General features: G+C 69.3%; 50 protein-coding genes and 3 tRNA genes (1 of these 53 running past the window's edge). 31 read left to right on the top strand and 22 right to left on the bottom strand.

Annotated elements, in window-relative coordinates; genetic code table 11:
* The 4 genes in view from yidC to rpmH are tightly spaced (at most 21 nt apart) and all read right to left on the bottom strand, a layout consistent with a single transcriptional unit that may run on beyond the window.
* A protein-coding gene (gene yidC, locus RMT89_RS06270) for a membrane protein insertase YidC (protein ID WP_315882909.1) crosses the window boundary here: on the bottom strand, positions 1-716 show its 5' portion. 556 nt of this gene lie to the left of the window's left edge; only the first 716 of its 1,272 coding nucleotides appear in the window; its start codon is at positions 714-716; the stop codon falls past the left edge of the window.
* Positions 717-719: 3 nt separating this feature from the next.
* On the bottom strand, positions 720-1,073 hold the full coding sequence (yidD, locus tag RMT89_RS06265; RefSeq protein ID WP_315882908.1) for a membrane protein insertion efficiency factor YidD: 354 nt from the start codon (positions 1,071-1,073) through the stop codon (positions 720-722).
* Complete coding sequence (gene rnpA / locus RMT89_RS06260; protein ID WP_315882907.1) at positions 1,070-1,441, bottom strand: ribonuclease P protein component; 372 nt, start codon at positions 1,439-1,441, stop codon at positions 1,070-1,072. Before rnpA ends, yidD begins: the two co-directional genes overlap by 4 nt.
* Positions 1,442-1,462: 21 nt before the next feature.
* A complete protein-coding gene (gene rpmH, locus RMT89_RS06255; RefSeq protein WP_015659252.1) occupies positions 1,463-1,600 on the bottom strand; it encodes a 50S ribosomal protein L34 in 138 nt (45 codons plus the stop codon).
* 364 nt (positions 1,601-1,964) lie between these two features.
* On the opposite strand from rpmH, the gene dnaA reads away from it, so the two are divergent.
* From dnaA to RMT89_RS06210, 9 genes are all read left to right on the top strand, one after another.
* Complete coding sequence (gene dnaA / locus RMT89_RS06250; RefSeq protein ID WP_315882906.1) at positions 1,965-3,872, top strand: chromosomal replication initiator protein DnaA; 1,908 nt, start codon at positions 1,965-1,967, stop codon at positions 3,870-3,872.
* Positions 3,873-4,731: 859 nt separating this feature from the next.
* Positions 4,732-5,862: a DNA polymerase III subunit beta gene (dnaN, locus tag RMT89_RS06245; RefSeq protein WP_315882905.1), complete on the top strand. Its 1,131-nt coding sequence runs from the start codon at positions 4,732-4,734 to the stop codon at positions 5,860-5,862.
* 127 nt (positions 5,863-5,989) lie between these two features.
* A complete protein-coding gene (gene gnd, locus RMT89_RS06240; RefSeq protein ID WP_315882904.1) occupies positions 5,990-6,865 on the top strand; it encodes a phosphogluconate dehydrogenase (NAD(+)-dependent, decarboxylating) in 876 nt (291 codons plus the stop codon).
* A gap of 39 nt (positions 6,866-6,904) precedes the next feature.
* Complete coding sequence (gene recF, locus RMT89_RS06235; RefSeq protein ID WP_315882903.1) at positions 6,905-8,026, top strand: DNA replication/repair protein RecF; 1,122 nt, start codon at positions 6,905-6,907, stop codon at positions 8,024-8,026.
* On the top strand, positions 8,023-8,571 hold the full coding sequence (locus tag RMT89_RS06230) for a DciA family protein (RefSeq protein WP_315882902.1): 549 nt from the start codon (positions 8,023-8,025) through the stop codon (positions 8,569-8,571). The genes recF and RMT89_RS06230 overlap by 4 nt, the downstream gene beginning before the upstream one ends.
* A gap of 378 nt (positions 8,572-8,949) precedes the next feature.
* On the top strand, positions 8,950-11,022 hold the full coding sequence (gene gyrB, locus RMT89_RS06225) for a DNA topoisomerase (ATP-hydrolyzing) subunit B (RefSeq protein WP_315882901.1): 2,073 nt from the start codon (positions 8,950-8,952) through the stop codon (positions 11,020-11,022).
* Positions 11,023-11,064: 42 nt separating this feature from the next.
* Positions 11,065-13,659 (top strand): DNA gyrase subunit A, encoded by a 2,595-nt coding sequence (gyrA, locus tag RMT89_RS06220; RefSeq protein ID WP_315882900.1) that lies wholly within the window; start codon positions 11,065-11,067, stop codon positions 13,657-13,659.
* A gap of 17 nt (positions 13,660-13,676) precedes the next feature.
* On the top strand, positions 13,677-14,399 hold the full coding sequence (locus tag RMT89_RS06215; protein WP_315882899.1) for a DUF3566 domain-containing protein: 723 nt from the start codon (positions 13,677-13,679) through the stop codon (positions 14,397-14,399).
* 112 nt (positions 14,400-14,511) lie between these two features.
* Positions 14,512-14,588: transfer RNA gene (locus RMT89_RS06210), tRNA-Ile, on the top strand.
* A 194-nt stretch (positions 14,589-14,782) separates the two neighbouring features.
* Here RMT89_RS06210 and RMT89_RS06205 read toward each other — a convergent pair.
* Positions 14,783-18,724 (bottom strand): AAA family ATPase, encoded by a 3,942-nt coding sequence (locus tag RMT89_RS06205; RefSeq protein ID WP_315882898.1) that lies wholly within the window; start codon positions 18,722-18,724, stop codon positions 14,783-14,785.
* Between the two features lie 424 nt (positions 18,725-19,148).
* On the opposite strand from RMT89_RS06205, the gene RMT89_RS06200 reads away from it, so the two are divergent.
* Entirely contained in the window at positions 19,149-20,363 is a 1,215-nt protein-coding gene (locus RMT89_RS06200) for an amidohydrolase family protein (RefSeq protein ID WP_315882897.1), read from the top strand.
* Positions 20,364-20,413: 50 nt separating this feature from the next.
* The gene (locus RMT89_RS06195) at positions 20,414-20,608 is read left to right on the top strand and encodes a ferredoxin (RefSeq protein ID WP_315882896.1); all 195 of its coding nucleotides are present in this window, start codon (positions 20,414-20,416) and stop codon (positions 20,606-20,608) included.
* Here RMT89_RS06195 and RMT89_RS06190 read toward each other — a convergent pair.
* The 3 genes from RMT89_RS06190 to RMT89_RS06180 form a co-directional block, all read right to left on the bottom strand.
* Positions 20,581-21,360: a glycosyltransferase family 2 protein gene (locus RMT89_RS06190; protein WP_315882895.1), complete on the bottom strand. Its 780-nt coding sequence runs from the start codon at positions 21,358-21,360 to the stop codon at positions 20,581-20,583. The genes RMT89_RS06195 and RMT89_RS06190 overlap by 28 nt on opposite strands.
* Positions 21,357-21,941, bottom strand: coding sequence for a UTRA domain-containing protein (locus RMT89_RS06185; RefSeq protein ID WP_315882894.1), 585 nt, complete (start codon positions 21,939-21,941; stop codon positions 21,357-21,359). The genes RMT89_RS06190 and RMT89_RS06185 overlap by 4 nt, the downstream gene beginning before the upstream one ends.
* 122 nt (positions 21,942-22,063) lie before the next feature.
* Positions 22,064-22,429 carry a DUF6344 domain-containing protein gene (locus RMT89_RS06180; protein WP_315882893.1) on the bottom strand — a complete coding sequence of 122 codons (366 nt, stop codon included), beginning with the start codon at positions 22,427-22,429 and terminating at the stop codon, positions 22,064-22,066.
* A gap of 329 nt (positions 22,430-22,758) precedes the next feature.
* Here RMT89_RS06180 and RMT89_RS06175 point away from each other — a divergent pair, with 329 nt between their 5' ends.
* The gene (locus RMT89_RS06175) at positions 22,759-22,887 is read left to right on the top strand and encodes a DLW-39 family protein (RefSeq protein WP_003999697.1); all 129 of its coding nucleotides are present in this window, start codon (positions 22,759-22,761) and stop codon (positions 22,885-22,887) included.
* Positions 22,888-22,983: 96 nt separating this feature from the next.
* A complete protein-coding gene (locus RMT89_RS06170) occupies positions 22,984-24,408 on the top strand; it encodes a hypothetical protein (protein ID WP_315882892.1) in 1,425 nt (474 codons plus the stop codon).
* 99 nt (positions 24,409-24,507) lie between these two features.
* Here RMT89_RS06170 and RMT89_RS06165 read toward each other — a convergent pair whose 3' ends face one another.
* Positions 24,508-25,800, bottom strand: coding sequence for a serine/threonine-protein kinase (locus tag RMT89_RS06165; RefSeq protein WP_315882891.1), 1,293 nt, complete (start codon positions 25,798-25,800; stop codon positions 24,508-24,510).
* 267 nt (positions 25,801-26,067) lie between these two features.
* On the bottom strand, positions 26,068-26,616 hold the full coding sequence (locus RMT89_RS06160; protein ID WP_315882890.1) for a DNA-binding protein: 549 nt from the start codon (positions 26,614-26,616) through the stop codon (positions 26,068-26,070).
* Between the two features lie 183 nt (positions 26,617-26,799).
* Here RMT89_RS06160 and RMT89_RS06155 point away from each other — a divergent pair.
* Positions 26,800-26,872: transfer RNA gene (locus RMT89_RS06155), tRNA-Ala, on the top strand.
* 1,179 nt (positions 26,873-28,051) lie between these two features.
* On the opposite strand, the gene RMT89_RS06150 is transcribed toward RMT89_RS06155, so the two are convergent.
* On the bottom strand, positions 28,052-28,750 hold the full coding sequence (locus tag RMT89_RS06150; RefSeq protein WP_315882889.1) for a DUF5324 family protein: 699 nt from the start codon (positions 28,748-28,750) through the stop codon (positions 28,052-28,054).
* A 258-nt stretch (positions 28,751-29,008) separates the two neighbouring features.
* Here RMT89_RS06150 and RMT89_RS06145 point away from each other — a divergent pair, with 258 nt between their 5' ends.
* Complete coding sequence (locus RMT89_RS06145) at positions 29,009-29,536, top strand: peptidylprolyl isomerase (protein WP_315882888.1); 528 nt, start codon at positions 29,009-29,011, stop codon at positions 29,534-29,536.
* 99 nt (positions 29,537-29,635) lie between these two features.
* Positions 29,636-30,523: a rhomboid family intramembrane serine protease gene (locus RMT89_RS06140; protein ID WP_315882887.1), complete on the top strand. Its 888-nt coding sequence runs from the start codon at positions 29,636-29,638 to the stop codon at positions 30,521-30,523.
* A 279-nt stretch (positions 30,524-30,802) separates the two neighbouring features.
* On the opposite strand, the gene crgA is transcribed toward RMT89_RS06140, so the two are convergent.
* Positions 30,803-31,057: a cell division protein CrgA gene (gene crgA, locus RMT89_RS06135; RefSeq protein ID WP_269660472.1), complete on the bottom strand. Its 255-nt coding sequence runs from the start codon at positions 31,055-31,057 to the stop codon at positions 30,803-30,805.
* A gap of 141 nt (positions 31,058-31,198) precedes the next feature.
* On the opposite strand from crgA, the gene RMT89_RS06130 reads away from it, so the two are divergent.
* The 6 genes from RMT89_RS06130 to RMT89_RS06105 are packed head-to-tail and all read left to right on the top strand — an operon-like array spanning position 31,199 to position 35,322.
* Positions 31,199-31,978: a DUF881 domain-containing protein gene (locus RMT89_RS06130; RefSeq protein ID WP_315882886.1), complete on the top strand. Its 780-nt coding sequence runs from the start codon at positions 31,199-31,201 to the stop codon at positions 31,976-31,978.
* Between the two features lie 15 nt (positions 31,979-31,993).
* Positions 31,994-32,683, top strand: a complete 690-nt coding sequence (locus tag RMT89_RS06125) for a class E sortase (protein WP_315882885.1) — start codon at positions 31,994-31,996, stop codon at positions 32,681-32,683.
* An 18-nt stretch (positions 32,684-32,701) separates the two neighbouring features.
* Positions 32,702-32,899, top strand: coding sequence for a hypothetical protein (locus RMT89_RS06120; RefSeq protein ID WP_315882884.1), 198 nt, complete (start codon positions 32,702-32,704; stop codon positions 32,897-32,899).
* Complete coding sequence (locus RMT89_RS06115; protein WP_315882883.1) at positions 32,896-33,534, top strand: aminodeoxychorismate/anthranilate synthase component II; 639 nt, start codon at positions 32,896-32,898, stop codon at positions 33,532-33,534. Before RMT89_RS06120 ends, RMT89_RS06115 begins: the two co-directional genes overlap by 4 nt.
* Positions 33,531-34,568, top strand: coding sequence for a class E sortase (locus tag RMT89_RS06110; protein WP_315882882.1), 1,038 nt, complete (start codon positions 33,531-33,533; stop codon positions 34,566-34,568). The genes RMT89_RS06115 and RMT89_RS06110 overlap by 4 nt, the downstream gene beginning before the upstream one ends.
* 13 nt (positions 34,569-34,581) lie before the next feature.
* Complete coding sequence (locus RMT89_RS06105; RefSeq protein ID WP_315882881.1) at positions 34,582-35,322, top strand: class E sortase; 741 nt, start codon at positions 34,582-34,584, stop codon at positions 35,320-35,322.
* A gap of 95 nt (positions 35,323-35,417) precedes the next feature.
* Here RMT89_RS06105 and RMT89_RS06100 read toward each other — a convergent pair whose 3' ends face one another.
* Positions 35,418-36,338 carry a restriction endonuclease gene (locus RMT89_RS06100; RefSeq protein ID WP_315882880.1) on the bottom strand — a complete coding sequence of 307 codons (921 nt, stop codon included), beginning with the start codon at positions 36,336-36,338 and terminating at the stop codon, positions 35,418-35,420.
* Positions 36,339-36,873: 535 nt separating this feature from the next.
* Here RMT89_RS06100 and RMT89_RS06095 point away from each other — a divergent pair.
* A complete protein-coding gene (locus tag RMT89_RS06095; protein ID WP_315882879.1) occupies positions 36,874-37,290 on the top strand; it encodes a hypothetical protein in 417 nt (138 codons plus the stop codon).
* Between the two features lie 72 nt (positions 37,291-37,362).
* On the opposite strand, the gene pknB is transcribed toward RMT89_RS06095, so the two are convergent.
* The 6 genes from pknB to RMT89_RS06065 all read right to left on the bottom strand — a co-directional run bounded on the left by pknB (position 37,363) and on the right by RMT89_RS06065 (position 45,548).
* Positions 37,363-39,369: a Stk1 family PASTA domain-containing Ser/Thr kinase gene (gene pknB / locus RMT89_RS06090; RefSeq protein WP_315882878.1), complete on the bottom strand. Its 2,007-nt coding sequence runs from the start codon at positions 39,367-39,369 to the stop codon at positions 37,363-37,365.
* Between the two features lie 171 nt (positions 39,370-39,540).
* Entirely contained in the window at positions 39,541-41,013 is a 1,473-nt protein-coding gene (locus RMT89_RS06085) for a penicillin-binding transpeptidase domain-containing protein (RefSeq protein WP_315882877.1), read from the bottom strand.
* Entirely contained in the window at positions 41,010-42,452 is a 1,443-nt protein-coding gene (locus tag RMT89_RS06080; RefSeq protein ID WP_315882876.1) for an FtsW/RodA/SpoVE family cell cycle protein, read from the bottom strand. The genes RMT89_RS06085 and RMT89_RS06080 overlap by 4 nt, the downstream gene beginning before the upstream one ends.
* 27 nt (positions 42,453-42,479) lie before the next feature.
* Positions 42,480-44,063: a Stp1/IreP family PP2C-type Ser/Thr phosphatase gene (locus tag RMT89_RS06075; RefSeq protein ID WP_315883003.1), complete on the bottom strand. Its 1,584-nt coding sequence runs from the start codon at positions 44,061-44,063 to the stop codon at positions 42,480-42,482.
* A gap of 98 nt (positions 44,064-44,161) precedes the next feature.
* Entirely contained in the window at positions 44,162-44,677 is a 516-nt protein-coding gene (locus tag RMT89_RS06070; protein ID WP_315882875.1) for an FHA domain-containing protein, read from the bottom strand.
* Between the two features lie 10 nt (positions 44,678-44,687).
* Positions 44,688-45,548 carry a DUF3662 and FHA domain-containing protein gene (locus RMT89_RS06065; RefSeq protein WP_315882874.1) on the bottom strand — a complete coding sequence of 287 codons (861 nt, stop codon included), beginning with the start codon at positions 45,546-45,548 and terminating at the stop codon, positions 44,688-44,690.
* Positions 45,549-46,022: 474 nt separating this feature from the next.
* On the opposite strand from RMT89_RS06065, the gene RMT89_RS06060 reads away from it, so the two are divergent.
* A tRNA-Leu gene (locus RMT89_RS06060) sits at positions 46,023-46,109 on the top strand.
* Positions 46,110-46,190: 81 nt separating this feature from the next.
* On the opposite strand, the gene RMT89_RS06055 is transcribed toward RMT89_RS06060, so the two are convergent.
* Both RMT89_RS06055 and RMT89_RS06050 read right to left on the bottom strand, forming a co-directional pair.
* Entirely contained in the window at positions 46,191-47,411 is a 1,221-nt protein-coding gene (locus RMT89_RS06055; protein WP_315882873.1) for a beta-ketoacyl-[acyl-carrier-protein] synthase family protein, read from the bottom strand.
* 317 nt (positions 47,412-47,728) lie between these two features.
* Complete coding sequence (locus RMT89_RS06050) at positions 47,729-48,706, bottom strand: NAD(P)-dependent oxidoreductase (protein WP_315882872.1); 978 nt, start codon at positions 48,704-48,706, stop codon at positions 47,729-47,731.
* 180 nt (positions 48,707-48,886) lie between these two features.
* Here RMT89_RS06050 and RMT89_RS06045 point away from each other — a divergent pair, with 180 nt between their 5' ends.
* Positions 48,887-49,651, top strand: a complete 765-nt coding sequence (locus tag RMT89_RS06045) for an SDR family oxidoreductase (protein ID WP_315882871.1) — start codon at positions 48,887-48,889, stop codon at positions 49,649-49,651.
* Positions 49,652-50,304: 653 nt separating this feature from the next.
* On the opposite strand, the gene RMT89_RS06040 is transcribed toward RMT89_RS06045, so the two are convergent.
* Positions 50,305-51,234, bottom strand: a complete 930-nt coding sequence (locus RMT89_RS06040) for a ScbA/BarX family gamma-butyrolactone biosynthesis protein (protein WP_315882870.1) — start codon at positions 51,232-51,234, stop codon at positions 50,305-50,307.
* A gap of 231 nt (positions 51,235-51,465) precedes the next feature.
* On the opposite strand from RMT89_RS06040, the gene RMT89_RS06035 reads away from it, so the two are divergent.
* The 6 genes from RMT89_RS06035 to RMT89_RS06010 all read left to right on the top strand — a co-directional run.
* The gene (locus RMT89_RS06035; RefSeq protein WP_315882869.1) at positions 51,466-52,131 is read left to right on the top strand and encodes a ScbR family autoregulator-binding transcription factor; all 666 of its coding nucleotides are present in this window, start codon (positions 51,466-51,468) and stop codon (positions 52,129-52,131) included.
* 47 nt (positions 52,132-52,178) lie between these two features.
* Positions 52,179-52,511 carry a LysR family transcriptional regulator gene (locus RMT89_RS06030; protein WP_315882868.1) on the top strand — a complete coding sequence of 111 codons (333 nt, stop codon included), beginning with the start codon at positions 52,179-52,181 and terminating at the stop codon, positions 52,509-52,511.
* A 477-nt stretch (positions 52,512-52,988) separates the two neighbouring features.
* The gene (locus tag RMT89_RS06025) at positions 52,989-54,359 is read left to right on the top strand and encodes a class II 3-deoxy-7-phosphoheptulonate synthase (protein WP_399497646.1); all 1,371 of its coding nucleotides are present in this window, start codon (positions 52,989-52,991) and stop codon (positions 54,357-54,359) included.
* 177 nt (positions 54,360-54,536) lie between these two features.
* Positions 54,537-55,532 carry an AraC family transcriptional regulator gene (locus tag RMT89_RS06020; RefSeq protein WP_315882866.1) on the top strand — a complete coding sequence of 332 codons (996 nt, stop codon included), beginning with the start codon at positions 54,537-54,539 and terminating at the stop codon, positions 55,530-55,532.
* Entirely contained in the window at positions 55,529-55,735 is a 207-nt protein-coding gene (locus RMT89_RS06015; RefSeq protein WP_315882865.1) for a hypothetical protein, read from the top strand. Before RMT89_RS06020 ends, RMT89_RS06015 begins: the two co-directional genes overlap by 4 nt.
* On the top strand, positions 55,732-57,671 hold a 1,940-nt coding region (locus RMT89_RS06010; RefSeq protein WP_315882864.1), incomplete at its 3' end, for a BTAD domain-containing putative transcriptional regulator. The genes RMT89_RS06015 and RMT89_RS06010, both read left to right, overlap by 4 nt.

Below are 57,671 nucleotides of genomic sequence, written 5' to 3'. Positions count from 1 at the left end.
TAGACGAGGACACCGACCGGGAAGTTGATGCCGAAGACGGCGAACATGACCGGGAAGATGTACATCAGCATCTTCTGCTGCTGCATGAACGGCGTCTTCACCGTGGTGTCGACGTTCTTCGTCATCAGCTGGCGCTGCGTGTAGAACTGCGACGCCGACATCAGGACGATCATGACCGCAGTGACGATGCGGACGGTGGTCAGCGAGGCGTCCAGCGCCGCGACCTCCGAGGAGCTGTCGGTGAACTTCGCGGCCAGCGGGGCACCGAAGATGTGTGCCTTCTGGGCGCTCTTCAGCAGGCTCTCGTTGATGACACCGATGGTGTCGTTGTTCGCGATGCTGTTGAGCACCTGGTACAGGGCGAAGAAGAACGGGGACTGCGCCAGGATGGGAAGGCACGAGGAGAGCGGGTTGGTACCCGTCTCCTTGTACAGCTTCATCATCTCTTCGGACTGGCGCTGCTTGTCGTTCTTGTAGCGCTCCTGGATCTTCTTCATCTCGGGCTGCAGCGTCTGCATGGCCCGGGTCGCCTTGATCTGCTTCACGAAGAGCGGGATCAGGCAGATGCGGATCAGAATCACCAGGGACACGATGGACAGGCCCCAGGCCCACCCGGTGTCATCGCCGAAGAGGGCGCCGTACACCTTGTGGAACTGGACGATGACCCAGGAGACAGGTGTCGTGATGAAGCTGAAGAGGCTGGCAATCGTGTCCACTAATCATGCTCCTTGGGCATGGGACGGGGTCTCTGCGGCCGGGCTCGAAGAAACATTGTCTTCGGTGGCCGTTTCGGCGGCGGAGGGCCCGCCCTTGCGTGCGCGCCATGCGCCCCGCAGCATCTCGTGCCATCTCGGGCGCTTGCGCGGCGGGACATGGTCCACACCGCCCAGCGACCACGGGTTGCAGCGCAGGATGCGCCAGGCCGTGAGCGCCGTGCCCTTGACCGCACCGTGCCGGTCGATGGCTGTGTACCCGTAGTGGGAACACGACGGGTAGTACTTGCACACCGGCCCGAGCAACGGACTGATGGTCCACTGGTAGATCTTGATCAGAGCCAGCAGCGGGTACTTCATCGCGCGCCCCCTCCCAGCAGCCGCTGCAGAGCGGCGTCCAGGTCTTGGGCCAGCTGTGCATGGTCGGCGTCACCCGCACCGGGCAGCGCTCGTACGACTACCAGGCTACCGGGGGGAAACAGGTCGACTCGATCGCGCATCAGATGGCGAAGCCTGCGCTTCACCTTGTTGCGGACGACCGCGCCGCCTACCGCCTTGCTGACGACGAAACCCGCACGCGCCGGGGGAGCGCTCTCCCCAGGCGCATGCGGGTCCGTGGCACCGCTACGAAAGTGGACGACGAGTGTCGGGCGTCCGGCCCGGCGTCCTCGTCGTACCGCGGTCGCGAAGTCCTCGCGCCGCCTCAGCCGGTTCTCGGTGGGCAGCACGACGGCATGACCTGACCGGGATCAGGCGGACAGGCTGGCGCGGCCCTTGGCACGACGGTTCGCGAGAATCGCGCGGCCGGCACGGGTGCGCATCCGCAGGCGGAAGCCGTGGGTCTTGGCGCGACGACGGTTGTTCGGCTGGAAGGTGCGCTTGCTCACTCGGGGGCTCCAGAAATCAATCGGTAGTGGCGGGTGCCGTCCTGGCTGTCACCGTGCGCCCACGAGTAGCTCGCGTTAACGCCCGAGTGCACCGCTTCCCGATCACCCAACGCGATCTGTGCCCATCGGAGGCAGGCGGCAGCAGCCATCGACAACTCGACCTGGTTACGGTACGCGGGGCTACGCCATCCGGTCAAACCAGGGGTCACCGGGAGACACTATCCACAGCCTGGGGACAACAACTTGAACCGCACCCGTCGCCCTGACTACCTTGGCTGAACTCCGATTCGCCCGTCCCACCCGATTTGAATCCCGACCCGTCCCACAATCACACGTTCGTGGGACCCGTGAGAGAGCGTGCCCTGTGGCTGACGTACCTGCCGATCTTGCCGCAGTGTGGCCACGAGTACTTGATCAGCTCCTCGGCGAGGGCCGCGGCCAGGGAGTCGAGGCGAAGGACGAGCACTGGATCCGCCGCTGCCAGCCGCTGGCGCTGGTCGCGGACACCGCCCTGCTGGCCGTACCGAACGAGTTTGCGAAGGGCGTACTGGAGGGCCGTCTCGCACCGATCGTCAGCGAGACCCTGAGCCGCGAGTGCGGCCGCCCGATCCGGATCGCGATCACCGTCGACGACTCCGCGGGCGAGCCCCCGGCCCCGTCGGCACCCCCCGCCCGCCCCCAGCAGCGCTACGAGGAGCCCGAGCTCCCCTCCGGCCAGTACGAGGGCTACGGCCGCCACCGCGGCGCCGACGGCGACGCCTACCCGCCCCGCTCCGACCAGGGCGACCAGCTCCCCACCGCCCGCCCGGCCTATCCCTCCGAGTACCAGCGCCCCGAACCCGGCGCCTGGCCGCGCCCGCAGCAGGACGAGTACAGCTGGCAGCAGCAGCGCCTGGGCTTTCCCGAGCGCGACCCCTATGCCTCGCCCTCCCAGGACTCCTACGGCCAGCCGCAGCAGGACTACCGCCCGCAGTCGATGGACCGCCCGTCGTACGACGGCCAGCGCCCCGACTACGACAGCCAGCGCCCCGACTACGACAAGCCGCGCGGCGACTACGACCAGGGCCGCTCCGACTACGACCAGCGCGACGCCCGCCGGGAGCTCCCCGAGCCGTCGGCCGGCCCCGGTCCGGGCCGGGGACACCGGGGCGGCCCCGGCGGCCCCTCGCTGCCCGCCTCCAGCGGTGCCCCGGGTCCGCTGGCCGCGCAGCCCGCTCCGGCGACCGGACCCGGTGAGCCGACCGCGCGTCTGAACCCGAAGTACCTCTTCGACACCTTCGTCATCGGCGCGTCGAACCGTTTCGCCCACGCGGCCGCGGTCGCCGTCGCCGAGGCACCCGCGAAGGCGTACAACCCCCTCTTCATCTATGGGGAGTCCGGGCTCGGCAAGACGCACCTGCTGCACGCGATCGGGCACTACGCGCGGAGCCTCTATCCGGGCACGCGCGTGCGGTACGTGAGCTCGGAGGAGTTCACCAACGAGTTCATCAACTCCATCCGCGACGGCAAGGGCGACAGCTTCCGCAAGCGATACCGGGAGATGGACATCCTGCTCGTCGACGACATCCAGTTCCTCGCGGACAAGGAGTCGACGCAGGAGGAGTTCTTCCACACCTTCAATACGCTCCACAACGCCAACAAGCAGATCGTGCTCTCCAGCGACCGGCCGCCCAAGCAGCTGGTCACGCTGGAGGACCGGCTGCGCAACCGCTTCGAGTGGGGTCTGATCACCGACGTCCAGCCGCCCGAGCTGGAGACGCGGATCGCGATCCTGCGCAAGAAGGCGGTGCAGGAGCAGCTCAACGCCCCGCCGGAGGTACTGGAGTTCATCGCCTCGCGGATCTCGCGCAACATCCGCGAGCTGGAGGGCGCGCTGATCCGGGTGACGGCGTTCGCCTCGCTCAACCGGCAGCCGGTGGACCTGGGCCTGACCGAGATCGTCCTCAAGGACCTGATCCCGGGTGGCGAGGACTCGGCCCCGGAGATCACCTCCACGGCCATCATGAGCGCCACCGCCGACTACTTCGGCCTCACCGTCGAGGACCTGTGCGGCACCTCCCGCGGCCGCGCGCTGGTGACCGCCCGCCAGATCGCCATGTACCTGTGCCGCGAGCTGACGGACCTCTCGCTCCCGAAGATCGGCGCGCTCTTCGGCGGCCGCGACCACACGACGGTGATGCACGCGGACCGCAAGATCCGCAATCTGATGGCCGAGCGGCGCTCCATCTACAACCAGGTCACCGAGCTCACCAACCGCATCAAGAACGGCTGACGGCTACGCCGCCACGGCGTCCAGGGCGCCCTCCGGAGCAGATCCGGGAGGCGCCCTTCGTCGTGCCCGCGCCACCCGGTGTTCGATTACCTGCCGGGTTACGGCCACTCTCCACAGATTCGGGGACTTTCTTCCGTCCACATCCTGGGGACTGCGGAGTTGTCCAGAAAGTGTCCACAGGCTGTGCTGTTGAAAGACCATCAGCCCAGCTCAAGTGGTTGTGGATTCGTGGACGAAGGATCTCCACAGACTGTGGACAGCGAGCGGATCCACAGGGTGTGCATGAAGTTGTCCACCGACAACCCACAGGCTGAGGCGAGTTGTCCCCAGCGATCCCCAGCTTCTCCACATGGCTGTCCACTGTTCGGCAACGCGACGCGCCTTCTCACCGAGTCGAGTGAAAGGCGTCACACGAAGGTGCCGGGTCGGACTGTGGGAAAGCCGGGTAAAGCTGGGGACGGCGCTGGGGAGAACTCCCCTCACCCTGTGCACGGTGTGTGCAGAACTTTCTGTTCTCCACAGATACGCCCGGTTGTCCACTGCCTCCACCCACAGGACCGGTGGATAAAATTCCCGCTCTGAGCTGGGCAAACGTGGTTATCCACGGTTTCCACAGGCCCTACTACTACCGACAACTAGAGAGAGCGGGGAATCCGTTTCGAAGGGGGTCCTGTGCACAACTCGCTGTCCGGCTCCCGGCTGCCCCTCGTCACGACTTGACCCCGAGAGGCACCTACTGTCAGTGCCGTGCGTCAGACTGTTCCCCGGTGTCCTTCCCGTCACAGGGACCGACGACACCGAGACAGACGACGAAGCCAGGCAGGCCGAGAAGCGCCGGCAACAGCAGGAGGCGGCAACAGTGAAGATCCGGGTGGAACGCGACGTACTCGCGGAGGCCGTGGCCTGGGCGGCGCGCAGCCTCCCGGCCCGCCCGCCGGCGCCTGTCCTCGCCGGCCTGCTGCTGAAGGCCGAGGACGGCCAGCTGAGCCTGTCCGGCTTCGACTACGAGGTCTCCGCGCGTGTGTCGGTGGACGCCGAGGTCGAGGAGGAGGGCACGGTCCTCGTCTCCGGCCGGCTGCTCGCCGACATCTGCCGTGCGCTGCCGAACCGCCCGGTGGAGATTTCCACAGACGGTGTACGGGCGAGCGTGGTCTGCGGCTCCTCGCGATTCACACTCCACACCCTGCCTGTGGAGGAGTACCCGGCGCTGCCGCAGATGCCGACGGCGACCGGCACCGTTCCCGGTGAGGTCTTCGCCTCCGCCGCCGCGCAGGTCGCCATCGCCGCGGGCCGTGACGACACGCTGCCGGTGCTGACCGGGGTGCGCATCGAGATCGAGGGCGACCGGGTCACGCTGGCCTCCACCGACCGGTACCGCTTCGCGGTCCGTGAGTTCCTGTGGAAGCCGGAGAACCCGGACGCGTCCGCGGTCGCCCTGGTGCCCGCGAAGACGCTGCTGGACACCGCCAAGGCGCTCACCAGCGGCGACAGCGTGACGCTGGCGCTGTCCGGCTCGGGTGCCGGTGAGGGGCTGATCGGTTTCGAGGGCGCGGGCCGTCGTACGACGACCCGGCTGCTGGAGGGTGACCTCCCGAAGTACCGCACGCTGTTCCCGACCGAGTTCAACTCCGTCGCCGTGATCGAGACCGCCCCCTTCGTGGAGGCCGTGAAGCGCGTGGCCCTGGTCGCGGAGCGGAACACCCCGGTGCGGCTCAGCTTCGAGCAGGGTGTGCTGATCCTGGAGGCCGGGTCCAGCGACGACGCACAGGCTGTGGAAAGGGTCGACGCGCAGCTGGAGGGCGATGACATCTCGATCGCCTTCAACCCGACGTTCCTGCTGGACGGGCTGAGCGCGATCGACTCCCCGGTGGCCCAGCTGTCGTTCACGACGTCCACGAAGCCCGCGCTGCTGAGCGGCAAGCCGGCGGTGGATGCCGAGGCGGATGAGGCGTACAAGTACCTGATCATGCCGGTCCGCCTGAGCGGCTGAGGTAACACCGCAGGTCGGGGCATACGTTTGAGCGCGTATGCCCACAGGTGTGCGTGACCGTCCGGGTTTAGGCTCGGACACAGGTACGAAGGTGCCACTCACGCCACAGCAACCTAAGGAACAACTGATGGAGCTCGGTCTCGTCGGCCTCGGCAAGATGGGCGGCAACATGCGCGAGCGGATCCGCCGCGCGGGCCACACCGTCGTCGGATACGACCGCAACCCGGACCTCGCGGATGTCCACAGCCTGGAAGAGCTTGTGGGCAAGCTCAAGGGCCCGCGCGTCGTGTGGGTGATGGTCCCGGCCGGTGCCGCCACCCAGTCGACCGTCGACGAACTCGCCGAGCTCCTGGAGCCCGGGGACGTCGTCGTGGACGGCGGGAACTCCCGCTGGACGGACGACGAGAAGCACGCCGAGGAGCTGGCCGCCAAGGGCATCGGTTTCGTGGACTGCGGTGTCTCCGGCGGCGTCTGGGGCCTGGAGAACGGCTACGCGCTGATGTACGGCGGTGACGCGGAGAACGTCGCCAAGGTGCAGCCGGTCTTCGACGCGCTCAAGCCGGAGGGCGACTTCGGCTCGGTCCACGCCGGCAAGGTCGGCGCCGGGCACTTCGCGAAGATGGTCCACAACGGCATCGAGTACGCCATGATGCAGGCCTACGCCGAGGGCTGGGAGCTGCTGGAGAAGGTCGACTCCGTCACCGACGTCCGGGAGGTCTTCCGCTCCTGGCAGGAGGGCACGGTCATCCGCTCCTGGCTGCTGGACCTCGCGGTGAACGCCCTCGACGAGGACGAGCACCTGGACAAGCTGCGCGGTTATGCACAGGACTCCGGCGAGGGCCGCTGGACTGTGGAAGCCGCCATCGACAACGCCGTGCCGCTGCCCGCGATCACGGCCTCCCTGTTCGCGCGGTTCGCCTCGCGCCAGGAGGACTCTCCGCAGATGAAGATGATCGCGGCGCTGCGCAACCAGTTCGGCGGCCACGCGGTCGAGAAGAAGTAACCAGCGAGAACAAGCACCGGGGGAGGTCGGCGCACCACCATGCACGTCACGCATCTGTCGCTGGCCGACTTCCGCTCGTACGCCCGGGTCGAAGTTCCGCTCGACCCGGGCGTCACCGCCTTCGTGGGCCCCAACGGCCAGGGCAAGACGAATCTCGTCGAGGCCGTCGGCTATCTCGCCACCCTCGGCAGCCATCGCGTCGCCTCCGACGCCCCTCTCGTCCGCATGGGCGCCGACCGGGCGATCATCCGGGCGCAGGTCAAGCAGGGCGAGCGGCAGCAGCTGGTGGAGATGGAGCTGAACCCGGGCAAGTCGAACCGCGCCAGGATCAACAAGTCTTCGCAGGTCAGGCCGCGGGACATCCTCGGGATCGTGCGGACGGTGCTGTTCGCGCCGGAGGATCTGGCCCTGGTGAAGGGCGACCCCGGTGAGCGCCGCCGTTTCCTGGACGAGCTGATCACCGCGCGCTCCCCGCGGATGGCAGGCGTGCGCTCCGACTACGACCGGGTCCTCAAGCAGCGCAACACCCTGCTGAAGTCGGCCGCTCTCGCCCGACGGCACGGCGGCCGCTCGATGGACCTGTCCACCCTCGACGTCTGGGACCAGCATCTCGCGCGCGTGGGCGCGGAACTGCTCGCCCAGCGCATGGACCTGATCGCCGCGATCCAGCCGCTGGCGGACAAGGCGTACGAGCAACTGGCTCCCGGCGGCGGCCCGCTGGCGTTGGACTACAAGCCGTCCGCTCCCGGTGAGGCACACACGCGTGAGGATCTGTACGGGCAGTTGACGGCCGCGCTCGCGGACGCCCGCAAGCAGGAGATCGAGCGGGGCGTCACCCTCGTAGGACCGCATCGGGACGATCTGCTGCTCAAGCTGGGGCAGTTGCCGGCCAAGGGGTACGCGTCGCACGGCGAGTCCTGGTCCTATGCGCTGGCGCTGAGGCTGGCCTCCTACGACCTGTTGCGGGCCGAGGGCAATGAGCCGGTGCTCGTGCTCGACGATGTCTTCGCCGAGTTGGACACCCGTCGCCGGGAGCGTCTTGCCGAGTTGGTCGCGCCCGGGGAGCAGGTGCTGGTGACGGCGGCGGTCGACGACGACGTGCCGCACGTACTGACGGGGGCGCGGTACACCGTGGCCGAGGGGACGGTGGAGCGCGTATGACCGCCGAGAACCCCAAGAAGCCCGAGGACCCCAAGAAGGCCCCCGAGCCGTCCGGTGTCGACCTCGCGCGCGTGGCGTTGCGCGCGGCGAGGGAACAGGCACGCGCGCGGGGGGACGCGGCGCAGCAGAAGAAGCAGGCGCGGCGCGGCGGCGGTCTGCGCTCCGGTGCGCGCGCCGACGGCCGCGACCCGATGGCGCTGGGCGCCGCCATCAACCGGCTGATCACCGAGCGCGGCTGGGAGACGCCGGCCGCGGTGGGCGGGGTGATGGGCCGCTGGCCGCAGATCGTGGGGCCGGATCTGGCGAACCACTGTGTGCCGCAGAACTACGACGAGGACGAGCGGGTGCTGGTCGTGCAGTGCGACTCCACGGCCTGGGCGACTCAGCTGCGCCATCTCGCGCCCACGCTGGTCGCCCGTCTCAACGAGGACCTCGGGCACGGCACGGTGCGGATGATCAAGGTGCTCAACCCCGGCGGCCCCGCCCGTCGCTACGGCCCGCTGCGGGCCCCGGGCAGCACCGGACCCGGCGACACCTACGGGTGACGTACATCACGTACGAGGGGATCGGTGTCGGCGGTGTCGTACATCTGTGCGCGGTGATGGATCCCCTCGCGCACTCGACCTGACTCCCAAGTAGCAAAGGGTTGACACTCCGAAGCGCTGAGTGCCTCTGTGAGCCTCTTGGAGCCCCGCTCCGCATATGGGGAGTCGGGAGACGCCGGTTCAGGGCGGCACATGCGGACTCAGGTACCGGCAAACCCCCATCACCGTCGGCGCTACCGGTAGACTGGAAGCTAATCCCGCCCCATCCGTGGGGACCGTCCGGGACAAGCTGAGCAACGCTGATCAAGGCTTACCAACGCAACATGCCGCAGCCGCTCCGGCACCCTCCCCCGAGGGGGGACTCCCAGAGCCTGGCTTGTGCTGTGCCAGAAAGGGCGCTTCGTGGCCGATTCCGGCAACCCCAACGAGAACATCCCGTCCACCGAGGCCGCGGCCGGAGTCGCCGAGGCCTCAGTCACGGCGTCCTACGACGCGAGTGCCATCACCGTCCTCGAAGGCCTGGACGCGGTCCGCAAGCGACCCGGTATGTACATCGGCTCGACCGGCGAGCGCGGTCTGCACCACCTCGTGTACGAGGTGGTCGACAACTCGGTCGACGAGGCGCTGGCCGGCCACGCGGACACCATCGAGGTGACGATCCTCGCCGACGGCGGCGTGCGGGTCGTGGACAACGGCCGAGGCATCCCGGTGGGCATCGTCCCCTCCGAGGGCAAGCCGGCCCTTGAGGTCGTGCTGACCGTGCTGCACGCGGGCGGCAAGTTCGGCGGCGGCGGATACGCGGTCTCCGGTGGTCTGCACGGCGTGGGCGTCTCCGTGGTGAACGCGCTGTCGTCGAAGGTCGCCGTCGAGGTCCGGACCGACGGCCACCGCTGGACGCAGGACTACAAGATGGGCGTCCCCACGGCACCGCTGGTCCAGCACGAGGCCACCGAGGAGACCGGCACATCGGTCACCTTCTGGGCCGACAGCGACATCTTCGAGACCACGGACTACTCCTTCGAGACGCTCTCGCGGCGCTTCCAGGAGATGGCGTTCCTCAACAAGGGTTTGACGATCAACCTCACTGACGAGCGCGATTCGGCGAAGGCCACCTCTGGGGCGGACGAGGCCGGTGCGGACGAGACCGCCGAGGTCAAGACGGTCACGTACCACTACGAAGGCGGCATCGTCGACTTCGTGAAGTACCTCAACTCCCGCAAGGGCGACGTGGTGCACCCGTCGGTGATCGATCTTGAGGCAGAGGACAAGGACAAGGCCCTCTCCCTCGAAATCGCCATGCAGTGGAACAGCGGCTACAGCGAGGGCGTGTACTCCTTCGCCAACATCATCCACACGCACGAGGGCGGTACCCACGAAGAGGGCTTCCGCGCGGCGCTGACGAACCTGATCAACAAGTACGCGCGCGACAAGAAGCTGCTTCGCGAGAAGGACGACAACCTCACGGGCGACGACATCCGCGAGGGTCTCACCGCGATCATCTCGGTGAAGCTGAGCGAGCCGCAGTTCGAGGGCCAGACCAAGACCAAGCTGGGCAACACGGAGGCCAAGACCTTCGTCCAGAAGGCGGTCTACGAGCACCTCAACGACTGGCTGGACCGCAACCCGGTGGAGGCCGCGGACATCATCCGCAAGGGCATCCAGGCGGCCACCGCGCGCGTGGCGGCCCGCAAGGCGCGCGACCTGACGCGTCGTAAGGGCCTGCTGGAGTCGGCGTCGCTGCCGGGCAAGCTCTCCGACTGCCAGTCGAACGACCCCACCAAGTGCGAGATCTTCATCGTCGAGGGTGACTCCGCCGGCGGCTCGGCCAAGTCCGGCCGTAACCCGCAGTACCAGGCGATCCTCCCGATCCGAGGCAAGATCCTCAACGTCGAGAAGGCGCGGATCGACAAGATCCTGCAGAACCAGGAGATCCAGGCGCTGATCTCGGCCTTCGGCACGGGTGTGCACGAGGACTTCGACATCGAGAAGCTCCGCTATCACAAGATCATCCTGATGGCGGACGCCGACGTCGACGGCCAGCACATCAACACCCTGCTGCTGACCTTCCTGTTCCGCTTCATGCGGCCGCTGGTCGAGGCCGGGCACGTGTTCCTGTCGCGTCCCCCGCTGTACAAGCTCAAGTGGGGCCGGGACGACGTCGAGTACGCGTACTCGGACCGCGAGCGCGACGCGCTGATCGAGATGGGCCGGCAGCGTGGCAAGCGCGTCCGCGAGGACTCGATCCAGCGCTTCAAGGGTCTCGGCGAGATGAACGCCGAGGAGCTGCGCATCACCACGATGGACCAGGAGCACCGCGTCCTCGGCCAGGTCACCCTCGATGACGCCGCCCAGGCCGACGATCTGTTCTCGGTGCTCATGGGCGAGGACGTCGAGGCCCGCCGCCAGTTCATCCAGCGCAACGCCAAGGACGTCCGCTTCCTCGACATCTGAGTCGGTCTCAGCTGACCGCACCAGGAAGGATCTTCACCAGCAATGGCCGACGAAAGCACCCCTGTCACCCCTGAAGAGGGCGACGTCATCGCCCAGCGTGTCGAGCCCGTCGGGCTCGAAACGGAGATGCAGCGCTCGTATCTCGACTACGCGATGTCCGTCATCGTCTCGCGTGCGCTGCCGGACGTCCGGGACGGCCTCAAGCCCGTCCACCGCCGTGTGCTGTACGCGATGTACGACGGCGGCTACCGCCCCGAGCGGGGCTTCTACAAGTGCGCCCGTGTCGTCGGCGACGTCATGGGCAACTACCACCCGCACGGCGACTCCTCGATCTACGACGCGCTGGTCCGCCTCGCGCAGCCGTGGTCGATGCGGATGCCGCTGGTGGACTCCAACGGCAACTTCGGCTCTCCGGGCAACGACCCGGCGGCGGCCATGCGCTACACCGAGTGCAAGATGGCGCCGCTGTCGATGGAGATGGTCCGTGACATCGACGAGGAGACCGTCGACTTCACGGACAACTACGACGGCCGCTCCCAGGAGCCGACCGTCCTGCCGGCCCGCTTCCCGAACCTGCTGATCAACGGCTCGGCCGGTATCGCGGTCGGTATGGCGACCAACATCCCGCCGCACAACCTCCGTGAGGTCGCCTCGGGCGCCCAGTGGTACCTGGAGAACCCGGAGGCCTCGCACGAGGAGCTCCTGGACGCGCTGATCGAGCGCATCAAGGGCCCCGACTTCCCGACCGGCGCCCTCGTGGTCGGCCGCAAGGGCATCGAGGAGGCCTACCGCACGGGCCGCGGCTCGATCACCATGCGGGCGGTCGTCGAGGTCGAGGAGATCCAGAACCGCCAGTGCCTGGTCGTCACGGAACTGCCGTACCAGACCAACCCCGACAACCTCGCGCAGAAGATCGCCGACCTGGTGAAGGACGGCAAGATCGGCGGCATCGCGGACGTCCGTGACGAGACGTCCTCGCGCACGGGCCAGCGCCTGGTCATCGTGCTGAAGCGGGACGCGGTCGCCAAGGTCGTCCTGAACAACCTCTACAAGCACACCGACCTGCAGACGAACTTCGGCGCCAACATGCTGGCGCTGGTCGACGGTGTGCCGCGCACGCTCTCGCTGGACGCGTTCATCCGGCACTGGGTGACCCACCAGATCGAGGTCATCGTCCGCCGTACGCGCTTCCGGCTGCGCAAGGCCGAGGAGCGGGCGCACATCCTGCGCGGTCTGCTGAAGGCCCTGGACGCCATCGACGAGGTCATCGCGCTGATCCGCCGCAGTGACACGGTCGACATCGCGCGCACGGGCCTGATGGACCTCCTGGAGATCGACGAGATCCAGGCCAACGCCATCCTTGAGATGCAGCTGCGCCGACTGGCCGCCCTGGAGCGCCAGAAGATCATCCAGGAGCACGACGAACTCCAGGCGAAGATCACCGAGTACAACGAGATCCTCGCCTCGCCGATCCGCCAGCGCGGCATCGTCAGCGCGGAACTCGCCGCGATCGTCGAGAAGTACGGCGACGACCGCAAGACCACGCTGGTGCCCTACGACGGTGACATGTCCATCGAGGACCTCATCGCCGAGGAGGACATCGTCGTCACGGTCACGCGAGGTGGTTACGTCAAGCGGACCAAGACCGTCGACTACCGGGCGCAGAAGCGCGGCGGCAAGGGCGTACGCGGCACGAAGCTCAAGGAAGACGACATCGTCGACCACTTCTTCGTCTCCACGACCCACCACTGGCTGCTGTTCTTCACCAACAAGGGCCGCGTCTACCGGGCGAAGGCCTACGAGCTCCCGGACGCCGGCCGGGACGCGCGCGGCCAGCACGTGGCGAACCTGCTCGCCTTCCAGCCGGACGAGGCGATCGCCGAGATCCTCGCCATCCGTGACTACGAGGCGGCGCCGTACCTGGTGCTCGCCACGAAGGCGGGTCTGGTGAAGAAGACCTCTCTGAAGGATTACGATTCGCCGCGTTCCGGAGGCGTCATCGCCATCAACCTGCGGGAGCGGGAGGACGGTTCCGATGACGAACTGATCGGAGCCGAGCTCGTGTCGGCCGAGGACGATCTGCTGCTGATCAGCAAAAAGGCACAGTCCATCAGGTTCACGGCCACGGACGACGCGCTGCGGCCCATGGGCCGTGCCACCTCGGGTGTGAAGGGCATGAGTTTCCGCGCGGGCGACGAACTGCTCTCGATGAATGTTGTTCGACCCGGTACGTTCGTGTTCACTGCAACCGACGGTGGGTACGCGAAGCGGACTCCCGTCGACGAGTACCGCGTCCAGGGGCGCGGCGGTCTCGGTATCAAGGCCGCCAAGATCGTTGAGGACCGTGGATCGCTCGTCGGTGCGCTGGTGGTCGAGGAGACCGACGAGATCCTCGCCATCACGCTCGGCGGCGGTGTGATTCGTACGCGAGTCAACGAGGTCAGGGAGACGGGCCGTGACACCATGGGCGTTCAACTGATCAACCTGGGCAAGCGCGATGCCGTCGTCGGTATCGCACGTAACGCCGAGGCGGGGCGCGAGGCGGAGGAAGTCGAGGGCGCGGGCGCCGTCGACGAGACCGCCGAGACGGCCACGGCCGCCGGCACGGACGAGGGCGGAGCGCCCTCGGCCGAGTAGCACGAGGAGTGAGTCACGTGAGCGGAGCCACGGGCGCCGGATCGGCCGGTACCTCTACGGGTACGGAGACGGACGGCGGCGGCCGTGGCTCCGCCGCGCAGCCCACCGACTCGCCTTCACCCGACTCTCATGGATCCCAGGGGGGAACTGTGACGGACACCCGAGGCCCGCAGGCCCAGCAGTACGCGGGCGGCCCGGCCCCGGCGGCCCAGCAGCAGCCGGCGCAGCCCGCGCCGTCGGCGTCGCCGCTGCCCGGCGAGCGACAGCCGGGGCCCTCCTCCGGGCCCTACCACCCGCCGCAGGCCTATCCGGCGGCCGCTGCCGGGAGCGCGGTCCGCAGGCCCCGCACGGGAGCCCGGACGATGCCGCGCACCCGTAAGGCACGTCTGCGCGTGGCCAAGGCGGACCCCTGGTCGGTGATGAAGGTCAGCTTCCTGCTCTCCATCGCCCTCGGTATCTGCACCATCGTCGCGTCGGCGGTGCTGTGGATGGTCATGGACGCCATGGGTGTCTTCTCGACGGTCGGCGGCACCATCTCGGAGGCCACCGGATCCAACGAGTCCAACGGCTTTGACCTGCAGTCCTTCCTGTCGCTGCCGAACGTCCTGATGTTCACGTCGATCATCGCGGTCATCGACGTCGTCCTCGCGACGGCCCTCGCCACCCTCGGCGCGTTCATCTACAACCTCTCCGCCGGCTTCGTGGGCGGCGTGGAGCTGACGCTGGCCGAGGACGAGTGAACGCCGTTTCAAACCTCTCCTGACGTTTCCCCGACAACCGATTTTGGGACTGCGCACGTCGTGCGCTAATCTTCAGGAGTCAGCGCGCGGGACACACACCGCAGAGCGCGGCGGGGCTATAGCTCAGTTGGTTAGAGCGCATCCCTGATAAGGATGAGGCCACAGGTTCAAATCCTGTTAGCCCCACCAGCACGAAGACCCCCGGTCCAGCAGGACCGGGGGTCTTCGGCGTTCACAGGCGGGCGCGGCAGGAAAAGACCCGATCGCTGGCGACGGGGGATGCACCAGCGATCGGGCTGTGGCCAACAGTAACAAGGCTGGTTGAACGGCGGGAGGCGGCCGTTCGGTGCCGGGTGGGAGTTGTGAGCGGGATCACGTTCCCGTCAGGGCTCGCACGGGGGGTCGTAGGAGAGGCGGGGGAGGTACTCCTGCCACTCCTCCTTCGTCAGGACGCCCCGGGTGGTGGCGCAGATGCGGTGGACGGCGCGGTCGACGTCGAGGTTCCACAGGCGGACCGTGTCGGTGCCGCTGGAGACGCCGAGCATGTTGCTCTTGGGGCTGAAGGACAGGAAGTTGCCCGTCTTGGCGTTGGGGCTCATCGACTCGCCGATGGGGGCGGCCTCGGCGGGGGTGGCGACCTTCCACAGGCGGACCGTGTTGTCGTTGCCGCCGCTGGCAAGGGTGCGGCCGTCCTGGCTGAACGTCAGGGAGACGACCGCCTCGGTGTGGCCGGTCAGGGTGGCGGTGGGGCTCCGGGTGCCGGCCGGGTCCGTGACGTCCCACAGGCGGACCGTGTCGTCGTCGCTGCCGCTGGCGAGCCTACGGCCGTCGGGGCTGTAGGCGAGGACGTTGACGGGGCCTTCGTGGGCGGTGAGCGGGGAGCCGAGCGGGGTCGTGTGCCGGGGGTCGGTGGTGTTCCACAGCCGGATCGTGCCGTCCGCGCTGCCGCTGGCGAGGGTGCGGCCGTCGGCGGAGAAGGCGAGGGTGTTGACGTAGCCGCGGTGGCCGTGGAGGGGGGAGCCGTACGGGGTCGGGCGGTGCGGGTCGGAGATGTTCCACAGTTGGATGGTGCGGTCGTCGTAGGCCGTGGCCAGGGTGCGGCCGTCGGGGCTGAACGCCAGCGCGTCGGGGCCCATGAAGCGGGTGCGCAGGGTCAGGGGCGGGCCGTAGGAGACCGGGCGGGTGGGGTCGGAGACGTCCCACAGGTAGACCGCGCGGTTGCCCGTCAGCACCGCGAGGGTGCGGCCGTCGGGTGAGAACAGCAGGGAGCGCTGGCCGCCGTCGTCGGGCATGAAGGGCTTGTTGAGGCCCGCGGGGCGGTTCGGGTTCTGTACGTTCCACAGCCGGACGCTGCCGTCGCGGGCGGCCGTGGCGAGGATCCGTCCGTCGGGGCGGAAGGCGCCGCTGCGGCCGAACATGTCGGACGTCGGGATCGACCACAGCCGCACCTTGCTGTCGCCGCTTCCGGTCGCCAGGGTCTTCCCGTCCGGGCTGAAGCCCAGCGCGTACATCTCACCGCTGCTGCCTGCCAGCGGCTCGCCGACCTGGGAGGGATAGGCCGGGTCGCTGACGTTCCACAGGCTCGCGGTGCTGTCCGCGCTGGCCGCGGCGAGCATGGAGCCGTCCGGGCTGAAGGCCACCGACCAGATCGGGCCGGTGTGGCCGGTCAGGGGTGAGCCGAGCTGGGTGGCGCGGCCGGGGTCCGCCACGTCCCACAGGCGGACGGTGTCGTCGGCGGCGCCGCTGGCCAGGGTGCGGCCGTCGGGGCTGAAGGCGACGGAGTGCACCAGGTCCGTGTGCCCGGTCAGCCGGGTGTCGTACGGCTTCGGGCGGCGCGGGTCGGTGACGTTCCACAGCCGGATGGTGTCGTCGTCGCCGCCCGCGGCCAGGGTCTCGCCGTCCGGGCTGAACGCCACCGAACGCACGGCGGCCTCGGCGCCCGTCAGGGTGGCGACGGTCTTCGGGCGGTCCGGTCCTGAGACGTCCCACAGCCGGACCGTGCGGTCCTCGCTCGCGGAGGCCAGGGTGCGGCCGTCGGGGCTGAACGCGATCAGGTAGATCGTGCCCTTGTGGCCGGTCAGGGGCGTGCGCAGCGGCTTGGGCCGGCTGGGATCCCGTACGTCCCACAGGCGGATCGTGCCGTCGTCCGCCGCGCTGGCGAGGGTGCGGCCGTCGGGGCTGAAGACCGCGCTGCTCACCCAGCTCGTATGGCCGGCGAGGGGTTTGCCCAGGGGCTTCGGGCGGCCCGGGTCGCTCACGTCCCAGAGCCGGACCGTGCGGTCGTAGCTGGCGGTGGCCAGGAGCTTGCCGTCGGGGCTGAAGGAGGTGAGGTAGACGGCGCCGGTGTGGCCGAGGAGCGGGGTGGCCAGCGGGGCGTTGACGATGGAGACCAGCCGGTTGTTGGTGCTCTCGTCGTCCGGGCGCAGCCGGTGCGCCACCAGGTCGAGCTGGGCCGACAGCGACGGGTCGGTGTACTGGACGCGGTCCGCCTCGGCGACCACCTGCTCGAACACGGCGTCGTTGCGCTGCTGCCAGGCCACCACCGCCGAACCGACGGCCACCAGCGCCAGCACCATCAGCGCCGACACCGCGCCCCGGCTGATCCACAGGGTGCGCCTGCGCAGCCGTACCGAAGCCGCGAGGAACTCCACCGCGCTGCGGGTCAGGAAGGTGTCGCCCGCCGACTTCGCCCAGCTGTGGGCCTGTTCGAGCCGGGAGCCCCGGTACAGGAGGGAGGAGTCGCGGTGGGAGTCCTCCCAGGCGCGGCCGTCCTCCTCCAGGCGCTGGCGCAGCAGATTGCCGCCGCGGTCCTCGTCGATCCACTCGCGCAGCCTCGGCCAGGCGTGCAGCAGCGCCTCGTGGGTGATCTCCACGGTCTCCGCGTCGAGGGTCACCAGACGGGCCTGGACCAGCGCTTCGAGGGACTCCTCCGTCTTGTCGGGGTCCGTCGATTCGGCGGCGAGCTGGCGCCGGGTGCCGCGCCTGCGGGTGGCCTGGGTGTCCTCGCCGAGGCGGACCAGGCGCAGCAGCAGCAGCCGTGCCGCCGTACGGGCCGCCGGGTCCAGGCCTGACCAGGCCCGCTCGGCGGTCGCCGCGACCGCTCCCTGGATTCCGCCGGCGGCGCGGTAGCCGGCCAGGGTCAGGCGGCCGGACTTGCGGCGCTGCCAGGTGGCGAGGAGGGCGTGCGAGAGCAGGGGCAGCACACCGGCGTCATGGACGCCGCGCGGGCCGTCGGCGCTGACCTCACGGATGATCAGCTCGGCGAGCCCAGGTTCGAGTTCCAGGCCGACCGCCTTGGCCGGGCCGGTCACGGCCTCGCGCAGCTCGGCGCCGGTCAGCGGGCCGAGCACCATGTGCCGGTGCTGGAGGGCGTCGGCGAGTTCGGGGTAGCCGAGGCACTGTTCGTAGAAGTCGGCGCGTATGCCGAGGACGACGAGTGCGGGGGCGGGGCCGCTGCCGTCGGCGGGGGCGGACGCGGCGTGCAGCATCTGGATGAAGGTGTGCCGTTCCCGCTGGTCGGTGCAGAGGGTGAAGGCCTCCTCGAACTGGTCGACGATGACGACCGGGCGGGCACCGGAGGGCGCGGCCCACGCCGTGACGGCCTCGCGCACGGCCTCCGCGAAGCGCGGGGTGTCCGTGTCCAGTGCGGCCACGTCGGCGAGTTCGGGTATTTGGCGCGTCAGTTCCTTCACCGGATCGGCGCCCGGGACGAGTTGCAGCACTTCCCGCCCGCCACCGAGCGCGCCCTCCCGTACGGCGGGCACCAGACCGGCGTTGAGCAGGGACGACTTCCCGGCACCCGAGGCGCCGACCAGCATCAGCAGTCCGCCGGTGCGCTCGGCCGCCCGGAGCTGGTCGACGAGAGCGGCGGTGCTGCGCTCCCGGCCGAAGAACCAACGGGCGTCCTGCTGACGGTAGGAGGCGAGCCCACGGTACGGGCAGACGCTCACCGCGGGGGGCGGCTCCTCGGCCTCCTCGGAGGCGACCGGGTCGGCCACCGCCCGCTCCCACAGCGACTGCCACTGCGGCAGGTCGTACAGACCGGGCGAGACCGGCGCGGGACGAGCGCGCCGGGCCTGCGGGATCAGGACATGGAGCACGGCGGCCAGGGCGGCGAACTGAGCCGGTACGTTCTTCGCGCGCCGCCAGTCGCTGATGCGCTGCGCGGACACCCGTACCGGACGGCCCCGTTCGTCCACCCGCTGGAGCTGGACGACCGCCTCGGAGACCCGCTTGAGGGGCGGGTTGCCGGCCTCCCGGTACAGGAGCGCAAGGCGTTCCGCGAAGGCTGTGCGTGCCCCTGAGTCGGAACTCAAGGCCTCCACCCCTTACTTTCCCCGCACCTGGACGTCCGGACCGGAAAACTCACTCTATACGGCTGACCTGCGCTTAAGCCCTGGACGGAAAACCGCGGCCTCCTCCGGAAGGGCCCCAACTGGCAGGATCACCCCGCGTAGCCAGTCAACCGCGCGTCGTCCGGAGAGGCTGCCGGCCTGAGCCGCCTTTGCCGCAGTGACGGAGAAACGATCGCCGTCCGCGAGCCCGCAGACCTCCTGAGCCTTCGGTCCCCGCCACGGCGGGGACCGACCCCAGCGCGTCGTTTGGCACCGGTCCCCGCGAGGGGAGGGACCGGTGCCGAACGACGCGGCGTCCCTCCCGTCGCCCGGCGCCTGACGCTTGCCGCTTTCACCCCGGGGCCGTACCGTCGTTTCTGACGAACCGTCAGATGCGAGGCGGGAGGTAGCCGGCGTGGTCGATGTCGTGAGCGGCACCAGGGAACTGCCCAAGGTCATCAGCGTGGACGATCACGTGATCGAGCCCGCGCATCTCTTCGAGACCTGGCTTCCGGCCAAGTACCGGGACAAAGGGCCCAAACCATTCACCGCCGGGATCGGTGAGCTCGCCTACGTGGGCGGGAAGTACCGGTTCACCACCGATCCGGACGGCCAGATCACCGACTGGTGGGAGTACGAGGGCGAGTTCTTCCCGTACAAGCGCATCATCGCCGCGGTCGGGTTCTCCCGGGACGAGATGACGCTCGACGGGATCACCCGTGAACAGATGCGACGGGGCTGCTGGGACCCCAAGGCCCGCCTTGAGGACATGGACATGAACCATGTCGAGGCCTCGCTCTGCTTCCCGACCTTCCCCCGCTTCTGCGGCCAGACCTTCGCGGAGGCCAAGGACAAGGAGGTCGGGCTCGCCTGTGTGCGCGCCTACAACGACTGGATGGTCGAGGAGTGGTGCGGCGACAGCGGAGGCCGGCTCATCCCGCTCTGTCTGATCCCGCTGTGGGACATCGACCTCGCGGTCGCGGAGATCCACCGCAACGCCGCCCGCGGGGTACGGGCGGTGACGTTCAGCGAGATCCCCACCTATCTGGGTCTGCCCTCGATCCACTCCGGCTACTGGGACCCCTTCTTCGCGGCCTGCGAGGAGACCGGGACCGTGGTGAACATGCACATCGGGTCCTCCTCCCAGATGCCGGCGGCCTCCCCCGACGCGCCGCCCGCCGTCCAGGCCTCGCTGAGCTTCAACAACGCCATGGCGTCGATGATGGACTTCCTCTTCTCCGGGGTCCTGGTGAAGTTCCCGCGGCTGAAGCTCGCCTACAGCGAGGGGCAGATGGGGTGGATCCCGTACGCCCTGGAACGCGCCGACGACGTCTGGGAGGAACACCGGGCCTGGGGCGGGGTGAAGGACCTGATTCCGGAGCCGCCCTCGACGTACTACTACCGGCAGATCTTCTGCTGCTTCTTCCGGGACCGGCACGGCATCGAGGCGATCGACACCGTGGGGGTGGACAACGCCACCTTCGAGACGGACTATCCGCACGTCGACTCGACCTGGCCGCACACCAAGGAGGTCGCGGCCGAGCATGTGGCGGGGCTTTCGGACGAGGTGACGTACAAGCTGATGCGCGGCAACGCCATCCGGATGCTCGATCTGCCCTTCGACCGCTGATTGACCGCCCCTCGGCAGGGGCAGTCACCCGGTGAGAGACAGGAGCGCAGATGACGAAGGTCTCCGTGGACCCCGAGCTGTGTTACGGATCCGGCGAGTGTGTCTACCGGGTGCCGTCCGTCTTCACCGTGGAGGACGGGTTCGGGGCCGTCAGGGCGGGGCGTGAGGACAGCGGGGGCGAGCCGGAGGTGCGGGAGGCGGCGGAGCTGTGCCCGTCTCAGGCGATCGTGATCGGCGAGTCGTAGGTCCAGTGGGTGGCGGCGAGCGCACGCGCGCGTGCCTCCGCCACGGCCATCCGTGCCGCCCGCTCCGCCGGATCGACGTGCGAGGCCTGGCCGGTGGCCTGCCCCTCCCACTTGCGGTACAGCAGCCCGACCTCGGCAGAGAACCAGCCGCGGCTGACGGCGTTCAGGGCGAGCAGCAGCCCGGTGTCCTCGGACGCGGGCAGCGCCATCCAGCCGCCGAGGGCGAGCAGCAGCTCCTGGCGTACACAGAGCGAGGCCGGGTGCACCTGGGCGCGGAAGTCATGGGCCCGCCAGTGGTCGAGCACCGCGCCCCGCTCGACCGGTCCCTCGTCGGGGTCGCCGGGAAAACCGGCGGTGGAACCGTCGGGCAGCAGGTCCAGCACCCGTGAGGTCACCCACCCGATCCCGGAATCGCCCTCCAGGACCGCCAGATCACGGGCGAGCGCCCCGGGGGTGAGCCGGTCGTCGGCGTCCAGCACCTTCACATAGGGTCCGTCGGCGTGCGCGAGCGCGATGGTCCGGGCGACCCCGGGACCACCGGCCCGGCCCTGCCGGAAGGTGACGCGGGAATCGTCGGGGACGAACGGCGCGACGGCCTCACTCGTCCCGTCCTCCTGCACCACCCAGTGCCACTCCCAGCCCTCGGGCAGCTCCTGCTCATGCAGCGACGCGTAGGCCTCCGGCAGGAAGCGGGCCGACGGGCCGTGGACAGCGGTGACGATGATGACGCGCCGGCGCACGGCGGCACTCACCACCTTTCCAGGTGAGTGGTGAACAGCAGCTCGGTGCGATCCCCGGGCAGTGTGATCAGGGCGATCTCCACGACACGGTCATGGATGTCGTACGACGTCTTGCGCACGGCGAGCACCGGGGCGCCGGCCGGAAGTTCCAGTTCCCGCGCCTCGGCGGGGGTGGGAGGACGGGCCGTGACGCGTTCCTCGACGCGGTCCACCTCGATGCCCACGGTGTGCAGTTGGTGCTGGGTGCCGCCGGGCCAGGGTTCGCCCGCCGGGTCCAACAGCTCGGGGTTCGCCTCGATCAGGGCACGCGGGAAATAGGAGGTGACGAGGCTGAAGGGGGCGCTCTCGGTGGCGTGGCGCGTGCGGTAGGAGCGCTTGAGGAGCGGGGCGCCCACGGGGACACCGAAGGCTACGGCGAGCTCTTCGCTCGCGTCGGTCTCGTCGTACGCGGCATGAAAGACCAGCTCGGAGCAGTCCAGACCGGTGTCGTGCTCGGTGGCTCCGACACCTGCCCGCTCGGAGCGCGGTCGGCGCACCCGGTTCTTCTCCCACTGGTGGCGCCGACTGTCGCGGATCGCGGGCGTGCGTGGCATGGGGTCAGGCTACGACGAGGCCCGGCCACTCATTTGAGTGCCGGGCCTGGATGGGGGCGGAGCTGTACGCAAGTTCGCCGGGATGGGCAGGGGGACAGAGGGATCGGGTGGTGCGGGTTCGGTCAGCGTTGGAGCGGGAGGTGCGTGTCCTCGGCCGGGGGTGCGTCGGAGTCGCAGTCCTCTTCGGCCTCCGCTTCCGCTTCCGTGTCCGCGAGCGGGCGGTGGCGGCAGCTCGGTGTCTTGCCGTGCGCCTCGGCGCGGATGCGCTGCTTCATCGTGGGGGGCAGTGACCTGGCGTAGGACCAGGCCCACTGGGACATCGCCGGCACCGTGAACGGTGCGCTGCTCTCGCTGCCGCTGTTGCGGGCCGACTCGCTCTGCGGTACTGCCGCCGCGGCGGTCGTGGTGACGAATCCGAGCGCCGTGCACAGCGCGAGGAAGGCGGTGACGATGGCGGTCCACAGATTCATGACCTTGTTCCGGGCCATGGCCCCTCACTTTCGGGTTGGGCGATTTGCGTACTTTCCTCATGATGTGTATGGGGGCCGCGAAGTGGTGGACCTGGGCCCGTGGCGCGTCGATGTTCAGATGAACACCACTCGGATGGGTGCAAGGAGGCGGAAAAGCGGAGAAGAGTGCCCAAAGTAACCGTGCGTAGGGGTGTGATCACCCTCGGATCGGAGCGGAGAACTCCGCTTCTACTGCGGTCCACCGGAGGGGAGTTGGGGGGTCCCGCACAGGTCACCGATCGATATCGGTCGGTGTGTATAGTCGGGCGCCAGAGGTCCCCTACGTCAACGAAAGACGAGGTCGCGCGGTGAAGAAGCTTCTCCTGGTCGCACTGGCCGCCATCGGCGGGCTCCTCGTGTACCGCCAGATCCAGGCGGATCGCGCCGAGCAGGATCTGTGGACGGAGGCGACTGACTCCGTGCCCACGGGTTCGTGAGTATCGACAAGCTGAGCTGAGAACAGACCCCGACCGTGTTGCGGTCGGGGTTTTGTGTTGCCGTTCGCGGGGTGGCGAGCCGTCGGGGTGGGCAGGATGGGGCACGTTCCGCGGTCCGGCGACTGGTTCGGCGACTGGTCCGGCGACTGGTCCGGCGACTGGTCCGGCGGCGGGTTCGGTGACTGGTCCGGTGACCGGTTCTGTGGCGAGAAGGGGTGGCGCGTGATGGGGCGGCGTACGGCGTGGTGGCGTGCGGTGTGCCGCGTGGCCGTCGTGGCGGTGGTGCTGGGCGCGGCCGGGGCCGGGGTGCCCTCCGCGGTTGCGGCGCCGGCGCCGACGCCTTATGGCTTCGCCCCGGACGCCACCACCGTCCCGGGCGTCGGGAGCACCGCGGACGCCGTAGGCCTGCAACCCGGTCGGACGTATCGCAGTTCGCTCCCGGTCAGCACGGACGTCTACTACCGCCTCGACCTCGACGCCACCTCCAGCGCGTACATCTCCGCCACCGCGGTCCCTCCGGCCGACGCCCCCGTCTCCGCCTCCGACGGGATCCGGGTCTCGGTGCACGATGCCGACAGCCGCTTCTGCTCCTCCGAGACGGAGACCTTCGGCGGCGGCAGCAGCGCGCGTCCGATCACGGCCGTGGCCATGCGGGAGCCGTCCGCCGCGCGCTCGCGCTGTGCGGAGCCGGGCGCGTATTACGTGGTGGTCGAGCGGGTGGGGACGACGACGCCCGACGACGTCGCCTGGGACCTGGAACTCGCCACCTTCTCGGAGCCGCCTCTGGAGAAGGCGGCACCGACCGACGCCCCCGAGGCCTGGGACTCCGCCTCCCCCGAGCCGCTGACGGGCGAGGCGGTACGTCGGGACGGTGGCACCGGGTTCGCCTCGGCCGTCTCCGTGGGACAGGGCGCATGGCGCTCGGACGTCTCACCGGGGCAGACCGTGTTCTACAAGGTGCCGGTGGACTGGGGTGAGCGGCCCTACGCGACTGCCGAGCTGGCGAGTTCGGGTGGGGGCTCCCGGGTGGTCGTGGGGGCGCTTGAGCTGTCCGTCCACAACCCTGTGCGTGCGCCTCTCGACGATGTGAGCCTCAACTACGACGGCAGCCAGCGATCCGCCTCGCTCGATCCGCTGCCGCCGGTGGCGTACGAGAACCGGTACGGGAGCACCGACAAGGTCACGGGGATGCGGTTCGGGGGCTCCTACTACCTGGTCGTGCATCTGGGCGCGCAGGTGGCCGAGCGGTTCGGCAACGGGCCGTTCGCACTGACGCTGCGAGTCGGGATCGACGGGGCGCAGCGGGGTGGGCCGGCTTATGACGGGCGGTTCGAGCCGCAGGACGTGTTCGCGTCGCCTGTGGGCGTGGGGGAGCCCGGTGGGGTGCCTTCCGGGGCTGGGGACGCGGAGGACGACGATGCCTTGATGACGGTGGTCGCGGTGAGCGGCATCGGGGGTGGCACGGTGATTCTGGGCGTGCTGGGAGTGTGGACGACAGTGGGGCGGCGGAGGGCGTCGTAGCGCCCTCGGTCAGATACGGGTGCGCCCGCTTCAGATCCACGGGCGCGCCCGCTTCAGATCCACGGGCGCGCCCGCTTCAGATCCACGGGCGCGCCCGCTTCAGATGCGGGCCAGGGCCCAGAATCCCGTGGCGTAGAGGGCCAGGGCGAGCAGGAGCAGGGGGATCGCGGCCTTCGCGGGCGGGCCGGGGCGGCGGGCTGCTCGGCGGGCGGCTCGGCGGCGGGCCGTGCGGTGGCCTGTCGTCGGAGGGGGAACCTCCGGGACCTGAGCGGTGTACGAAGCAGTAGAGGCAGTGTCGGGACTCCGGTGCGGAACCGGGGTGGGGGGCTGCGCGGGGTACTGCGGGACGTACGGACGGGGGGTGGACAGGACATGGGTGGGGCCGGATGGGGGCTGCTGCTGTTCCTGGGGCTGTATCTGAGGTGGCGGCAGGTGGAAGCTGCCGGTGTCCGATGTGCCGGGCATGCTGGGCAGCGGTTTCGTCGGGGTGTGCTCCACTCCCGGTGCCTTCTTGAGCGGACCGTCGGGCTCGAACCCTTCCGGCAGCGGCCCGAGTTGGTCGAAGATCTCGATGACCTCGTCGTCGGGGCTCGGCCCTGGCAGCAGCTCGGCCGCCGAGGCGAGCGCCTTGCGGGCCCCGGTCGCCGTGTGGAACCGCGCCTGCGGATCCGGCTGCAGCAGGGTTGCCACGACCTGCCACAGCGGCTCGGGAATCCCCTTGGGCGCCCCCGGTGTGCCATGCGCCGCGAAGTACTCGATGAGCGCCTTGGCATCCGGCTTGGCGCCCTCCAGCAGATACAGCGCCACAAGTCCCACGGCGAACAGGTCGGCGGGGAAGTCCGGTTCCGAGCCGAGCAGTTGCTCGGGCGCGAGGTAACCGGGCGTTCCCACCACGAGGTTGGTCTCGGTCAGCCGTGGTTCGCCCAGCCGCATCGCGATGCCGAAGTCGGAAAGACGCAGCCGCGGCCGGCCCGTGCCGGTGGCTTCCAGCAGCACATTGGCGGGCTTGATGTCGCGGTGCACGACGTCCTCCGCGTGCACCGCGGCGAGCCCCGCGAGGAGTTGGTCGAGCAGGGTGCAGACGAAGGGCGGGGGAAGGGGGCCGTAGTCGCCGACCAGATGGACCAGCGAACCGCCGGCGACCAGGTCCATGGTGAACAGGACCTTGTCGTCGTCGGCGGCCCAGCTGGCGGGGGCGAGCACATGGGGGTGGTCGATCCGGAGGGCCTGCTCGCGCACGAAGCGCAGCAGGGAGTGCGCGTCGCTCTGCTGGAGCACCTTGGCGGCCACGTACCGGCGGCGGCGGTGATCCCAGGCGCGCCATACGGCGCCCACCCCTCCGCGTCCGATCGGGTCGACCAGTTCGTACCGCCCGGCGAAGACCTCACCCATGGCTGTGCGTCGCTCCTCCCCCTCCGCTTACCCCCCCTTGCTTCCCCCTCGACGAGCGATACGACTCCCCCTCGCGCCGTGAGATACCGCGCGCCGCGAGCCTGGGTGCCGCGACGTGTGGCCCCGGGTGCCGAGACTCGTGAAACCCCGGTGCCGCGACCCCGTGTGCCGAGGCCCGCGCCCCCTCGCGCTCGTGAGACGCGACCCCCTCGCGTCCTGCCTCCGCTTCCCGCCCGCCGAACCCCCTTCGGCGACCGGGACGCGGGGTCAGCTCTGGTGGGACTGGTAGTGGGCGACCGCGTCGGAGGTGCGGCCCGCTCCGTACACCCGCAGGAACTCCGCCAGTTCCGGGTGGGTCGGGGCGAGAGTGTCCGCGGCCTCGATGATGTCGCCGGCGGCGGCGACCGAGCGCAGCAGCGACTGGATCTCGCGGACCACCCGCTTGACCGTGGGCGCCCCCGAACTGTTCGTCGACTGTGCGGTGTTGCTGAGCACCGAGCCCCCCTGCGACTTCTTGATCTCGTCCATGCGCTCGGTGGCCTCGGCCGCGCTCACACTGCCGTCCGCGACCTGCCCCGCCAGGTCCTGCAGCAGCTGCACCCGCTGCACCACGGCCGGATTGCCGATCTTCGCCCGCTGACCGCTCATCAGCTGTGACAGCATCGGCGCGGACAGGCCCAGTACCCCCGCCAGACGAGCCTGGTTCAGACCAAGATCGTCTATGAGCTTACGGAAGAGCGCCCCCAGCGGCTCCCCGTACCAGTTCCGCTGCAGTTCCCGCGCTCTCGCGGTCGCTTCCTGCTGTGCGGCGTCCATTGCGTCTCCCCATCGCTTCCCCAGAACCGCGGTTCGCTGTCGCGAACCACGCGGAGCATCTTACGGAGAGTGGTCGGCCATCGGGACCCCCAATCTTTTTGCGAGATACCCCGGGCGACCCGGTACTCTGGTTCGCGGCGCCCACCGGATGCGTGGTTCTTCCGGCTGGTCGTCACCCGTCCCGGGGCCTTAGCTCAGTTGGTAGAGCGCTGTCTTTGCATGGCAGATGTCAGGGGTTCGACTCCCCTAGGCTCCACAAGCAACGCCCCTGACCTGCGGTAACGCCAGGTCGGGGGCGTTTTGCGTGGGGGGCGGTGGGGCGGCGATGGCTAATCCCGCTCGGTCGAAATTGCGGTGACTCAATTCACAGGCCACTCAAGGGACTACTTCTTGAGGTTCCCCTGGGTGTCCCTGGGGGGTCCTCAAGTGATTCCTGGTGATTTCCGTGACCCATTGCATCGGGTTGGTAGCTGCGTTTATCGGGTGGCTTGTTTCGGTCGTCCCGGCAGTGGCTTGGTGAGCATCGCCACAGGTCAGCGCGGGTGATCGACCTGTTAGGGCGGCCATATCGGTAAATTGACTTGATCGCATCGGGGGGTGTGATAATGCACAGTGGCTTTCCGGTGACCAATACCGGACAGGAAACCTTGACAGTCCTTGTCGTGGAGAGCCAGGAAAAGCACAGGGAGGCCCTGAAAGAGGGTTTAATCCGGTGCGGGCAGCAGGCGCGGGCCGTCGCGAGCGGCCGGGAGGCCCTCGACGCCGACATGGGGGCCGATCTCGTGCTCCTCGGACTCTGCGCGCGGCCCGGGACACCCCGGTGATCGCCATCGGCTCCCAGGTGTCCGAGCTGGACACGGTCCTCGCCCTCCAGGCGGCGCCGACGACCATGGCCCTACGACTTCCGGGAACTGATGGCGCGTATGGAAGCCCATCGACGTCCGCAAGCGCGAGGTGGCGCTGCGGGGGAACCTGCCCGCCGCCCAGCTCACCGGCGCCCCCTGGTCCACCCTGCGCACCGGCCGCCGAGGCGAGGGCCGCCCCTGCGTGGCGGGGTACCCCCGGCTGCCCCTGAGCGTCACCCACAGCGGCCGCCACGTGCTGGCTGCCGTCTCCCTGGGCGCACAAATCGGCATCGACACCGAACAGGTGGCTCGGGTGGCGGCGCTGTTTCACGTGAAACGCGGGACCGCGGCACCTCGGCTTCGAATGCCGGGGGGCCACCCTCCCGCTCACCGCCCGGACCGCCTACACCCGGGCGGCTATCTGGCCGCGGTGAGGGTATCGGCGGGCGCACCGGGTCGGTTGACGCAGGAAACAGCACCGCAGGAAACAGCACCGCAGGAAACAGCACCGCAGGAAACAGCACCGCGGGGCGGGAAACCCCCGACAGGTCTCCTGCCCCGCGGGGCGCTGTGCGCGGAACGCCGTCAGATCACGGGCGTTCCTCGCGATTCGCGGCCTCCTCGGCCTCCTTCGCCTCGACCTCGGGGTCGAGGACCGAGGGGGCGCTGCCGTCCACCGAGGTGAGGTGGCCCGATTCGGGCACGTCGGTCGCGGCGGGGGGCTCGACCAGCCAGTCCGGGTTGGCCTGCTTGTCCCACCACTTCCAGGCGGCGAAAGCGGCGCCCGCCACCGCACCCGCGACCAGCAGCGCCTTCGCGAGCCGGCCGGCCCGTGCCCGGCGGTCGTGCTTGCGGGCCAGCTTCTGGATCTCCTGCGGAGTGATCTGGCCGCGCAGCGCGGCCAGCGCGGCCGCACTGCGCGCCGCGGCCTCGCCCTTCATGGGCCCTGCCACCGCCACCGCATGCTCCAGCCTCGGCCGCGAGTAGTCGGCCGCCTGCCGGGCAGCGATACGGGTACGGACGGCGGCCTCATGAGCGGCATGGTCGACCTTCGGCGGCACATGGGTGCGGGCCTGCTCCAGGCGCGGCACGACATGGACGTCGTACTGCACACGGGCCTGCTCAGCGGCCTGGGACACCTTCGGCGCGAGCCGTACGCGGGCCTCGTGTGCATAGTGCGCGGCCGAATCCTTGGCTGTGCCGGCGTAGGGCGCCACCACTTCCGCGGCGTGCCGCACGCTGTCCTTCGCCGAGCCGGCTGCGGCGCGCACGCTGTCTTTGCGGGTCACGGTTCCTCCTCCTCGGTGGCGTTACGTATTTCGACTTTCCACCCTTTTGGGGATCATGCCTGTCAATGAGCCCGGGGGCATGTGAGGACGGGCATCCGGGTCACACAGCGGCATCCGGGTCATGGAGATGAATACAGGGCAACAGGAGCTTGTCGTCGACAATGCCACGGATCGCCGATCCGCGCTCCCGGCCCGGGGCCACTCGACCGGATTTCTGCAAGGATCGAAGAGTCACCAGAAGACAACGGAAGGCACATCGTGGCCGAGCAGCTCTACGCCACCCTGAAGACCAACCACGGCGACATCGAAGTACGGCTGCTGCCGAACCACGCGCCCAAGACGGTGCGGAACTTCGTGGAACTCGCCAAGGGCGAGCGTGAGTGGACCAACCCCGCCACCGGCGAGCGGTCGAACGAGCCCCTCTACGACGGCACGATCTTCCACCGGGTACTCAGTGGCTTCATGATCCAGGGCGGCGACCCGCTGAGCACCGGCATCGGCGGCCCCGGCTACGAGTTCGAGGACGAGTTCCACCCCGACCTGCGCTTCGACCGGCCGTACCTGATGGCCATGGCCAACGCGGGGCCGGGCACCAACGGCTCGCAGTTCTTCATCACCGTCGCCCCGGCCGTGCACCTCAACCGCAAGCACACCATCTTCGGCGAGGTCGTCGACCCGGCCAGCCAGAAGGTCGTGGACGCCATCTCCACCACCCAGATCAACCCGCGCACCACCCGCCCGGTCAGCGACGTCGTCATCGAGTCCGTCGTCGTCGAGACCCGCTAGGACAGGTCCTGGAACCTGTCCGAAGGGAACCAATCGCCCCGCTCATCCGTAAAGATGGGCGGGGCGGGTGCATGCCGTGACGACGACTTAGGGGATCTCATGGACCAGGCGCCAGACAGCGCGCACCAGGCCCAGGGCCTGCCCGGCTGCTACCGGCACCCTGGCCGCGAGACCGGCGTCCGCTGTACGCGCTGCGAGCGCCCCATCTGCCCCGAGTGCATGGTGAGCGCCTCGGTCGGCTTCCAGTGCCCCGACTGCGTCCGCACCGGCTCCGGCACCGGACATCCGCCCACCGCGGCCCGCCCCCGCACGATCGCGGGCGGCACCCTCACCGCGGACCCCCACCTCGTCACCAAGATCCTCATCGGCATCAACCTCGCGGTGTTCGTCGCCGTGCAGGCGAGTTCGTCCCTGCTGGGCGACCTGTACCTTCTCGGCGCCTGGCCGCCCGAGCCCTTCACGCCCACCCAGGGCGTCGCGGGCGGCGAGTGGTACCGCCTGGTCACCTCGATGTTCACGCACGAGGAGATCTGGCACATCGGCTTCAACATGCTCAGCCTGTGGTGGCTCGGCGGCCCCCTGGAGGCCGCCCTGGGCCGGGCCCGCTACCTGGCCCTCTATCTGGTGTCGGGCCTGGCCGGCAGCACCCTCGCCTACCTCCTGGCCTCCCCCACCACGGCCACCCTCGGCGCTTCCGGTGCCGTCTTCGGCCTCTTCGGCGCCACCGCCGTCCTGATGCGCCGCCTCAACTACGACATGCGGCCCATTATCGCCCTGCTGGCGATCAACCTGATCTTCACCTTCAGCCCGGGCTTCAACATCTCCTGGCAGGCCCACATCGGCGGCCTGGTGGCAGGCGTCGTCATCGGCTACGGCATGGTCCACGCCCCGCGCGAGCGGCGCGCCCTGATCCAGTACGGCACCTGCGCGCTGGTGCTGGCGGTGATCGTCGGGCTCACTCTGCTGCGGACCGCACAGCTCACCTGAGCTGTGCGTTTCCACAGGTGAGCGAGGCTGTTGTCCACAGCACGTGCCGGATCTTGTGCACACTGTGTGGGAACAGCTGTGCCCCCTGTCGCTGACCAGTGTTTCCGCAGGTCAGACAGGGTGCGAACACGTTTTCGATTTCCGGTACTTCCGTCATACCGGCGTCAACACCCGAGAGGTTATCCACAGATCGTCTTTCTTTTCCCCATGTGTGGAAAACCGCTGTGGATAACTCAGGGGATAGCCGTGGGCAGAGCTGAGTTCACTGGGCCGTGGCCCTTACTTCCACTGCGTGGAGACGCCGAATCCGGCGGCGATGAACCCGAAGCCGACCACGATGTTCCAGTTGCCCAGGGCGTCGATGGGCAGCGATCCGTCGGTCACGTAGAACACGACGATCCAGGCCAGCCCGATGACGAACATGGCCAGCATGACGGGCGCCACCCAGCTGCGGTTGGTCAGCTTGATGGCGGTCGCCTGCTTCGCCGGCGGCGGCGTGTAGTCGGCCTTCTTGCGGATACGTGACTTCGGCACGAGGGTCTCTCCTGTCGATGCGCTGCGTGGCCGCGCAGGGAACTGTGGCTGGCTCGGGGCAGCGTACAAGGGGACACTGAGTGCTCCCCCGGGCGTCCGTTAGCGTAGTGCTTCCGTGGCGCCGAAGGAGATAAGGGTACGTTGAGCAATTCTGCCGACTTCCCCCCACCGGGATCCAGTCCTGCCCGCGGGCGCCGCTTCCGGCCCGTGCGGGTGCTCACCGCTGCCGTCTTCGCTCTCGCGGGCCTCATTTTCTTCACGAGTTTCAATACGGCCAAGGGCACCAATATCCGCACGGACGCCTCCTTGCTGAAGCTTTCGGACCTGATCCATGAGCGCAGCCTGAAGAACGGCGGGCTCGACGAGTCCAACGCGGCCCTGCGCGAGGACGTGGAGACCCTTGCGGAGCGGGACGACGGCAGTACCAAGGCCGAGGACGAGAAGCTGGCCGGCCTGGAGAAGAGCGCGGGCACACAGAAGCTCACCGGTGAGGCGCTCACCGTGACCCTGAACGACGCCCCGCCGGACGCCACCGCGAAGCTGCCCGGCTATCCCGAGCCGCAGCCCGACTACCTGGTCATCCACCAGCAGGACCTGCAGGCCGTGGTGAACGCGCTCTGGGAGGGCGGCGCCAAGGGCATCAAGGTCATGGACCAGCGGCTGATCTCCACCAGTGCCGTGCGCTGCGTCGGCAACACCCTGATCCTCCAGGGCCGCGTCTACTCACCGCCGTACAAGATCACGGCGATAGGTGAGCCCGAGAAGCTGCAGAAGGCGCTCGCGGAGAGCCCGGCGATCCAGAACTACATGGTCTACGTGAATGTGTACGGCCTCGGCTGGAAAGTCACCGAGGACGGGACGGTGACTCTTCCCGGTTACTCGGGCACAGTGGATCTGCAGTATGCCCAGCCCGTGGAGTGAGGCCGGGAGCGGCCGGTGCGCGTTGTCGTCAGGACCGTCAGCGAGCTGTGCATCACCGTCGGCACCGTGATCGTCCTGTTCGTCGTCTATGTGCTGTTCTGGACGGGCGTGAAGGCCGACAGCGTGATGGACGACCAGATTGATCAGCTGGAAGACCAGTGGGCGCAGGGGAGTCCGCGGCCGAGTCCCGCCGCCGGTGCCCCCGCCGCCGCTGCGCCGGAGCCGGCGCCGTACCGCAGCGGCAAACCCTTCGCGATCATGTACATCCCGCGCCTTGGTTTCACGTGGAACAAGCCGGTGCTGGAGGGGACGGACCCCGGCACCCTCAAGAAGGGCCTCGGCCATTACGCGGGCACCGCGCAGCTGGGGCAGAAGGGCAACTTCTCGGTCGCGGGCCATCGGCGGACGTACGGCGATCCCTTCAAGGACTTCCCCCGGCTGCGGCGCGGGGACGCGGTGGTGCTGACGGACGGGACGACCTGGTTCACGTATCGCATTGACAAAGGTCCCTACAAAACCGTGCCCACGGACATTGAGGTGATCGACCCTGTGCCGCGTAAGTCGGGGTACACGCGCGAGGGCCGCTATCTCACGCTCACCACGTGTGAACCGGAGTGGGGTCGCAGCCACCGGCTGATCGTCTGGGCGCACCTGGACGCCACACAGCCTGTGGAGGCCGGGAAACCAGCGGCCCTGCGCCGTTAGTCTGGTGGGCGGTACGGCGTGAGTCTGGTGCCGTGGCGCTACGGAAGGGACGGCATGTACGGCTGGATCTGGCGGCATCTGCCGGGAAACGCGTGGGTGAAGGCCCTGCTGTCACTCGTGTTGGTCGTGGCCGTGGTGTACGTCCTTTTCCAGTACGTCTTCCCGTGGGCCGAGCCGCTGCTGCCCTTCAACAATGTGACGGTGGACAACCAGTGAGCGCGCGCATTCTCGTCGTCGACAACTACGACAGCTTCGTCTTCAACCTGGTCCAGTACCTGTACCAGTTGGGCGCCGAGTGCGAGGTGCTGCGCAACGACGAGGTCTCCACGGCCCACGCCCAGGACGGCTTCGACGGCGTCCTGTTGTCGCCGGGCCCCGGTACGCCGGAGGAGGCGGGCGTCTGCATCGAGATGGTCCGCCACTGCGCGGCCAGCGGTGTCCCGGTCTTCGGCGTCTGCCTGGGCATGCAGTCGATGCAGGTGGCGTACGGCGGTGTCGTGGACCGGGCGCCGGAGCTGCTGCACGGCAAGACTTCGCCCGTCGAGCACGAGGGCAAGGGTGTCTTCGCGGGCCTGCCCTCCCCCTTCACGGCCACCCGGTACCACTCCCTGGCCGCCGAGCCGGCCACGGTGCCGCCCGCCCTGGAGGTCACGGCGCGCACCCACGACGGCATCATCATGGGCCTGCGTCATCGTGAACTCCCGGTCGAGGGTGTGCAGTTCCACCCCGAGTCGGTGCTCACCGAGCACGGTCACCGGATGCTGGCGAACTGGCTGGTGGAGTGCGGCGACCAGGGTGCCGTGGCGAGGGCGGCGGGGCTCGCCCCGGTGGTGGGCAGGGCCACGGCGTGACCCAACTGCGCCCCGAGCGCGAGTCCGGTGCCTCGTACGGGGAGCAGCCGTACGGGGACTCCGGTGCGCTCGGGGAGTGGTACGACAGCGCGGGGGCGGGTGAGCCCTGGCTGCCGCCGGCCGATGAGGAGACGGTGGCGCTGCGGGTTCCGGAACCGCCGACGCGAATATCCGCGTCTGCGGGCGTGTCCGAGGCTTCCGCTTCCGGATCCCCGGGCGGGGGCCGTGCGGCCCGTAGGAAGGCCGCCAAGCGGCGTCATGGGCGTCATGGGGGCGGGCCACGGCCTGCGCCGGAGACCCTGGAGTCCGATGGCAGGCCGCTGTCGCGGGTGGAGGCACGGCGGCAGGCGCGGGCCCGCAAGCCGAGTCCGGGAGTGATCGCCAGCCGGGCGATCGGCGAGGTGTTCATCACGACCGGTGTGCTGATGCTGCTGTTCGTCAGCTACCAGCTGTGGTGGACGAACGTGCGGGCGAACGTGCAGGCGGACAAGGAGAGGAACAACCTCCAGGAGGGCTGGGAGAGCGGCCGGCGCAACCCCGGGACATTCGAGCCGGGCCAGGGCTTCGCCATCCTGCACATCCCGAAGCTGGATGTCGTGGTCCCCATCGCGGAGGGCATCAGCAAGAAGAAGGTGCTGGACCGGGGGATGGTCGGGCATTACAGCGAGGGTAAGTTGAAGACGGCGATGCCGGACGCGAAGACGGGGAACTTCGGTCTGGCCGGCCACCGCAACACACACGGCGAGCCGTTCCGCTACATCAACAAGCTGGAGCCGGGCGACCCGATCGTCGTGGAGACGCAGGACGAGTACTACGTCTACAAGATGGCGTCGATGCTGCCGGTGACGTCACCGAGCAATGTGAGCGTGCTGGATCCCGTCCCCAAGGACGGGGGCTTCACCGAGCCGGGCCGCTACATCACCCTCACCACGTGCACGCCGGAGTTCACCAGCAAGTATCGGCTGATCGTCTGGGGCAAGATGGTCGAGGAACGGCCGCGCAGCAAGGGCAAGCCGGATGCGCTCGTCCAGTAAGGGCAGATGAACAGTGGCAGCGACCACCGGGCAGCAAGAGCTGACGGACACCCCCGTCTCCCCGCGGCGCCGGGGCACCGGCCGTATCGCGGCGGCGATCAGCGTCTTCGGTGAACTCCTCATCACGGCGGGCCTGGTGCTGGGTCTGTTCGTCGTCTACTCCCTGTGGTGGACGAATGTCATCGCGGACCGCAAGGCGGGTCAGCAGGGCGACCAGGTCCGCGACAGCTGGGCCCAGCAGGACGAGGACGGCCCGGTGGCCTACGACCCCAAGAACGGCATCGGCTTCCTGCACGTCCCGGACATGACCAAGGACGAGATCCTGGTCGAGAAGGGCACGACGGCGAAGATCCTCAACGACGGCGTCGCCGGCTACTACACCGACCCGGTCAAGGCGACCCTGCCGACCTCCGGCAAGAAGGGCAACTTCTCCCTCGCCGCCCACCGCGACGGCCACGGCGCGAAGTTCCACAACATCGACAAGCTGGAGCAGGGCGACCCGATCGTCTTCGAGACGAAGGACAAGTGGTACGTCTACAAGGTCTACGCCACGCTCCCGGAGACCTCGAAGTACAACGTCAAGGTCCTCGACGCCGTGCCCAAGGAGTCGGGCAGGCAGAAGGCGGGCCACTACATCACCCTGACGACCTGCACCCCGGTGTACACCTCCCGGTACCGCTACATCGTGTGGGGCGAGCTGGACCGCGTGGAGAAGGTGGACGAGCAGCGGACTCCGCCGGAGGAACTGCGCTGACTGAGCTCCTTTCAGGAGCTCAGTCGTTAACATGGCAAAGGCCCGAAGCCGCAACTATCTCTTGCGGCTTCGGGCCTCGTCGCGTCACATCGTGGCTAATTGAGAACCGTCAGCGGTTCGCCAGAGCTCCACTCCTCCAACTGTCCAGGATGTACGGCGGTGATCCCGCTCTCGGCGGCGATGTTCAGGGCGTCACGGGTGAAGGGGCAGGTTGCTACGAACAGGGCTACTTCGGAGCCGTGAAGAACCTTGGCCGCACCAGCGAACTTCTGGACCTCGGGGCTGGTGATGGAGAGGTGGGGTGCGAACCTCTTGCACTGGACGACGAGGAGCCGTCCGTCTGCGGTGCGCGCGGTGATGTCGATACCTCGGTTCCTGCCGCGACCCTGCACCACGACGCTGGTGCAGCCGTCGCGCCGCAGCAGCGTGGCGACGTGTTCCTCGAACTCCCGCCCGTTCATGGCGTCCATGGCGGCCATGACCCCGGCCAGGGGGCGGGCCTCTTGTGGGCTCTCCAGCCTCTGTAGCCGAGCGTGGTGCTGCTGGAGTCGCTTCTCGATGCGCTGGACGCCTGTGCGGAGAGCAATCAGCTCCCTGCGGTGTTCGCCTGAGGTTTCGATCAGGGCGTTGAACATGGGGACGACGGTCTTGCCGAGGATGTGGGTGATGCGCTGGTCGATGCGGTCGTCGAGGGACACGACGTCAGTGGGGGCAGGGTTTTCCACAGGTTGTGTGCGGGCGAGGTACTCCATGTCCAGGAGGTACACACGCACCTGACGTGCGACGTCGCTGTCGCGGAGCAGCATCGCGATGTTGAGGACGGCTCGACGTGAGTAGATGGTGAGGCTTCGGCGTGCCTGTGGATAACCGCCGAGTGAGAGTGACACGTTGTCACTCTCGAATTTCCGCAGGTCAGCGCCGCGCAGGACGACCATGCCGTTGACTTCCAGCTCTTCGCGATGGCGCTTCGACAGCTGGCGGACGACGTCCGTGGTGACCCCGAAGTACGCCGCCAAATCGCCGTCGTCACATGCATCCCGTCCGGCAGCAGTGACAGCGCCTTGACCCTGTCGAGCACGTCGGTGCGATCCAGGACGCTGTTGCGCAGGGTCTTCGATTCCAGCAGCGCTGATTCGTTGATCACGTTCTGCCCTTCCTTCAGACTGTGGCTGGGTAGGGGCGGAGCTCTGACACTCCGCCCCACCCGATCAACGAGTCGTCACATATGAAGACGCGATCGGCGGTCGCGCAGGCATGCGGTGAAGAAGCGCCCGTTGTCTTGCAACCCAGGCTGAACGTGGCGACCTTCCGGAGTGATTATTTTCGCCCACCGAACGTGCGAGTGGCCGAGCCTCCTTGTTTCGGGCTTGGCGTGAGCCTGCAGGTTGTTGCCCCGTCTGCTCGCGGTGAGCGGGATGATCAGGTATCGGCCATATGTTCGATTCGTGCTTGTGATCGGCCAAGCCTTCAGGTGATCACCGGTATCGATCGTCGGAAGGCCATCGCCTGAGAGAGGGCGGGGTCGTCGGCAACCAACAGGGAGGGAACGTTATGAAAACTCGTACGCGCATTGCCGCCACCGGCGCCGCTGCGGTCGTGGCCACCGTCGCGTTCGCCGGTCAGGCGTCCGCGGCGGAGACCGCCAGCTGCTCGACGACCGGGGCGAGAGGCAGCATGCGGACGACTTATCCCTCAGGGGACCAGTGGCCGTACGGGGAGTTCAAGATTGCACTGTCGGTCACGGACACGTCCGCCGATGGGTACCACGTGAGGGTGCGCCTCCTGACCAAGTGGGTTGGCAGTCAGCAGGTCGCGACGTGGAAGTGGCACGCCCTCCACGCGGGATCGGGTGAGACCCTCACACGCAGCACCACCGCTCAGAGCTCGTACGGCATTGAGAAGACTGGGGTCGAGGTGGCCCGCTTCGAAGGCGACACCAAGCTCAACTCCTGCACTGACTGGTCCTGATCTGCGGCCAGTACAACGACGAGTCCCAGACCCTGCCCACGGGGCCGGGACTCGTCGTTGAGCGTAGGAAATTCAGTCCTCCGTGCGGAACGACGTGCCCGTCACGCCGCCGAAGATCCCGCCGTTGCCGTTGCCGCCGTTCTCGCTCTGGTCGCCGCCGACGGCGACGATGTCGACCGTCTGACCCTGGTTGACCGTGGTCCCCGGGGCCGGGTTCGAGCTGAAGACCGTGGCGTCGTCCTTTGGGGAGCCGGTGATGTTGCCGACCACCAGGCCCGCGTCCTCCAGCATCTTCTTGGCGTCCTTGAGCTTCTGGCCCTGGATCTGCGGGACCTGGACCTGCGTGTTCGCGGGCGCCTTGCCGACCTGGATGTTGACCTTGGAGCCCGCGTCGGCCTGCTGGCCCGCCGACGGCGTGGTCGTGATGACCTTGCCCACCTGGTTCGGGTCCTGCGTCTCGACCTCGGTGCACTCGCCGACCAGGTCGTTCTCCGTCATCCGCGCCTTGGCCTCGTCGCAGGTCGAGCCGACGACGTCCGGCACCGTCGACTGCTCCTGCGCCTTGGCCACGGTGAGGGTGATCGTGGAGCCCTTCTCGACCTCGGCGCCGAGTTCGGGGTCCTGGGCCAGGACCGTGCCCTCGGTCTCCGTGGACACCTTCTCCTGCTTCTTGACGACGAACTCGTACTTGTCGCCCTCCAGCGTCGCCTTGGCGTCGTCGAAGTCGTCACCGAGGACACTCGGCACCGCCACCTTCGGCGCGCCGGTCGAGACGACCACGTCGACGGTCGAGTTCTTCTCCACCTTCGTGCCAGGGGTCGGCGTCTGGGAGCAGATCTTGCCCTTCGTCTGGTTCTCGCAGGGCTTCTCGCTGGGGTTCAGCTTCACCTCGGCGTTGTCGGCGAGTTTCTCGGCCTCCGGCAGTGTGAGGCCCACCAACGTCGGTGCCTTCGTGGTGGTGTTGGCCACCCCCTCGCCGTCGAAGATCCACTTGCCGATCAGGATCGCGCCGACGAGGACCAGGACCGCGGCCACGACCAGCAGGATCGTCGAGGTGTTCGACTTCTTCTGGCGGCGCCGGTCCGGGCGGTCGTCGTAGCCGAAGCCGCCGTCGTCCGGGTTCATCGGCGGCAGCATCGACGTGGCGCCGGCGTCCGTGGAGCGCAGGGCCGTCGTCGGCTGGTCGTCCGGGTAGCCGCCGTAGCCGACCGAGCCCATCGCCGCCGTGGCCGCCACCGGCTGGCCGTCGAGGCAGGCCTCGATGTCGATCCGCATCTCGTCGGCGGACTGGTAGCGGTAGTTCGGGTCCTTGGTCAGCGCCTTGAGGACGATCGCGTCCATCTCGGGCGTGATCTCGGGGTCGAAGACCGAGGGGGCCTGGGGTTCCTCGCGGACGTGCTGGTACGCGACCGCGACCGGGGAGTCGCCCACGAAGGGGGGACGGACGGTCAGCAGCTCGTAGAGCAGACAGCCGGTCGAGTACAGGTCGGATCGTGCGTCGACCTGCTCGCCCTTCGCCTGCTCCGGCGAGAGGTACTGTGCCGTGCCGATGACCGCCGACGTCTGCGTCATCGTCATGCCGGAGTCGCCCATCGCGCGGGCGATGCCGAAGTCCATGACCTTGACCTGGCCGTTGCGCGTCAGCATGACGTTCGCCGGCTTGATGTCACGGTGCACGATGCCGCTGCGGTGGGAGTACTCCAGGGCCTGGAGGATCCCGATCGTCATCTCCAGGGAGCGCTCCGGCAGCAGCTTGCGGCCGCTGTGCAGAAGCTCACGCAGGGTGGATCCGTCGACGTACTCCATGACGATGTACGGGATCGACACTTCGCCGATGTAGTCCTCGCCCGTGTCGTAGACCGCCACGATCGCGGGGTGGTTGAGCGAGGCGGCCGACTGGGCCTCCCGGCGGAAGCGGGCCTGGAAGGACGGGTCGCGCGCGAGATCCGCGCGCAGCGTCTTCACCGCCACGGTGCGGCCGAGGCGGGAGTCATGCGCGAGGTAGACCTCCGCCATGCCACCACGGCCGAGCACCTGGCCCAGCTCGTACCGGCCGCCGAGGCGACGCGGCTCTTCCATAAGCTACCTACCAGCCCTCTCCGTCGGTCCCGACCCGCACGTTCGTACGGTTCGGAGGCTGCCGTCCGGGCCTACCGTACCCGGCTCGCTCTGTGTGACCTGGCCAAGCCCGTTACTCGATACAGGACCGGTATCGCAACGTGCACCGATGTGAAGGCGACGTGAGCGGGGTCACTGCTTGCTGTCGATGACTGCCTTCATCACGCCCCTTGCGATCGGGCCGGCGAGACCGCCGCCGCTGATGTCGTCACGGTTGGCCGCGCCGTCCTCGACGACCACCGCCACGGCGACCGGCGAGCTGCCGTCGCCGACCTTGGCGTAGGAGATGAACCAGGCGTACGGCTTCTCGCTGTTGTTCAGGCCGTGCTGGGCGGTACCGGTCTTGCCGCCGACCGTGGCCCCGTCGATCCTCGCGGTGGAGCCGGTGCCCTGCGGCTCGTTGACGACCGCTTCCATCATCTGCTGGAGCTTCTGCGCGGTGTCGGCGGAGACCGCCTGGGACAGCTCCTCGGGCTCGTACGTCGCGATGGTGTCGAGGTTCGAGGTGAGCTGGTCGACCATGTACGGCTTCATCAGCTTGCCGTCGTTGGCGATGGCCGCGGCGATCATGGCCATCTGCAGCGGGGTGGCCCGGTTGGAGGCCTGGCCGATGCCGTCCATCGCGTTCTGCGGGGCGTTGTCCTTGGGGTAGACGCTCTCCGAGGCGCGCACCGGGGTGTCCAGCTCCGGGTCGTTGTAGCCGAACTTCTCCGCCTGCTCGATCATCTTCTCGTTGCCGACGTTGTCGGCCATCTTCGCGAAGACGGTGTTGCAGGACACCATGAGCGCGTACTTCAGGGTGGCGTTCTTGCACTCACCGTGCTGGTTGGTGAGCGGGTCCCCGGTGGTCTGCGGCAGCTGGTACGGGTCCGGCGTCTTGGTGGCCTCGTCGATCCCCGAGACCTCGCCGTTCTCCAGCGCCGCGGCCGCGGTGACCACCTTGAACGTGGAGCCCGGCGGGTAGGTCTCGCGCAGCGCCCGGTTCAGCATCGGGTCGTCGGGGTTGTTCTTCTTCTGTACGGCGTTCCAGGCCTTCGCGTCCTTGTCGGAGTTCCCGGCGAACTTCGAGGGGTCGTACGACGGTGTCGAGACCAGCGCCAGGATCTTGCCGGTGGCCGGGTCGATCGCGGCGACGGCGCCCTTCTTGTCGCCGAGCCCCTCGTAGGCGGCCTTCTGCGCGGCGGCGTTGAGGGTGGTGACGACGCTGCCGCCCTGCTTCGCCTTGCCCGTGATCATGTCGAGGGTGTTGCGGAAGAAGAGCCGGTCGTCGTTGCCGGTGAGGATGCCGTCCTCCAGCTTCTCCAGCTGGTTGGCGCCGAAGGCCTGCGAGGAGTAGCCGGTGACCGGCGCCCACATGGGGCCGTTGGTCCAGGTGCGCTTGTACTTGTAGTCGCCGCTCTCGGACTCCACGGAGCCCGTGATGGCCTTGCCGCCGACGATGATGTTGCCGCGCGGGGTGGAGTAACGCTCGATGTTGACGCGGCGGTTCTCGTCGTCGGAGGCCAGCTCGTCGGCCTTGACGTACTGGATGTAGTTGTTGCGGATGAGCAGGGCGAGGATCAGCAGTCCGCAGAAGATGGCGATCCGGCGCAGGGGCTTGTTCATGATGGACGGACCACCTGAGTCATCTCGGCGTCGGGGTTGGGTGCGGGGGCGGGGGCCGGGCGGCGCGCGGTGTCGCTGATGCGCAGCAGGATGCCGATCAGGGCCCAGTTGGCGATGACGGACGAACCGCCGTAGGCCACGAACGGCAGCGTCATACCGGTCAGCGGGATGAGGCCCATGACACCGCCGGCCACCACGAAGACCTGGAGGGCGAAGGCGCCGGACAGGCCGATGGCCAGCAGCTTGCCGAACGGGTCGCGGGCCGCGAGCGAGGTGCGGATACCGCGCTCGATGATCAGACCGTAGAGCAGCAGGATCGCCATGACGCCTGCCAGGCCCAGCTCCTCGCCGAAGGTGGCGAGGATGAAGTCGGAGTTGGCGGCGAAGCCGATCAGGTCGGAGTTGCCCTGTCCGAGGCCGGTGCCGAGGGTGCCGCCGGAGCCGAAGGCCCACAGGGCCTGCATGGCCTGCTCGGTGTGGCCGCCGACACCCTGTCGGCTGAGCGTGTACTCGCGCATCGGGTCGAGCCAGGCCTGCACACGCGTCTGGATGTGCGGCTGGAAGCTCGCCACGCCGACCGCGCCGGTCGCGGACATCAGCAGACCGAAGACGATCCAGCTGGTCCGCTCGGTGGCGACGTACAGCATGATGACGAACATTCCGAAGAACAGCAGGGATGTACCGAGGTCGGTCTCGAAGATCAGGATGAGGATCGACATCACCCAGATGACGAGGATCGGACCGAGGTCGCGGCCGCGCGGCAGGTACAGGCCCATGAAGCGGCGGCTGGCGAGGGCCAGGGCGTCTCGCTTGACCATGAGGTAGCCGGCGAAGAAGACCGCGAGGGCGATCTTCGCGAACTCACCGGGCTGGAGCGTGCCGAGGCCGGGGATCTTGATCCAGATCTTGGCGCCGTAGACGTCAGCGCCGAGGCCGGGTACGAGCGGCAGGACCAGCAGGAACAGCGCACAGGCCATGGAGATGTATGTGTAGCGCTGCAGGACGCGGTGGTCCTTGAGGAAGATCAGCACGGCCACCAGCAGGGCGACGCCCATCGCCGAGTACAGCAGCTGGCGCGGTGCCGCCTCGACGTACTGGCGGCTCTGCTGGAGTCGCTCGGACTGGTCCAGGCGCCAGATGGCCACCAGGCCGAGCCCGTTCAGCAAGGTGGCGATCGGCAGCAGCAGCGGGTCGGCGTACGGGGCGAACTTCCGTACGCCGAGATGGCCGACGCCGGCCAGCAGGCCGAGGCCCACGCCGTAGCCCAGCAGGCCTGCGGGCACCTCGTCGTTGATCGCCAGTCCCACGTTGGCGTAGGCGAAGACCGGGATGACGACGGCGAACACCAGCAGCGCGAGCTCGGTGTTGCGTCGGCTCGGTGCGCCGATGGAGCCGATCGTGGACGTGTGGTGCGTCGAGGTGTTGGAAGTACTGCTCATCGTGTGACGGGGCCTCTCACGGCTTGCCTACTGCGTACCGCACTTCGAGACGACCTTCTGCTCTTCCTCCGAGAGTGTGGGTCCGGGAGTGGGAGTGGGTGCGGTCGTGGACGGGGACGGGGAGGTCGACGCCGAACCCGAGGGTGAACCCGACGGGTTCGGTGTCGGTGACGCCTTGGACGTGAGGGAGGTACGCGTGGTTCCCGTGGTGCCTCCGGCCTCGCCCTCGCCGGTCTTGGAGTTCTGCTCGCTCTCGGCCGCCTGCCGCTTCGCCTGCTTCTTGCACGCGGAGGCCTGCAGCGCCAGCTCGTCGATCTTCTTCCGGGCGTCGTCGAGCCCGCCCTCGGCGATCGTCGCCTCGACGAGTTCCTGCTGGTACGGCGGGAGGTACTTGAGTTCGATCTCGGGGTGGTCCTTCTCCACCTCCGACAGCGAGACCCAGGCGAGGTCCTGGCTGATGCCGCGGTACAGGGCGACATGCTCGCCGTTGGCGCCGACGTAGTACTGCGTCTGCGTCCACCGCCAGCCGCCGTACAGACCGCCGCCGAGGACGGCCAGCGCGAGCGCGGAGTAGAGGGATCTCTTCAGCCACTTGCGGCCCTTGCGGGGCTTGACGAAGTCGTCGTCGGTGAAGTCGCCGAAGCCGGCCGTGTTGATGAAGCCGGTGACGTCGCCGGAGCCGGGCGGTCCGAACTCGCCGCCCCCGCCGCCCTGTCCGGGCACCTGGCGGCCGAGCCCGGAGGCGCGGCCCGCCGGGGTCTGCATGATGCCGTTGTCGTGCAGCTGGTGCTGGTTCTCGGCGACGGCGCCGACCACGACGGGCTGGTCGGAGATCTGCCCGGCGAGGGTGTCCCCGGTGTCCAGGTCGAGGACGTCCGCGACGATCACGGTGATGTTGTCGGGGCCGCCGCCGCGCAGTGCGAGCTGGATGAGCTCCTGCACGGTCTCCTGCGGGCCCTGGTAGCTGGCGAGGGTTTCCTCAAGGGTCTGGTGGGACACGACGCCGGAGAGGCCGTCGGAGCAGATCAAGTAGCGGTCGCCGGCGCGGACTTCGCGGATGGAGAGGTCGGGCTCGACATGGTCGCCGCTGCCCAGCGCGCGCATCAGCAGGGAGCGCTGCGGGTGCGTGGTCGCTTCCTCCTCGGTGATGCGGCCCTCGTCGACGAGCCGCTGCACCCAGGTGTGGTCCTGCGTGATCTGCGTGAGCACCCCGTCGCGCAGCAGATACGCGCGCGAGTCGCCGACGTGCACGAGGCCGAGGCGCTGTCCGGTCCACAGCAGGGCGGTGAGCGTGGTGCCCATGCCCTCCAGCTGCGGGTCGTCCTCGACCATCGAGCGCAACTGGTCGTTGGCGCGCTGCACGGCCGTACCGAGCGAGGTGAGGATGTCGGAGCCGGGCACGTCGTCGTCGAGGGCGACGATGGTGGAGATGGCCTCGGAGGAGGCGACCTCGCCGGCCGCCGCGCCGCCCATGCCGTCGGCGATGGCGAGCAGCCGGGGACCGGCGTATCCGGAGTCCTCGTTGCCCTCCCGGATCATGCCTTTGTGCGATCCGGCGGCGAAGCGCAGTGACAGACTCATGCGCACCTCGCCCGTCGGCTCCGGGTACATCCGCACGGTGCCCACCCTCCGGTCGGGAGCGCGCCGGGGCCCGTCGTGGGGGCCTCCGCTGCGTGCTCGCTCCGCTCGCGCCTATTCATGATGCAGCACTACTTCCGCAGCTCGATGACGGTCTTGCCGATGCGGATCGGCGCGCCCAGCGGAATCGGTGTGGGGGTCGTCAGCCGCGTTCGGTCGAGGTAGGTGCCGTTGGTGGAGCCCAGGTCCTCGACGATCCACTGGCCGTCGCGGTCCGGGTAGATCCTGGCATGCCGGCTGGAGGCGTAGTCGTCGTCCAGCACGATCGTGCTGTCGTGCGCCCGGCCCAGCGTGATGGTCTGGCCCTGGAGCGCGACCGTGGTGCCCGTGAGGGTGCCCTCGGAGACGACGAGCTTGGTGGGGGCGTTACGGCGCTGGCGGCCACCGCCGCCCGCCTGCTGGCGCTGTTGCGGTGGCGCGGCCTGCCGGGCCGCCTGCTGCTGCCGGCCCGCTTCCCGGCGCGACCCGCGCTGGGTGACGCGCGTACCGAACAGGTCGCTGCGGATGACCTGCACGGCCACGATCACGAACAGCCACAGGACGGCCAGGAAACCCAGCCGCATGACCGTGAGGGTCAGCTCTGACATTGCCCCCGCTTCACCCTTCGGCTTGCCTATAGAGAATGGTGGTGCTGCCCACGACGATCCGCGAGCCGTCGCGGAGCGTAGCGCGGGTGGTGTGCTGCCCGTCCACCACGATGCCGTTGGTGGACCCGAGATCCTGGATCGTCGAGGGCGTTCCGGTCCGGATCTCACAGTGCCGGCGGGAGACGCCGGGGTCGTCGATCCGCACGTCGGCCTCGGTGCTGCGACCCAGCACGAGCGTCGCGCGGGAGATCTGATGGCGGGTGCCGTTGATCTCGATCCAGTAGCGGGTGCGGCCGGGGGCCGCGGGCGCCGTGGGGCGCTGGCCGCCGACGGGCTGCGGATAGCCGTAGCCGCCGGGGCGGGCGCCGCCGGGGGGCGGCGCGCTCGGCATGGGCGGGGCTCCCGCGGGCGCGGCCGGAGCGGCGGCGGGCGGGTAGCCGTAGCCGCCGGGGCGTCCGGCCGGGGCGGGGGCGGGCTGGCCGCCCTGCTGGTCGGTGGAGCCGGCCAGGGTGCGGCTGCGCACGCGGTACAGGCCGGTGTCGAGGTCGTCGGCCTTCTCCAGGTGGACCTTGATGGGGCCCATGAAGCTGTAGCGCTGCTGCTTGGCGTAGTCGCGGACCATGCCGGCGAGCTCGTCGCCGAGCTGCCCGGAGTAGGGGCTCAGGCGCTCGAAGTCGGGCGCGCTCAGCTCCACGATGAAGTCATTGGGGACGACCGTGCGGTCGCGGTTCCAGATCGTCGCGTTGTTGTCGCACTCGCGCTGCAGCGCGCCCGCGATCTCCACCGGCTGGACCTCGGACTTGAACACCTTGGCGAAAGTGCCGTTGACCAGACCTTCGAGACGCTGCTCGAACTTCTTCAGGACTCCCATGGGGCACCTCCTCCGTAGCTGCTTCCGTCCTGTGTCCCGCCTTGCGGGCGCTGCCTTACCTGGTACTGCTTACTGATCGTATCCACGCGCCGGTGAATCGGCTGGTTCCCCCTGTCGGCACGGTCGACGGGTGTCGACGCCTGACGAAGTTCCCTGTGGAGCCCGCCTTCGAACTCTTCTCGGACGTACTCCTGCCAAGGATCGTAGAGGCGGCCGCAGACCAGTGTCCCGCACCTGACTGTGGACCCGGACCGGCTCCTGGGGAGACGGGCCGGACCGGTACGAGGTTGATACGTGAACAGGTACGCATTGATACCTGAGCGGCGGCCGCCGGGATGCGGCACCGGTGGTTCCGGTGCAGGTGGGCGGCTGCCCGGCCGAAAGGGATGTGAACCCACCCTGGCCGGCGTGCTAATGTTCTGCGTGTCGGAAGGCGCCGCACCGCAAGGAACGGAGCCCGAAAACACACCCAATGCGCGGGTGGCGGAATAGGCAGACGCGCTGGATTCAGGTTCCAGTGCCCGCAAGGGCGTGGGGGTTCAACTCCCCCCTCGCGCACCACCGGAAGAGCGGCATCGATCAGATGCCGCTCTTTCCTGTTGTCCGGTGGCTGTGATGGTTGTCTCGCCTGTGAGGAAGCTCTCAGGCGCGCTTCAGGACCAGGCTGACGTTGTGGCCGCCGAAGCCGAAGGAGTTCGCGAGGGCCGCGTCCCCGGTGCCGGTGCGGTTCTCGCCGTGGACCACGTCCAGATGGACCTCGGGGTCCTGCTCGTCGAGGTTGCGGACCGCAGGTACGACCCCGTGGTGCAGGGAGAGCAGCGTGGACAGGGCGCCGAACGCGCCGGAGGCGCCCAGCATGTGGCCCGTCATGGACTTGGTGGCGGTGACCGCCGCCCCCTCGCCGAACACCTTCTGCAGCGCTTCCGCCTCCGCGAGGTCGCCGCTCGGGGTGGAGGTGGCGTGTGCGTGGACGTGCCCGATGTCCCGTGCCTCGACGCCCGCGTCGGCCAGCGCCGTACGCATCGCCTGCACCTGACCCTCCGCGTCGGAGGCGGTGATGTGCTGGGCGCTGGACTGCACGGCGGCACCCGCGAGCGCGCCGTAGACACGCGCCCCGCGCGCCCGGGCGAACTCCGCGCGTTCCAGGACGACCAGGGCGGCGCCCTCGGCGATCACGAACCCGGAGCGGGCCGCGTCGAACGGACGGGACACCGCGGCCGGGTCGCCGCCCTGTACGGACAGCGCCTTCATCTGGGCGAAGGCGGCGATCATGAACGGGTGCAGGGTGGCCTCCGTGCCGCCCGCGACGACGACATCGGCGCGGCCCGCCCGGATCAGGTCCAGGCCCAGCGCGATCGACTCCGCGCCGGATGCACAGGCGCTGACGGGGGCGCGGGCGCCGGCCCGCGCGCCGAGCTCCATGGAGACCCACGCGGCCGGGCCGTTGGGCATCAGCATCGGCACCGCGAACGGTGACAGGCGCCGCATCCCCGAGCTCTCGTAGAGGTCGTCCTGGCCGAGCGAGCTGAGGATGCCGCCGATGCCGGTGCCGACGACGACGGCGAGGCGCTCCGGCTCGACCTGGGGCACGCCCGCGTCCCGCCAGGCCTCGCGGGCGGCGACCACGGCCAGTTGCTCGCCCCGGTCCAGCTTGCGGGCCTGCACCCGGCCGATCGCCTCGGCGGGATCGGACTCCACGGTGCCGGCGATGCGCACCGGCAACTCCTCGGGCCAGTCGGCGCCGAGCGCGCGGACACCGGACCGCCCGGCCAGCAGGCCGTCCCAGGACGCGGCGGCGCTCGCGCCCAGCGGTGTCAGCGCACCCACACCTGTCACCAGTACGTCGTCACCGTGCGGGGCCATCTCATGTCTCCTCGGATCCGGCGGGATCTGTCGTCGTACGTCCTCGATGCGTCCTGTCACCATCGCCCGGCGAACCGCCGGACGGGCCCGCCGGACGCGAACGGGCAAGAGATCCTGCGTGAACGTGGCAGCGGGTGCCGGCACGTCAACCCGGCGTTCCGGCACCCCCGTTGTCGTGCGCGGATGTGCCACAGCGCGTGCGCGGCCCGGCGAGAAGAGCCCGGTCGGGCGGCCTAGCGTGGCATCGGTGCAGCGGCGCCCCACCGGACCGGGGACAGTCCGGTGGGGTTCGCGGCCGTGTGCGCCGGTTCCGGTCGTCACCTCGTGGGGAACAGCTCGCCGTCCGTGCGGCGGGCGAGCAGCGACCGGTACCAGGTGGCACCGACGGCGAAGTCACGGGCGAAATCGCTGGTGGGCGCCATGTCGAGCAACTGCCACAGACGGGAGCTGTCGTACCAGTGGTCGACCGCGAGCAACGACAGACGCCGCCGGACCAGCCGGTCCCGGTCGGCGCCGGTCAGGGCGGCCGCCCGGTCGTAGGACACCTCGCCCTCGGGCAGGGGGAGGCGCAGCTCACGGCAGACCGTCTCGACCAGGTCCCGCACCAGGACCGGCTCCGGCCGGCCCGCGTGCAGGACCGCACCGCGCGGCAGCTCGGGCCGCAGGGCCAGCGCGGCCACGACCCGGGCCAGGTCGTGCACACCGATCACGGACGTGCGGGCACGTCCGCCGTCGATCCAACGGGGGAAGGCGGTGAGGAAGTCCACCAGAGCCGGGACCACCCAGACGTCTCCGGGGCCGTGGACCAGATGCGGGCGCAGGACCAGACCGCCGGCCGCGAGGACCCGCTGTTCCCCGGCCAGCCTGCTGACGCTCGTCGGCGAGGACGGGCCGAGTTCCGGCTCGCCCTCCTTGGCTCCGGTGTGCGGCTCGTCCCGGTAGACGGCTGTCGTGCCCAGCTGGATGATCCGCTCGACCCCCGCGCGAGCGGCCTCGGCCAGCAGGGCCTCGGTACCCGCGTCGTTGACGGCCGCGCAGTCCGCGGGGCTGCCGCCGATCAGCGAGGCCAGATGGAGCACGGTGTCCACGCCGTCGCAGACACCGCGCAGCGAGCGCGGGTCGCGCAGCGAGCCGTGGCGCACCTCCATCCGGTCCGTGTCGTCGAGGGCCGGGGGCCGGTTGTGGACCAGGAGGCGGATGCCCGTCGGGCCGGCGGTGGTGGTCAGTAGGGCGGTGACGTGGGAGCCCACGAAGCCGGTGCCACCGGTGATCAGTATCCGTCGCGTCGGTGCCATGTGAATTTCTTTCCGATCTCGTCTCGGGAAAAGGGATCAGGGCAGGCAGTGCGGAACGGAGGGGGAAGAAAACGCCGCGCGTGGGGGGTGCCGGTGCTATGTGAAAGGGTCGGGCCGGGATTCGAGCCGGAATTGAGTACTGCTCGAATCGAGGACTTATTTTACGGGTAATGTGAGGCCATGCGGTACGGCGGACTTCTTCAGGGAAAGCACGCGTTCATCACGGGTGCCAGCAGTGGAATCGGGGCGGCGGCAGCCCGGGTCTTTTGCCGGGAGGGCGCCTCTGTCACCCTGGCCGCCCGCCGCGGAAAACGGCTCGCGGCGCTGGTCGGCGAACTGCGCGCCGAGGGGTACGACGCCCAGTATGTGGTGGTCGACGTGGCGAGAAACGAGCAGGTGGCGGAGGGGGTGGCGCAGGCCGTGAAGAGATTCGGGAAGCTTGACGTGGCGTTCAACAACGCCGGGGTCGCGGCCGAGGGCACGCCTATGCACGAGATGAGCGACGAGGTCTACGACACCGTCATGGACACCAATGTACGCGGAATGTGGAACTGTCTTCGCCATGAAATCACAGCAATGCTCGGCCGCGGTGGCGCCATCGTGAACACCAGCAGTACGGCAGGGCTCGTGGCGACCCCGGTGGCCGCTCCCTATATTGCCGCCAAGCATGCGGTCATCGGATTGACGAAGGCGGTCGCCGCCGAATATTCGGCGAGTGGAATTCGGGTCAACGCCATTGTGCCCGGCGCGACCCACAGCGAAATGACGGACGCGTGGATGGCGAAAGTCCCCGGAGTGGCGGACGAACTGGCGCGGGCGGCTCTGCTGTCGCGGATCGCCGTGCCGGAGGAGATCGCCGAGGCGGCGGCGTGGCTGAGCAGTGACCGGGCCTCGTTCGTGGTCGGCGCGACGGTGCCGGTGGACGGCGGGTGGACGGTGCGATGAACAGGGAGCGGCAGAGCGGCGGTGCGGGGGGAGAGGCGGAGGGACCGCGGGGGCGGATCGTGCCGTGCGGGCTCCGTCGGTGCGGGTCATGGGACGAGCTCCTGAGCTGAGGCGGTACGAGGTGCGGCGCCCGGCCGGGGCCGGGCGGTCGAAGGCCCGCTGGTGGGGCCTGGTCAACTGAGGGACGAGGGACGAGGGTGTGGAAGGGCGGTGAGGGTCGAATGGGCGGATGCCGGCGAGGCCACGCCGAGGAGGACCCGGCCCGCGAGGGCCGCGTACGACGCCACGCATGCCGGGGTACGGATGCGCGGCTCGGACGGCGGGAGCGCCTCGGTGCCGGTAGCGGATCGTCGCAAGGGCGGTGCCCGGAGGTGCCCGGGAGGGTGTGCCGGCTGTGCGGGTACTAGGGGGTGTTTTGAAAGTCCCGCACAGCACCCACGGCGCCCGGCACGCACCCTCGCCGCACCGGCCAAAGACCCAAGTACGTCCAGTACGAGGGCCTTCGTCCGGCACGCCGAGGGCACGCACCGAACACCGCGGGCACCGCACAGGACTTTCAAAACACCCCCTAGTGGATGCACGGTTGTGCAGCGCACCGAAGGGGCGCGGGTACCGCGCGACCAGCCGCCATGGCGCGGCGGATGACCGACGGCCTATCGCACCTCGGACAACCCACGGAACAGGATCTCGAAGACCTGCTCCCCGCCCTGGTGCCCGGTGACGGACAGCACGTATCCGCGTCCGGCCTCTTCCTTGAGGTCGGCCCGGACCGTGCAGGGCGAGTCGAACTCGACGTACCGCGAGCAGGAGACGACGCAGGACGAGGGCAGGAAGGGACGTCCCTCGAAGACGATGTGCGCGGCCTGCTGTGCGGCGTCGAGGAGGACCATCGCGGGCATGTGGTCGTTCGGGTGGTCGAACATCAGCTCGTTCGACACATCGGCGCGCAGCAGCCAGTGGCCGGGTTCGTCGCCGGGTGCCAGGGCCACGTCGCAGTCGTGGGTCCGGCCGACGGAGTGCACGGGTACGGGTGCGGGCAGCGGCGCGGCGAGCGCGGCGGTCCAGGCGGTCTCCGTACGGCCGCGGCGCAGCCGGCGGTAGACCTCGGCGGTCATGACGGAGCAATCGCCGCCGCCGGTGCCGATGATCTCGCCGTCCACCCGGAGGACCACCCGGGCCTCCAGCGAGGACGGGACGCCTCGGCGGTGCTTGAGATCGTGGATGGAGACATCGAGGTCGAGCCGGGCCGGCGCCTCGGGTGCGAGCAGCCGGTTCGGGTCCACGCGGTGGTGCGCGGCGGACACCAGGAACTGGTGGCCGAGGGGGACGCCGAGGCCGTCGTGAGCGACCAGGATCACAGCCTGGCGGATGCTCTCGATGACCAGCGAGGGCAGGAAGTTGCCCTGTTCGTCCGTGAATCGGCGATGGTCGGCGGGCCATCGCGTGGAGACGGTGTAGTGGCGGTCGTCGAGCTTGGTGATGCCGGTCGGCAGCACGTCCTTCCGGTGCGTTCGATGTACGAGCCTGGTGTCGATCGACGCCTCGGGCGACAGGATGAACGGCCTGACCGGTGCGGCCGGCATGACCGGAAACACCGTCTTCCTTATCCCCCCGTGGCGGCGTCGGCCCCTGTGAATACCAATGTTGGTGGTCATTGCTCTTCCTTCTGGAACGAGAAGGTGCATGACGGGTGACTGGTTCCAACCCCGCCGGTAAGATACGCGCATGCGGGTATGTTTTTCAATGAGAGCGGGTGGTTCCGCATACGAGCCCGCTTGTGTTCATCATCAACAACGACGAAGGAAGGGGGCCCAGTGGCGCAGCAGGATCGAGCCATCAGGACACGTCAGGCGATTCTGGAAGCGGCGGGCGAGGTCTTCGCGGAGTGCGGCTACTCCGCCACGAGGATCTCGGACGTTTACCAGCGGTGCGGTGTGACGAAGGGGGCCTTCTACTTCCACTTCACCTCCAAGGCCGAGCTGGCACAGGCGGTGCTGGACGAGCAGGTGGCGGAGCAGTTCCGGTACTTCGCGCCGCCGCAGGAGCCGGGTGCGCCGAAGGTCCAGGAGTGGGTGGACGTGACGCTGCTCGTGGCGCACCGGCTCACCTTCGACCGGATGCTCCAGGGCAGCATTCGCCTCGCGGTCGACATGGGCCATGACGTCATCGACCGCAAGGTGCCCTACCAGGCCTGGATCGAGGTCAGCACCCGGCTGCTCGGAGAGGCCCAGGAGCAGGGGGAGTTGGTGCCGGGCATCGATGTGGCAACGGCGTCCGACGCGGCGGTGGGCGCCTTCACCGGCGTGCAGCTGCTGTCGGAGATCATGACGAACCGGGCCGATGTGGAGGAGCGGATCGCCGTTCTCTACGACCTGATGGCCCGCTCGCTGGCCAGGCCCGAGGTGTACGACCGGCTCGACATCACCGCGGAGCGCGGCAAGCGGCTGACCCGCGGGGCCGCGGTCCACAGCTCCGTCTGAGAGCGGTTGTGGGCGGCCCTCGTGGGGTCGCCCGAAGGGAGCGGCACGTGCAGATCCAGCAGCTACGGGCATTTCGTGAGGTGGCGGCCGAGTTGAGCGTGACTCGGGCGGCACGGAACCTCAACTACGCGCAGTCCACGGTGACGGCGCAGATCCAGAACCTGGAGGAGTCCCTCGGCGCGGCCCTGTTCGACCGCAGCCACCGCCAACTGGCGCTGACCGAGGCGGGGTCACGGCTGCTGCCGTACGCCCGGATCATCATCGACGCGGCGGAGGCGGGACGGCGGGCGGTGGCCACGGAGCCGGCCTGCACGGCTCCGGCACGCCGGCCCCGGGCACGGAGGGCGGGTGTGCGCGAACCTGCCGGAAGCGGTGCGTGATGTGAGTAACTGAGGGGCGGCGTCGGCGGCTCCGGTTTCTTCCGGAGCCGCCCTTTGGTGTCTCCGGCTTACGGAAGAAGCCATTCCGAATTACCGCCTCCGTATTCAGGTGTGGCCGAAAGAAGTCCCTCGCGGCCCCGTTTCTTGATTCCCTCGCTCGGAATGATCTGTTCCGACGCTCCGGAATATGAAATTCCGGCGTCCCGGCCCCCTCACGCGTGTTTCGGCAAGGGACGGTGCGCGGGGCGGCAACCACGGGGGCGGCGGTGTTCGTAGTGTCGCTGTCGAGGCCCTCCCGTCGACCGGTGCCCTCCTCGTACTTCCCCCGGCGAGGAGCGCCCCGGCGGTGGGAGGGCCGCTCCGTCCCCCGGACCCGCGCCCCGCCGCGCACCGCGCCGGCCCTTCCCCGGACACCCGGACCGACACCCTTCCCCGGACAAGAGTGAGGCTCAGCCCAACATGAATGCTGATCAGCGCATGACGGATGTGGATTCCTGGCGCCTGCTTCCGGCCGCCCAGCAGCCCGACTGGCCCGACCCGGACGCCCTCAAGGGCGTTCTCGAAGAGCTGGCGTCCTACCCGCCGCTGGTGTTCGCCGGGGAGTGCGACCAACTGCGCGAGCGCATCGCCCGGGTGGCGAAGGGCGAGGCCTTCCTGCTGCAGGGCGGCGACTGCGCCGAGACCTTCGACGGGATCACCGCCGACCAGGTGCGGGACAAGGTCAAGACGCTGCTCCAGATGGCCGCCGTACTGACCTACGCCACCTCCGTACCGGTCGTGAAGATCGGCAGGATCGCCGGCCAGTACTCCAAGCCGCGCTCGAAGCCCGTCGAGGTCCGCGGTGACATCACCCTGCCCGTCTACCGCGGCGATGCCGTCAACGGCCAGGAGTTCACCGAGGAGGCCCGCCGGCCCGACCCGGAACGCCTCAAACGCATGTACCACGCCTCGGCTTCCACCCTGAACCTCATACGCGCCTTCGTGACCGGCGGCTACGGCGACCTTCGCCAGGTCCACGAGTGGAACCGCGACTTCGTCAACAACTCCCCCGTCGGCGCCCGCTACGAGGCCCTCGCCCGGGACATCGACCGGGCCCTGACCTTCCTCGCCGCCTGCGGCGCTGACCCCGGCGAGTTCCACCTCGCGGAGTTCTACTCCAGCCACGAGGCGCTGCTGCTCGACTACGAGGCCGCCCTCACCCGTACCGACTCCCGCACCGGGCACGCCTACGACGTCTCCGGACACATGGTCTGGATCGGCGAGCGCACCCGCCAACTCGACCATGCGCACGTGGAGTTCGCCGCGTCCGTCCGTAACCCCGTTGCCGTGAAGCTCGGTCCGTCCGCCACCCGGGACGAGGTCCTCGCGCTCATCGACCGCCTCGACCCCGAACGGGAGCCGGGCCGGCTGTCGTTCATCACGCGCATGGGCCGCGACAAGGTCCGTGACGTACTGCCCTCGCTCGTCGAGGTCGTGGGCGAGGCCGAGGCGCCCGTCGCCTGGATCTGCGACCCCATGCACGGCAACACCTTCTCGGCGGCCAGCGGTCACAAGACCCGCCGCTTCGACGACGTCCTGGACGAGGTGACCGGCTTCTTCGAGGCGCACCGCGAGCTCGGCACCCACCCCGGCGGTATCCACATCGAGCTGACCGGCGACGACGTGACCGAGTGCGTCGGCGGCGGCCACCCCATCGGGCTGACCGATCTGCACCGGCGCTACCAGACCGCCTGCGACCCCCGGCTCAACCGCTACCAGGCGCTCGATCTCGCCTTCCAGGTCGCGGAGTTGTACGCCGACCGCGCCGTTCCCGCCGCCGCCCGCCCGCGTATCGCACAGGCGGCCTGACCAGCGCACTTGGACTGAACTCCGGGCGAGAGACCGGGCTGACGGCGGCCCGGTCTCCTCGGCGCGCCCTCCTCGTACTCCATCGAAACTCTCGATCGAAGTAGAAAACCCGCATGCGGGTATGTTTCTCTGGTGGTGCTTCATCGAGAGCTCCGACATCGGAACAGGGGGTACGCGATGCAACGTGTCAGTGAGGTGAAGCCCCGGCAGATGCGCCGGTGCACTGCCGATCCGCCGCCCGCAGAGCGCGGTGGTCTGCAGATCGTCAAGAGCCACGAGGAGATCCTCGAAGGGACGACGGCCCGCCATCGCTTCGGCGAGGTGACCGTGTCGCTCGTCCAGGGGGGTCCTCGTGAACTGGTCCGGCCCGGGCGGCTGATCGGGGACGGGGAGCGGTCGCGGCTGAGGATGTGCCGGCCGCTGCACGGCGAGGTCTGGGTGTTCCAGGACGGCCGCCACGGCGTCGTACGGCCGCCGCAGCTGATCTCCTTCGACACCGGCCGCCCGTTCAAGGTGATCATGCCGGAGCAGTTCCGGATGGTCGACGTCACGGTGACCCACTCCCTGGTCGGGCTCACCGCCGCCGACACCCAGCGCCTTACCGCCCGCGCCTGGAGTGGCGACCAGGGTGCCGCCGCCCTGCTCAGCAGCCTGCTCGAAGGCCTGGACCGGCACGGGGAGGAAGTCGAGACGGCCGTCGACCTGCTCGGCGGCAGCGTCGCCGGGCTCACCGCGGTGCTGTTCGCCGAGCGGATGCGCGAGGTGGCCCCCGACAGCGAGATCGCCCGCCAGGCGCTGATGCTCAGGATCCAGGCCCATGTGCGTGAGCACCTCGCGGAGCCGAGCCTGAGCCCCATCGAGGTCGCCCGCCGCCACAACATCTCGCTGCGCTATCTCCAGAAGATCTTCCAGGAGTTCGGCGTCAGCCCGGCCCGCTGGATCCGCGACGAGCGGCTCGCCCGCTGCCGGTCCGAACTGGCCGACCCCTCCCTCGACCACCTGCCCGTCGCGCTGATCGGCGAGCGGGCGGGACTGTACGGGGCGTCCCACTTCAGCCGCCTGTTCCGCGGCCGCTACGGGGTCACGCCCAGCGAGTTCCGGAAGGAGCGCCGCGCCATGGACCACCACCATGACACCGACCCCGCCGGCCTCAGGGCTGGAGCCCGGCGATGAGCGCGAACAACGGCGCCGCCGCGACGGCGCGCTACGGAACCGTCGAGCACTTCCTCGGCCTGCTGCTGCCCGGCGGACTGCCGCCGGAGTCGTCCTGCCCGGGCCGGCTGGTCTCGGCCAAGACGGTCACCCACCAGAACGCGGCACCGCACACGGCCGCACGGGACCGGGGCAAGGACCGGGGCCGCAGGAGGAAGACATGACCGCCACCGCCACCGGCCTGCCCGAACTGCGCATCAAGGTGCTCGGCCCGCTGGAGATCCATGTGGGCGGCGAGCGCCGCACCCTCACCGCGCCGATGGCGCGGCGGGCCATGGCCGTACTGCTGCTGGACGCCAACCATCTGGTGTCCACACAGGCCCTCGTCGAGGAGCTGTGGGACGAGGAGCCGCCACGGCTGGCCCGCAAGACCGTGCAGACGTACATCTACCAACTGCGCCAGGCCCTCAAGGGCAGTACCGACCCCGCCGGGGAGCGCCTGGAGACCGGGCCGGGCGGCTACCGGCTGACGGCCCGGCCGGGCGAGCTGGATCTGTGGGAGTTCGAGCAGCGGGTGTCCCGTGCCCGCGCCGCGCTCGCCTCCGGGGCGCCCGAGGACGCCGCCCGGCTGCTGCGCGAGGGACTCGCGCTGTGGCGGGGCGAGCCGTTCGCCGGTCTTGAGGCCGGTCCCCTGCTCACCGCGCGGATCGCGCAGATCGGCGAGGCCCGGCTCGGCGCGCTGGAGCTGCGGATCGAGGCGGATCTGCAACTGGGCCGCCATCAGGCGCTGGTGGCGGAGCTGCGCCGGCTCACCGTGGACCATCCGCTGGACGAGCGGTTCACCGCCCAGCTGATGATCGCCGCCCACCGGTCCGGACAGCGCAGCACGGCCCTCGACGCCTATCTGCGACTGCGTCACCGGCTCGTCGACGAACTGGGCATCGAGCCGTCCGAGCGGGTGCGCAAACTCCAGCAGGACATACTGCGCGAGGTCCTGCCGCCCGCCACGAAGCCCGAGAAGGCGGTCGTACGGCGTCCCGCGGCCCCTGCGCCCGTCACCCCGGCCGTGGATCAACTGCCGCTGGAGGCACCGGATTTCGTCGGCCGGGAGCCGGAACTCGCCCGGATCGGGGAGCGGTTCACCGCGCCGGGCCCTCATGTGGTCACCCTGCTCGGACCGGCGGGCGTGGGAAAGACCGCGCTCGCCGTACGGGCCGCCCGCTCCCTGGCCGAACGGTTCCCCGACGGGCTGCTGTACGCGTCCCTGCACGACGGATCCGACCGGCCGCGCTCCCCGGAGGCCGTGCTGCGGTCGCTGCTGGACGGGCTGGGCATCGGCCGGCCGCGGCAGCCCGAGGAACCCGAGTCACTCGCCGCGCTCTTCCGGGCCGCCGCCCGGGAACGCAAGCTGCTCGTGCTGCTCGACGATGCCGCCGGCACCGACCAGGTGCTCCCGCTGCTGCCCGGCGGCGACGCCTGCCTGACCCTGGTGACCTCCCGGGTCCGGCTGTCCGGACTGCCCGGCGCCCGGCGGCTCACCCTCGGGCCGCTCGGTGCCGAGGACGCGGCCGCCTTCGTCGAGCGGCTGGTCGGCGAGGAGCGCATCACCGGCCACCACGCGGCGCTGCGGCACGTGGTCGCCCGGATGGGCAGGCATCCGCTGATGCTGCGCGCCGTGGGCGAGCTGTACGCGGCCCGGCCCATGTGGACGCTCACCGACCTGGCCGCGGGACTGCTCGACGACGACCGTCTGGTCGCCGAACTCCAGGACGAGGCCTGCGCCGCGCTCGCCCGCGCGGACAGCGCCCTGGCCCGGCTCGCGCCCTGGCTGCGCAGGTCGATGTTCCTGCTCGCCGCGGCGGGCCCGGGGCCCTTCGACACCGAGCAGGTCAAGAAGGTGCTGGAACTCGACACCTGGAGCGCCCAGTCGGTGGTGGGGCGGCTGCTGGACCGGCATGTCCTGGTCCTCGCCGACGCCCCGCCGGGGGGCTCGGCCACCTTCCGAGTACCGGAGATCGTCCGGTTCGCCGTCCTCGCGCACGCGGCCGGTGGCTGCGCCGGCCGGACCGACTCCGCGTGGTCGGACGCGGGCCGGACTGACACGGCCGGTCCCGAAGCCGGCCGGACCGCCGTCCTCGCGCACGCGGCTGGTGGCTGCGC

This window comes from Streptomyces sp. P17, assembly GCF_032436805.1.
Classification (GTDB): domain Bacteria; phylum Actinomycetota; class Actinomycetes; order Streptomycetales; family Streptomycetaceae; genus Streptomyces.
This window is presented reverse-complemented; position numbering and strand designations above follow the sequence as displayed.

Coding starts and splice junctions, on each gene's coding strand:
- gnd (WP_315882904.1), top strand. CDS start 5,990: ATGGAGCTCGGTCTCGTCGGCCTCGGCAAGATGGGCGGCAACATGCGC.
- RMT89_RS06140 (WP_315882887.1), top strand. CDS start 29,636: ATGGACCAGGCGCCAGACAGCGCGCACCAGGCCCAGGGCCTGCCCGGC.
- gyrA (WP_315882900.1), top strand. CDS start 11,065: ATGGCCGACGAAAGCACCCCTGTCACCCCTGAAGAGGGCGACGTCATC.
- RMT89_RS06180 (WP_315882893.1), bottom strand. CDS start 22,429: ATGGCCCGGAACAAGGTCATGAATCTGTGGACCGCCATCGTCACCGCC.
- RMT89_RS06025 (WP_399497646.1), top strand. CDS start 52,989: ATGACGGATGTGGATTCCTGGCGCCTGCTTCCGGCCGCCCAGCAGCCC.
- yidD (WP_315882908.1), bottom strand. CDS start 1,073: ATGAAGTACCCGCTGCTGGCTCTGATCAAGATCTACCAGTGGACCATC.
- RMT89_RS06040 (WP_315882870.1), bottom strand. CDS start 51,234: ATGCCGGCCGCACCGGTCAGGCCGTTCATCCTGTCGCCCGAGGCGTCG.
- RMT89_RS06065 (WP_315882874.1), bottom strand. CDS start 45,548: ATGGGAGTCCTGAAGAAGTTCGAGCAGCGTCTCGAAGGTCTGGTCAAC.
- RMT89_RS06045 (WP_315882871.1), top strand. CDS start 48,887: ATGCGGTACGGCGGACTTCTTCAGGGAAAGCACGCGTTCATCACGGGT.
- RMT89_RS06185 (WP_315882894.1), bottom strand. CDS start 21,941: ATGCCACGCACGCCCGCGATCCGCGACAGTCGGCGCCACCAGTGGGAG.
- pknB (WP_315882878.1), bottom strand. CDS start 39,369: ATGGAAGAGCCGCGTCGCCTCGGCGGCCGGTACGAGCTGGGCCAGGTG.
- RMT89_RS06050 (WP_315882872.1), bottom strand. CDS start 48,706: ATGGCACCGACGCGACGGATACTGATCACCGGTGGCACCGGCTTCGTG.
- RMT89_RS06195 (WP_315882896.1), top strand. CDS start 20,414: ATGACGAAGGTCTCCGTGGACCCCGAGCTGTGTTACGGATCCGGCGAG.
- RMT89_RS06165 (WP_315882891.1), bottom strand. CDS start 25,800: ATGGGTGAGGTCTTCGCCGGGCGGTACGAACTGGTCGACCCGATCGGA.
- RMT89_RS06020 (WP_315882866.1), top strand. CDS start 54,537: ATGCAACGTGTCAGTGAGGTGAAGCCCCGGCAGATGCGCCGGTGCACT.
- RMT89_RS06015 (WP_315882865.1), top strand. CDS start 55,529: ATGAGCGCGAACAACGGCGCCGCCGCGACGGCGCGCTACGGAACCGTC.
- RMT89_RS06230 (WP_315882902.1), top strand. CDS start 8,023: ATGACCGCCGAGAACCCCAAGAAGCCCGAGGACCCCAAGAAGGCCCCC.
- RMT89_RS06075 (WP_315883003.1), bottom strand. CDS start 44,063: ATGTACCCGGAGCCGACGGGCGAGGTGCGCATGAGTCTGTCACTGCGC.
- RMT89_RS06095 (WP_315882879.1), top strand. CDS start 36,874: ATGAAAACTCGTACGCGCATTGCCGCCACCGGCGCCGCTGCGGTCGTG.
- RMT89_RS06170 (WP_315882892.1), top strand. CDS start 22,984: ATGGGGCACGTTCCGCGGTCCGGCGACTGGTTCGGCGACTGGTCCGGC.
- RMT89_RS06070 (WP_315882875.1), bottom strand. CDS start 44,677: ATGTCAGAGCTGACCCTCACGGTCATGCGGCTGGGTTTCCTGGCCGTC.
- recF (WP_315882903.1), top strand. CDS start 6,905: ATGCACGTCACGCATCTGTCGCTGGCCGACTTCCGCTCGTACGCCCGG.
- RMT89_RS06055 (WP_315882873.1), bottom strand. CDS start 47,411: ATGGCCCCGCACGGTGACGACGTACTGGTGACAGGTGTGGGTGCGCTG.
- RMT89_RS06080 (WP_315882876.1), bottom strand. CDS start 42,452: ATGAGCAGTACTTCCAACACCTCGACGCACCACACGTCCACGATCGGC.
- RMT89_RS06160 (WP_315882890.1), bottom strand. CDS start 26,616: ATGGACGCCGCACAGCAGGAAGCGACCGCGAGAGCGCGGGAACTGCAG.
- RMT89_RS06085 (WP_315882877.1), bottom strand. CDS start 41,013: ATGAACAAGCCCCTGCGCCGGATCGCCATCTTCTGCGGACTGCTGATC.